46 protein-coding genes and 1 pseudogene (2 of these 47 cut by a window edge) are annotated in these 57,671 nt (G+C 58.4%); 27 read left to right on the forward strand and 20 right to left on the reverse strand.

The window, feature by feature from the left end; all coding sequences use genetic code 11:
* Positions 1 to 666, forward strand: the 3' portion of a protein-coding gene (locus QWU00_RS05175) for a DUF2987 domain-containing protein (protein WP_052051181.1). The gene continues 81 nt to the left of window position 1, outside the view; 666 of the gene's 747 nt are visible here — the last part of the coding sequence; its start codon lies off the left edge, out of view; its stop codon occupies positions 664 to 666.
* Positions 667 to 685: 19 nt separating this feature from the next.
* Here the strand turns inward: QWU00_RS05175 and QWU00_RS05180 are convergent, their stop codons facing one another.
* Both QWU00_RS05180 and QWU00_RS05185 read right to left on the reverse strand, forming a co-directional pair.
* Entirely contained in the window at positions 686 to 1,702 is a 1,017-nt protein-coding gene (locus QWU00_RS05180; RefSeq protein WP_035378296.1) for a ferritin family protein, read from the reverse strand.
* Between the two features lie 131 nt (positions 1,703 to 1,833).
* Positions 1,834 to 2,526 (reverse strand): ATP-dependent Clp protease proteolytic subunit, encoded by a 693-nt coding sequence (locus QWU00_RS05185; protein ID WP_176364872.1) that lies wholly within the window; start codon positions 2,524 to 2,526, stop codon positions 1,834 to 1,836.
* 154 nt (positions 2,527 to 2,680) lie between these two features.
* On the opposite strand from QWU00_RS05185, the gene QWU00_RS05190 reads away from it, so the two are divergent.
* The 6 genes from QWU00_RS05190 (at position 2,681) to QWU00_RS05215 (ending at position 10,261) form a co-directional block, all read left to right on the forward strand.
* Entirely contained in the window at positions 2,681 to 3,895 is a 1,215-nt protein-coding gene (locus QWU00_RS05190) for a hypothetical protein (RefSeq protein WP_035378460.1), read from the forward strand.
* Between the two features lie 172 nt (positions 3,896 to 4,067).
* Positions 4,068 to 5,309, forward strand: coding sequence for an LL-diaminopimelate aminotransferase (locus tag QWU00_RS05195; protein ID WP_006559331.1), 1,242 nt, complete (start codon positions 4,068 to 4,070; stop codon positions 5,307 to 5,309).
* Complete coding sequence (locus QWU00_RS05200) at positions 5,306 to 6,622, forward strand: homoserine dehydrogenase (protein WP_006559332.1); 1,317 nt, start codon at positions 5,306 to 5,308, stop codon at positions 6,620 to 6,622. Before QWU00_RS05195 ends, QWU00_RS05200 begins: the two co-directional genes overlap by 4 nt.
* A gap of 50 nt (positions 6,623 to 6,672) precedes the next feature.
* The gene (gene glpX / locus QWU00_RS05205; protein ID WP_035378294.1) at positions 6,673 to 7,671 is read left to right on the forward strand and encodes a class II fructose-bisphosphatase; all 999 of its coding nucleotides are present in this window, start codon (positions 6,673 to 6,675) and stop codon (positions 7,669 to 7,671) included.
* Between the two features lie 54 nt (positions 7,672 to 7,725).
* Positions 7,726 to 9,543, forward strand: a complete 1,818-nt coding sequence (gene recJ, locus QWU00_RS05210; RefSeq protein WP_035378458.1) for a single-stranded-DNA-specific exonuclease RecJ — start codon at positions 7,726 to 7,728, stop codon at positions 9,541 to 9,543.
* A 214-nt stretch (positions 9,544 to 9,757) separates the two neighbouring features.
* On the forward strand, positions 9,758 to 10,261 hold the full coding sequence (locus QWU00_RS05215; protein ID WP_035378292.1) for a peptide deformylase: 504 nt from the start codon (positions 9,758 to 9,760) through the stop codon (positions 10,259 to 10,261).
* A gap of 844 nt (positions 10,262 to 11,105) precedes the next feature.
* On the opposite strand, the gene QWU00_RS05220 is transcribed toward QWU00_RS05215, so the two are convergent.
* A complete protein-coding gene (locus QWU00_RS05220) occupies positions 11,106 to 11,741 on the reverse strand; it encodes a glutathione S-transferase (RefSeq protein WP_035378290.1) in 636 nt (211 codons plus the stop codon).
* Between the two features lie 35 nt (positions 11,742 to 11,776).
* The gene (locus tag QWU00_RS05225; RefSeq protein WP_035378288.1) at positions 11,777 to 12,274 is read right to left on the reverse strand and encodes a DUF1543 domain-containing protein; all 498 of its coding nucleotides are present in this window, start codon (positions 12,272 to 12,274) and stop codon (positions 11,777 to 11,779) included.
* Positions 12,275 to 12,981: 707 nt separating this feature from the next.
* Here QWU00_RS05225 and QWU00_RS05230 point away from each other — a divergent pair.
* Positions 12,982 to 14,919: a Hint domain-containing protein gene (locus QWU00_RS05230; protein ID WP_035378286.1), complete on the forward strand. Its 1,938-nt coding sequence runs from the start codon at positions 12,982 to 12,984 to the stop codon at positions 14,917 to 14,919.
* 255 nt (positions 14,920 to 15,174) lie between these two features.
* The gene (locus tag QWU00_RS05235; RefSeq protein ID WP_304651029.1) at positions 15,175 to 15,384 is read left to right on the forward strand and encodes a hypothetical protein; all 210 of its coding nucleotides are present in this window, start codon (positions 15,175 to 15,177) and stop codon (positions 15,382 to 15,384) included.
* An 11-nt stretch (positions 15,385 to 15,395) separates the two neighbouring features.
* Here QWU00_RS05235 and rpoH read toward each other — a convergent pair whose 3' ends face one another.
* Positions 15,396 to 16,283: an RNA polymerase sigma factor RpoH gene (gene rpoH / locus QWU00_RS05240; protein ID WP_035379776.1), complete on the reverse strand. Its 888-nt coding sequence runs from the start codon at positions 16,281 to 16,283 to the stop codon at positions 15,396 to 15,398.
* A gap of 504 nt (positions 16,284 to 16,787) precedes the next feature.
* Entirely contained in the window at positions 16,788 to 17,762 is a 975-nt protein-coding gene (locus QWU00_RS05245; protein WP_035379781.1) for an RluA family pseudouridine synthase, read from the reverse strand.
* 458 nt (positions 17,763 to 18,220) lie between these two features.
* On the opposite strand from QWU00_RS05245, the gene QWU00_RS05250 reads away from it, so the two are divergent.
* Together QWU00_RS05250 and QWU00_RS05255 are read left to right on the forward strand one after the other, a co-directional pair.
* Positions 18,221 to 19,306, forward strand: a complete 1,086-nt coding sequence (locus tag QWU00_RS05250; protein WP_052051312.1) for a FecCD family ABC transporter permease — start codon at positions 18,221 to 18,223, stop codon at positions 19,304 to 19,306.
* A 287-nt stretch (positions 19,307 to 19,593) separates the two neighbouring features.
* The gene (locus QWU00_RS05255; RefSeq protein WP_035379777.1) at positions 19,594 to 20,349 is read left to right on the forward strand and encodes an ABC transporter ATP-binding protein; all 756 of its coding nucleotides are present in this window, start codon (positions 19,594 to 19,596) and stop codon (positions 20,347 to 20,349) included.
* A gap of 15 nt (positions 20,350 to 20,364) precedes the next feature.
* On the opposite strand, the gene QWU00_RS05260 is transcribed toward QWU00_RS05255, so the two are convergent.
* Entirely contained in the window at positions 20,365 to 21,849 is a 1,485-nt protein-coding gene (locus QWU00_RS05260; protein ID WP_035379774.1) for a protein adenylyltransferase SelO, read from the reverse strand.
* Between QWU00_RS05260 and QWU00_RS05265 the strand changes: the two genes are divergently transcribed.
* Positions 21,848 to 22,072 (forward strand): hypothetical protein, encoded by a 225-nt coding sequence (locus QWU00_RS05265; RefSeq protein ID WP_035379773.1) that lies wholly within the window; start codon positions 21,848 to 21,850, stop codon positions 22,070 to 22,072. The genes QWU00_RS05260 and QWU00_RS05265 overlap by 2 nt on opposite strands.
* 273 nt (positions 22,073 to 22,345) lie before the next feature.
* On the opposite strand, the gene QWU00_RS05270 is transcribed toward QWU00_RS05265, so the two are convergent.
* The 5 genes and pseudogenes from QWU00_RS05270 to QWU00_RS05290 form a co-directional block, all read right to left on the reverse strand.
* Positions 22,346 to 22,759 carry a hypothetical protein gene (locus QWU00_RS05270; RefSeq protein WP_035379772.1) on the reverse strand — a complete coding sequence of 138 codons (414 nt, stop codon included), beginning with the start codon at positions 22,757 to 22,759 and terminating at the stop codon, positions 22,346 to 22,348.
* A 78-nt stretch (positions 22,760 to 22,837) separates the two neighbouring features.
* Positions 22,838 to 22,957: pseudogene (locus tag QWU00_RS05275) on the reverse strand (IS481 family transposase); the annotation flags it as partial.
* Positions 22,958 to 22,979: 22 nt separating this feature from the next.
* Entirely contained in the window at positions 22,980 to 23,303 is a 324-nt protein-coding gene (locus tag QWU00_RS05280) for a hypothetical protein (RefSeq protein WP_150395738.1), read from the reverse strand.
* Between the two features lie 43 nt (positions 23,304 to 23,346).
* Positions 23,347 to 23,754 (reverse strand): hypothetical protein, encoded by a 408-nt coding sequence (locus tag QWU00_RS05285; protein ID WP_052051310.1) that lies wholly within the window; start codon positions 23,752 to 23,754, stop codon positions 23,347 to 23,349.
* Between the two features lie 409 nt (positions 23,755 to 24,163).
* Positions 24,164 to 24,918 (reverse strand): IS5 family transposase gene (locus tag QWU00_RS05290; protein ID WP_304651025.1). Its coding sequence is split into 2 segments (ribosomal slippage): positions 24,164 to 24,579 and positions 24,579 to 24,918, totalling 756 coding nucleotides; the frame shifts between segments, so codons are not numbered across the junction.
* A 433-nt stretch (positions 24,919 to 25,351) separates the two neighbouring features.
* Between QWU00_RS05290 and QWU00_RS05295 the strand changes: the two genes are divergently transcribed.
* The 4 genes from QWU00_RS05295 (at position 25,352) to QWU00_RS05310 (ending at position 29,397) form a co-directional block, all read left to right on the forward strand.
* Complete coding sequence (locus tag QWU00_RS05295) at positions 25,352 to 26,170, forward strand: mechanosensitive ion channel family protein (RefSeq protein ID WP_176364895.1); 819 nt, start codon at positions 25,352 to 25,354, stop codon at positions 26,168 to 26,170.
* Positions 26,171 to 26,852: 682 nt separating this feature from the next.
* Positions 26,853 to 27,797, forward strand: coding sequence for an alpha/beta hydrolase (locus QWU00_RS05300; RefSeq protein WP_035379036.1), 945 nt, complete (start codon positions 26,853 to 26,855; stop codon positions 27,795 to 27,797).
* Between the two features lie 28 nt (positions 27,798 to 27,825).
* Complete coding sequence (locus tag QWU00_RS05305; protein WP_035379034.1) at positions 27,826 to 28,122, forward strand: hypothetical protein; 297 nt, start codon at positions 27,826 to 27,828, stop codon at positions 28,120 to 28,122.
* A gap of 180 nt (positions 28,123 to 28,302) precedes the next feature.
* The gene (locus QWU00_RS05310) at positions 28,303 to 29,397 is read left to right on the forward strand and encodes a branched-chain amino acid aminotransferase (RefSeq protein WP_006558853.1); all 1,095 of its coding nucleotides are present in this window, start codon (positions 28,303 to 28,305) and stop codon (positions 29,395 to 29,397) included.
* A 352-nt stretch (positions 29,398 to 29,749) separates the two neighbouring features.
* On the opposite strand, the gene QWU00_RS05315 is transcribed toward QWU00_RS05310, so the two are convergent.
* A complete protein-coding gene (locus QWU00_RS05315) occupies positions 29,750 to 30,598 on the reverse strand; it encodes an acid phosphatase (RefSeq protein WP_231551636.1) in 849 nt (282 codons plus the stop codon).
* Between the two features lie 451 nt (positions 30,599 to 31,049).
* Here QWU00_RS05315 and QWU00_RS05320 point away from each other — a divergent pair, with 451 nt between their 5' ends.
* A complete protein-coding gene (locus QWU00_RS05320; RefSeq protein ID WP_035379032.1) occupies positions 31,050 to 32,300 on the forward strand; it encodes a glycosyltransferase in 1,251 nt (416 codons plus the stop codon).
* A gap of 32 nt (positions 32,301 to 32,332) precedes the next feature.
* On the opposite strand, the gene QWU00_RS05325 is transcribed toward QWU00_RS05320, so the two are convergent.
* Positions 32,333 to 36,373: a non-ribosomal peptide synthetase gene (locus QWU00_RS05325; RefSeq protein WP_150395658.1), complete on the reverse strand. Its 4,041-nt coding sequence runs from the start codon at positions 36,371 to 36,373 to the stop codon at positions 32,333 to 32,335.
* Positions 36,374 to 36,686: 313 nt separating this feature from the next.
* Between QWU00_RS05325 and QWU00_RS05330 the strand changes: the two genes are divergently transcribed.
* From QWU00_RS05330 to bamE, 4 genes are all read left to right on the forward strand, one after another.
* On the forward strand, positions 36,687 to 37,166 hold the full coding sequence (locus QWU00_RS05330; RefSeq protein WP_081938999.1) for a PadR family transcriptional regulator: 480 nt from the start codon (positions 36,687 to 36,689) through the stop codon (positions 37,164 to 37,166).
* A complete protein-coding gene (locus QWU00_RS05335; protein WP_035379028.1) occupies positions 37,163 to 37,747 on the forward strand; it encodes a DUF1700 domain-containing protein in 585 nt (194 codons plus the stop codon). Before QWU00_RS05330 ends, QWU00_RS05335 begins: the two co-directional genes overlap by 4 nt.
* A 24-nt stretch (positions 37,748 to 37,771) precedes the next feature.
* Positions 37,772 to 38,560: a GIN domain-containing protein gene (locus QWU00_RS05340; protein WP_052051256.1), complete on the forward strand. Its 789-nt coding sequence runs from the start codon at positions 37,772 to 37,774 to the stop codon at positions 38,558 to 38,560.
* 245 nt (positions 38,561 to 38,805) lie between these two features.
* On the forward strand, positions 38,806 to 39,192 hold the full coding sequence (bamE, locus tag QWU00_RS05345) for an outer membrane protein assembly factor BamE domain-containing protein (protein ID WP_052051255.1): 387 nt from the start codon (positions 38,806 to 38,808) through the stop codon (positions 39,190 to 39,192).
* Positions 39,193 to 39,295: 103 nt separating this feature from the next.
* Here bamE and QWU00_RS05350 read toward each other — a convergent pair whose 3' ends face one another.
* Together QWU00_RS05350 and QWU00_RS05355 are read right to left on the reverse strand one after the other, a co-directional pair.
* The gene (locus QWU00_RS05350) at positions 39,296 to 39,634 is read right to left on the reverse strand and encodes a DMT family transporter (RefSeq protein ID WP_254907103.1); all 339 of its coding nucleotides are present in this window, start codon (positions 39,632 to 39,634) and stop codon (positions 39,296 to 39,298) included.
* A 74-nt stretch (positions 39,635 to 39,708) separates the two neighbouring features.
* The gene (locus QWU00_RS05355) at positions 39,709 to 41,607 is read right to left on the reverse strand and encodes a carbohydrate porin (protein WP_231551635.1); all 1,899 of its coding nucleotides are present in this window, start codon (positions 41,605 to 41,607) and stop codon (positions 39,709 to 39,711) included.
* Here QWU00_RS05355 and QWU00_RS05360 point away from each other — a divergent pair.
* From QWU00_RS05360 to QWU00_RS05385, 6 genes are all read left to right on the forward strand, one after another.
* The gene (locus QWU00_RS05360) at positions 41,606 to 43,243 is read left to right on the forward strand and encodes a TolC family protein (protein WP_231551634.1); all 1,638 of its coding nucleotides are present in this window, start codon (positions 41,606 to 41,608) and stop codon (positions 43,241 to 43,243) included. The two genes, QWU00_RS05355 and QWU00_RS05360, sit on opposite strands and share 2 nt — an antisense overlap.
* A 127-nt stretch (positions 43,244 to 43,370) precedes the next feature.
* On the forward strand, positions 43,371 to 44,807 hold the full coding sequence (locus tag QWU00_RS05365) for an efflux RND transporter periplasmic adaptor subunit (protein WP_231551633.1): 1,437 nt from the start codon (positions 43,371 to 43,373) through the stop codon (positions 44,805 to 44,807).
* Positions 44,797 to 47,904: an efflux RND transporter permease subunit gene (locus tag QWU00_RS05370; RefSeq protein WP_052051253.1), complete on the forward strand. Its 3,108-nt coding sequence runs from the start codon at positions 44,797 to 44,799 to the stop codon at positions 47,902 to 47,904. Before QWU00_RS05365 ends, QWU00_RS05370 begins: the two co-directional genes overlap by 11 nt.
* A gap of 295 nt (positions 47,905 to 48,199) precedes the next feature.
* Positions 48,200 to 50,527 (forward strand): tetratricopeptide repeat protein, encoded by a 2,328-nt coding sequence (locus QWU00_RS05375; protein ID WP_035379025.1) that lies wholly within the window; start codon positions 48,200 to 48,202, stop codon positions 50,525 to 50,527.
* A 61-nt stretch (positions 50,528 to 50,588) separates the two neighbouring features.
* Complete coding sequence (locus QWU00_RS05380) at positions 50,589 to 51,257, forward strand: response regulator transcription factor (protein ID WP_035379045.1); 669 nt, start codon at positions 50,589 to 50,591, stop codon at positions 51,255 to 51,257.
* Between the two features lie 8 nt (positions 51,258 to 51,265).
* Complete coding sequence (locus QWU00_RS05385) at positions 51,266 to 53,002, forward strand: sensor histidine kinase (RefSeq protein WP_304651030.1); 1,737 nt, start codon at positions 51,266 to 51,268, stop codon at positions 53,000 to 53,002.
* Positions 53,003 to 53,392: 390 nt separating this feature from the next.
* Here QWU00_RS05385 and QWU00_RS05390 read toward each other — a convergent pair whose 3' ends face one another.
* From QWU00_RS05390 to tatB, 4 genes are all read right to left on the reverse strand, one after another.
* Positions 53,393 to 54,580, reverse strand: a complete 1,188-nt coding sequence (locus QWU00_RS05390) for an L-dopachrome tautomerase-related protein (RefSeq protein ID WP_150395735.1) — start codon at positions 54,578 to 54,580, stop codon at positions 53,393 to 53,395.
* 382 nt (positions 54,581 to 54,962) lie between these two features.
* Complete coding sequence (gene serS, locus QWU00_RS05395) at positions 54,963 to 56,234, reverse strand: serine--tRNA ligase (protein ID WP_035379021.1); 1,272 nt, start codon at positions 56,232 to 56,234, stop codon at positions 54,963 to 54,965.
* A 39-nt stretch (positions 56,235 to 56,273) separates the two neighbouring features.
* The gene (tatC, locus tag QWU00_RS05400; protein ID WP_035379019.1) at positions 56,274 to 57,083 is read right to left on the reverse strand and encodes a twin-arginine translocase subunit TatC; all 810 of its coding nucleotides are present in this window, start codon (positions 57,081 to 57,083) and stop codon (positions 56,274 to 56,276) included.
* Positions 57,080 to 57,671, reverse strand: partial view of a Sec-independent protein translocase protein TatB gene (tatB, locus tag QWU00_RS05405; protein WP_081938998.1) — the 3' portion only. It continues 227 nt past the right edge of the window; 592 of the gene's 819 nt are visible here — the last part of the coding sequence; the start codon falls outside the window, past its right edge; it ends in the stop codon at positions 57,080 to 57,082. Before tatB ends, tatC begins: the two co-directional genes overlap by 4 nt.

A 57,671-nucleotide genomic window follows, 5' to 3' on the forward strand; every position in this document is an offset into this window, starting at 1 on the left:
ACCATAGATGTGGTGGGCGCACGCTCCGTTCTGGTGCAGCATTACCGGAAAGTGGCCAAGCTGTATCGGCGCTTCAATGCCCTGCCTGCGGAGGACCGGGCCAACCTTTCCCTGCATGTGGTAGGGCGGGAACAGCCGGATGACAAACCCCTGCACAGCACCGGGCTGCATTTACAGTCTCAAACCGGCGCTATTCCGCTAACACGCGCTGGCAGTGATGACATGGTTTTTCCGCTATCAGACGCATTGTGGGAGGAAAACCCACCGCTGATGGCCACTCTGGCACCGGACCATTATATCCGCTTTATTTTCCAGATTGCTGTAAGCCCTCCGCAAGCGGACGGATTTACCAATGCGCAGGCCCAGCACTGGCTGAAGCAGATGGATCATTGCGTGGAAGATATAGTGGGTTTTGTGTTTGCCTTCCTGATGCCGGATGCACACAAGCTGACACTTACGCTGGCTCCCCGCAGCACCCTTACGGTAACGGAAGCCGGGCAGAGCCGCACCGTGTTTGACAATACGGCCACCACCCCCGCCGAATACACCCTCAGGCCGCAGGATTACGCAGCCGATGCCACATTCCACAGCACGCAGCCGCTTCAGCAGGTGTTGATCAAACTGCCCATGCAGATTCATGCGGACATGAAACGCAAGGCAGCCTGAGCAAAACCTGCCTCGCCCCTCAGACCCGCGCGCTGCGGGTGTTGGCCTTCACCAGACCGGATACAAACTGCCAGCCGCGGCCCACATCACGGATCACCCGCGCAATGGCCGGTGCTGTGGTGGGGCGCAGCAGGCGTTTGTCATACCCTGCAAAGCGGCGGTCATCTTCTTCCAGACACAGATCCATGAAGTCCGGCAGGCTGAGCTGCACGCTGGCAATATCCTTGGCACCCGTTACGGTAAAGTTGTTGTCCTGCGTGTGGACTTCGCCTTTGTCGTCCACATCCTTGGCAAGGCTCAGACGTTCATAGCCAAGGAAGGCCCACACGGCCCACACCTTGAGTTCAAAGAACGGACGGCGATACCACGGCATGACGGCCCGGTACCATGCCAGCCAGTTGGCAAACAGCAGAATGTGACGACATTCTTCCTGCATCACTGGCTCGAACGTATCAATCAGTTCAGCCGGAAAGAAGGCAGAACGCTTGGCCAGTTCAAACAGCCCAAACGCGAAGAAACTGTCCACACATTCTGAAAAGCCGGTGACCAGATAGGCCCACTCAACATCCTTGGGCTCAATATACGGGGGTTCCGGCGCCATGGGGATGTTGTAGGCCGCCACCATTTTGGACAGCACTTCCTTGTGGCGGTTTTCCTCCCACGCATTGCGGGAGATGGCATCCTTGATGTCCGGGTCCTGCACCAGCCGAGCGTAGGCGGCCATACGCAGGCGGGCCTTGCCCTCCGTCTGCACCGCAATATCCCAGATGGGCAGGGAGGTCACGCGATGCAGCGTTTCCGGGTCCAACTTGGGCCAGTCGATTACGGACGGTTTGTAAGGGTTGAACGTATCGCGGAACATCTGGGCAATGGCGCGCTTGTGCTCAACGGAGCCGGGCTTGAGCGGCCCCTTATCCTGGCTGACCCAGTGCCGCGCCTTGTAATCGGCCTCTACCACAGCTTCCTTGCTGGGGGGCGGTGGCAGGTCATCAATGCTGTCTGGCAGGCGGGAATAGATATCAGAGAGAGAACCCATGGTAGGAACCCGTTTGCTGGGAGCGCCTCCCCTTCCCCGCGCACCACGTGCGCAAGGCAGGAGAAAAGCCCGGTAAAACAAAACATGCCGCTCCCCACCCCGCAGGGTGAGGAGCAAAGCCGTTCCCCGATTTAGTGAAGATCAGAAAGCTGGGAAATGATCTTTGTCACTAAGCCGTATTCAATCGCTTCCTTGGCGGACATCCAGTAGTTGCGGTCCGTATCCTTGGCGATTTTTTCGTAAGACTGGCCTGTTTCACGCGCAAACAGGCGGTTCAGACGTTCACGCATCTTGATGATTTCGCGTGCTTCAATGTCGATATCGGTGGCCGGGCCACGCACACCACCCATCGGCTGATGCAGCAGGAAGCGCGTGTTGGGCAGGCAGAAGCGGCGGTTTTTCTGGCCGGCGGCAAAAATCAGCGCGCCAGCAGACGCCACCCAGCCGGTGCCGATCATGTTGACCGGCGCAATCGAATCGACAAAGCGGATCATGTCATGAATGGTGTCCCCGCTTTCAACGTGGCCACCGGGGGAGTTTACATACACATCAATCGGCTTGTCAGACTCGCCAGCCAGGGCCAGCAGGCGGCCGGTGACATCACGGGCTACCTTGTCGTTAATACCGCCAAAAATCAGCACTTTGCGCTGTTTGAACAGCTTGTGCTCAAGCTCGCCAGCCGGTGCGCCGGGGGCTTTCACATCATCTTTTTCCGGTGTTTCCGGCGCGTCCGGGCCATCCGGCCCTTCATCATCCAGTCTGATGGCGTCGCGGGAGAAAATACCCGTCATTCGTGTCTCCGCATGGTCTGTGTCACGGTTCATGCTTCTTATCCTGCGCCGCCTGCGCGCCCCTGCCAAGGGGCAATCCTATAATGCAGGTGCAACAGGCACGCCTGATCTCGCCACAACGGCGGGAAGACGGTAAGGTGCGCGCTGTTTATCAGCCCAGCGGAGCACCCGTCCCACCATGCAGCAAATGCGTCCTGAACAGAACCGGCCCTTCTGGCGGCATGGTCGCCCCGTTTCTGGCCAGACGGACGCAGCGCGGACGGAGGATACCCCGGCACACGCACCCCTTGCCCATGCTGGGGAAGACCAGCCGCAAACCCACCGCACCGGGCAACGGCATGCCACCGGCTTCCGTATGGGCGTTGCGCTGACAGCGGGCGTGCTGGTGCTGGCGGGGTGCCGCCATCAGGATGCGATCGACAGCACGCTGGAATGGACCCAGAACATGCGCGGGGGCGTGATCTCCCAGCAGCGGCCACCGCCGCCCGGCCGGTATGATCCCTACCCGCATGTGGGGCTGACCCCCACGCAGGCACCGGCTCTGCCCTCCGCGCAGGCACGGGCCATGCTGACGGAACGGCTGATCCGTGACCGTAACCTGACCTACCGCACGGTTGCCGCCAACGGCACGCTCACGCCCGATATTCCGCCGCCGCCCAACGCCGCAGCGGCACAATCTGCGGCAGGCAAGGGGAACGCGGATAAAGGCGCAGGCACCCCCGCTGCTGGCGCTGGCGCGAATGCGGCCAAGGATAAAGCCGCAGCGGGGCAGCAGGCAGCCAGCCTGCCACCGGATGCCGCCGGGGCCATTATGGATGCCGCGGAAGCCCCACCCCAGCAGCCCACCACGCCACCACCTTCTGCTAAACCCGCGCCCTCCAAGCCAGCGGCAAAGGACACCAAAAAGGACGCCGCCGCCGATGCGGAAGCCGACATGCCAGAAGTGGCCATGCCGGAAGTGAAGAATGGCGCGCAGAAGCCCCCCACGCCCGAAAGCGCCATTCCGCAGATTCCCGAGGGCCCGCCCGCGCCGCCATCCTTCCCCGGATTTGATGTGCCGTCTGATGCCCATCTGCCCGATGGCGTGCAGCCCAATTATGATCTGAGCGACGCCAAAGGCACGGCCCTGCATTTCATGCCGCAATCTGACCAGCTTTCCGCCGGGCAGGAGAGCACACTGGCCAAACTGGTGCAGAAAACACCGCACGGGCCGTTCTTTGTCCGTGGCTTTGGCAATTCCCCCTCACTCAGCCCGCAGGATCAGGCGGATGCCGTCCAGCTTGGCCTCTTGCGGGCGCAGCGCGTGGCTCAGGAACTGATCAAGCTGAATGCGCCGTCTGATGCCATTCATATCCGGGGGGATGCGTTCGGCACGGGGGCGCGGATAGCCAATTCACCCTGATGCGGAGCGGGGGGCACGGGCCTGTGGCACGCGCCCCTCGGCCAGCCATGCGGCGGAAAGACGCTGGCCGCACGGCAAGAAGAGTTGCCTGATCCGTTTCTGCCATTACTATGTTTTTCCTCCGTAATCGTGCGGAATCTGAACCCCCTTATTTTCAGGGTCCTTTACGTCCATGACCGAAGATTTCCATCGCATTCGCCGCCTGCCGCCTTATGTCTTTGCCTCGGTAAACCAGGCCAAGGCGGCAGCCCGAGCGCGGGGCGAGGATATTATTGACCTTGGCATGGGCAACCCGGACAGCCCCACACCGCCCCACATTGTGGAAAAGCTGGTGGAAACGGTGCAGAATCCGCGTGCGCATGGCTATTCCGTCAGCAAGGGTATTCCGGGCCTGCGCCGGGCACTGGCGGGCTATTATGAACGCCGCTTCAACGTGAAGCTGGACCCTGAGCGGGAAGTGATCGCAACGCTGGGCTCCAAGGAAGGGCTGGCCAATCTGGCCTCCGCCATCACCAGCCCCGGTGACACCATTCTGGTGCCCAATCCGTCCTACCCCATTCACCAGTTCGGGTTCATTATTGCGGGGGCGTCTGTCCGCTCCATTCCCGCCACGCCGGATGATAACATGTTGCGCGCGCTGGAACGTGCCGTGCGTCATTCCGTGCCCAAGCCCACAGCGCTGATTGTCAATTTCCCGTCCAACCCCACCGCATATCTGGCCGATCTGGATTTCTACAAGGAACTGGTGGCCTTTGCCCGGCGGGAGGAAATTTTCATCCTTTCTGACCTCGCCTACGCGGAAATCTATTTTGGAGATCTGGTGCCCCCGTCCATTCTGGCGGTGCCGGGTGCCAAAGATATTGCGGTGGAATTCACATCGCTTTCCAAAACCTACTGCATGGCTGGCTGGCGCATGGGGTTTGCCGCGGGCAATGAACGGCTGATTGCCGCGCTGACGCGCATTAAATCCTATCTGGATTACGGGGCGTTCACCCCCATTCAGGTGGCGGCTGTGGCCGCGCTGAATGGCCCGCAGGACTGCGTGGCCGATATCCGCGCCCTGTATAAAGAACGGCGTGATGTGTTGATCCGTGGCCTGCATGCCGCCGGGTGGGACGTACCATCCCCCGAAGGCTCCATGTTTGCGTGGGCCCCCATCCCTGAACCGTTCCGTGAAATGGGCAGCGTTGATTTCTCCAAGCTGCTGCTGAAAGAAGCCGGTGTGGCGGTGGCCCCCGGCCTTGGCTTTGGCGAGCATGGGGAAGGTTATGTGCGCATCGGGCTGGTGGAAAACACCCAGCGCCTGCGGCAGGCCACCCGCGCCATTCGTGGTTTCCTTGCAGCCCATGGCGTCAAGCCTGCGGCTGTGTCTTCTCCTTCCTCTGCAAGCAAGCCGGAGCCTGTCCAATCGTGAGTGTCTCTTCCTCCTCTTCTCCTCTTCGTCTCGGTATTGCTGGTCTTGGCACGGTGGGGGCGGGTGTTATCCGCCTGCTGGAAACCAATGCGGACCTGATTACCGCCCGCGCTGGCCGTCCGCTGAAAGTTGTGGCTGTCAGCGCGCGGGACCGCACGCGGGACCGTGGGGTGAACGTCTCCGGCCTGCGGTGGTATGACAACGCAGTTGATCTGGTGACAGACCCCGAAGTGGATGTGGTGGTGGAACTGATTGGCGGGGCCGAAGGGCCAGCGCGGGCTCTGGTTGAAGCCGCACTGCAGGCAGGCAAGCCGGTGGTTACGGCCAACAAGGCGCTGCTGGCCATTCATGGCCCGGCGCTGGCGCAGGTCAGTGCGGAAAAATCCGCCCCGCTGCTGTTTGAAGCGGCGGTTGCGGGCGGTATTCCTGCCATCAAGACCGTGCGTGAAGGGCTGGCGGCAGATCGCCTGCTGCGCATTGGCGGCATTCTGAACGGCACCTGCAACTATATCCTGACCGTCATGCGCGAAACCGGGAAGGATTTCGGCTCCGTTCTGGCAGACGCCCAGCAGCTTGGTTATGCCGAAGCTGATCCCTCCACGGATATTGACGGGCTGGATGCCGCCCACAAACTGACCATTCTGGCCGGGCTGGCCTTTGGCCGCCCCGTGGCGTTTGACAGTGTGCATGTAGAAGGTATTCGCCGGATTGGCGCGGCCGATCTGAGCTTCGCCCGCAAGCTGGGCTACCGCATCAAACTGCTGGGGCTGGCCCGCGTGGGTGATGCTGGGCTTGAAGCCCGCGTTACCCCCTGCCTTGTGCCGGAAGATGCCCCCATTGCGCAGGTGGATGGCGTGTTCAATGCCGTGGTGGCCGAAGGCGCATTTGCAGGCCGCCTGATGATTGAAGGCCGGGGCGCGGGCGCAGGCCCCACTGCCAGCGCTGTAACGGCCGACCTGATTGATATTGCCCGTGGCAGCCACATCCCGGTGTGGGGCGTGCAGGTATCTGATATGCAACCTGTGCGGGCCTGCCCTCTTTCTGCCGGAAAGGGCGCGTTTTATCTGCGCCTGCGGGTGGAGGACCGACCCGGCGTGATTGCGGATATTACCGCCGTGCTGCGTGACTGTGGCGTTTCGCTGCGCAGCATGCTTCAGCCCACGCCGGAGAAGAACGACACCGCCCCGCATGTGCCCCTGGTGCTGGTGACGCATCAGACATCCGAGGCGGCCATGCAGGACGCCGTGACACGCATTGACCAGCTTGATGTGGTGACGGACACCCCGGTGATGATCCGGATTGAAACGGACTGAGCCTTCCGTGCGGAGCCAGTTCAAGCCTTAAGAAAGAGGATTTCCCCCTGATGTCTGACACTCGTGAGCCTAAACAGTTTGTGGTTTCTGACCGCAATCTGGCGCTTGAACTGGTGCGTGTTACTGAAGCTGCCGCCCTTGCATCCTCTCACTGGACGGGCCGTGGCAAAAAGAACGATGCCGATGGCGCGGCTGTGGAAGCCATGCGCATTGCGTTTGACACCGTGGCCATTGATGGCACCGTGGTGATTGGCGAAGGCGAGATGGACGAAGCACCAATGCTCTACATTGGTGAAAAGGTGGGCGCTGGCGGCCCCGCCATGGACATTGCGGTGGACCCGCTTGAAGGCACCAATCTGTGCGCCAAGGACATGCCCAACGCCATTACCGTGGTTGCGCTGGCAGAAAAGGGCAACTTCCTGCACGCGCCAGACGTGTATATGGACAAGATTGTGGTTGGCCCCAACCTGCCCGATGGCGTGGTGGACCTTGAAGCCTCCATTGAGAACAATCTGCGCAATCTGGCCCGCGCCAAGAACAAGCCGATTGAAGACATTGTTCTGTGTACGCTCGACCGCGAACGTCATGAAGAACTGATTACCAAAACGCGCGAAGCCGGTGCCCGCGTGCGCCTGCTGAGCGATGGTGACGTTGCCGCCGCCATTGCCGCCTGCATGGATAACAGCCAGGTGGATATCTATGCCGGTTCTGGCGGCGCGCCAGAAGGCGTGCTGGCCGCTGCCGCCGTGCGCTGCGTGGAAGGCCAGATGCAGGGCCGTCTGCTGTTTGAAGATGACACCCAGCGTGAACGCGCCCAGAAAATGAACCCCGGCAAGGACCCGGACCGCAAGCTCGGCCTGCATGATATGGCGGCTGGTTCCGTGCTGTTCTCCGCCACGGGTGTCACCTCTGGCACGCTGCTGCGCGGTATCCGCCGTCTGCCCACCCATGCCGTGACGCACTCACTGGTCATGCGCTCCAAATCCGGCACGGTGCGGTTTATTGAAGGGCACCACAACTTCTCCACCAAAACGTGGACGCCGCAATAACCCTGAGTGCCTTACCCCGCTTTGCCAGAAATGACTGCTTTTTCAGAGACAACCATGCTTCTGCCCCCTGATGACGCCGCGCCCCCGCAGGCCCGCGCCGCGCTGGGGGTGGAGGCCAGCCTGACAGGCCGCCGCTGGATGTGGCGGCCGGGGGCTGACAGCCCGGACCTGATGCGGCTGGGCGCAGCTATTGCCCAACGGGCCGGGCTGCCTGAAATTGTAGGTCGCCTTCTGGCATTGCGGGGCCTTTCTCTTGAAACCGCCGCAGATTTTCTGGACCCGAAGCTACGGGCGCTGATGCCCAATCCGTCCGAACTGCGGGATATGGATGTGGCAGCCGCCCGCATGGCTCAGGCCGTGCAAAAAGGCGAGACCATCGGCATTTTTGGCGATTATGACGTAGATGGCGCCTGCGCCTCCGGCATTCTGGCCTCTTTTTTTGAAGAACTGGGCTGTGCGGTGCACACCCATATTCCTGACCGCATGACCGAAGGCTACGGCCCCAATGTGCCCGCCCTTGAAGGGCTGGTGGCGCGGGGGGCCTCGCTGCTTGTGTGCGTGGATTGCGGCACTGCGGCCTCTGATATTCTGAACCAGATGGCGGGTAAGGCGGATCTGGTGGTGCTGGACCACCATAAATCCGAAGATGCGCTGCCTGCTATTCTGGCAACGGTGAACCCCAACCGGCCGGACTGCACCTCTGGCCTTGGGCATGTATGCGCTGCCGCACTGGCCTTTCTGGCCGCCGTTGCCACTGCACGCGATCTGCGCAGCGCAGGCTGGTTTGAAGCGCACCCCGCGCCAGACCTGATGCGTCAGCTTGATCTGGTAGCACTTGCAACGGTGTGTGATGTCATGCCCCTGCAAGGGCTGAATCGGGCTTTTGTGGCGCAGGGCCTCAAGATCATGGCGCGCCGTCAGCGCACCGGCTTGGCCGCGCTGATGGAAATTGCGGGTGTCACCAAAGCGCCAGATGCGTTTTCCTGCGGGTTCGCCATCGGGCCACGCATCAACGCCGGGGGCCGCATTGCCGAGGCCGCACTGGGCTTGCGCCTGCTACGCAGTGAAGATGCGCATGAGGCCAAAATCATGGCCGAGCGGCTGGATGCCGTAAACCGCCGCCGCCAAGGGGTGGAAGCGGACATTCTGGATCTGGCCATGCAGCAGGCTGCCGCCCAGCGTGAGGCCGGGCATCCTGTCATTCTGCTAACAGGCAAGGACTGGCACCCCGGTGTAGTGGGCATTGTGGCAGGCCGCATCAAGGAACAGTTCAACCGCCCGGCTCTGGTGGGCGCTGCGCAGGATGATGGCTCCATCAAAGGCTCTGGCCGTTCCGTGCCGGGGCTTGATCTGGGCACGGTGATTATTGCCGCACGTCAGGCTGGACTGCTGACAACAGGCGGCGGCCACGCCATGGCAGCCGGCTTCTCCCTGCCTGCCGAGAAGGTGGACGCCTTCCACACTTTTCTGGATGAACGGCTGGCCGGGGCCGCGCAACTGCCTGATGCCGTTGATCTGGAAATTGACGCCGCTCTCTCCGTTGCCGGGGCCACGGTGGAACTGGCACAGAACATGGCCTCTCTCGCCCCGTTTGGCGCGGGCAATGCCGAGCCTCTGGTCGCTCTCTCGCATGTGCAGATTATCAAGGCCGACCGCATTGGCCGAGATGGCAACACGCTGCGTCTGCTGCTGAAAGGCGCTGATGGCGGCCGCCTGAAAGCCCTGCTGTTCCGTGCCGGAGACAGCCCACTGGCCGCCACGCTGGAAGACACCACACGCCCCCCCATCCATCTGGCAGGCTATCTACGCGCCGAAAGCTGGAATGGCCGCACGGATGTCACCTTCTTCATTCAGGATGCTGCACTGGCCTGATACGGTTGCATCAAGACATTATAGGTTACGGCTACGAAGCAAGGACATACCCTCCTGCTATGCCAAACGCTGTTTTTTAAGCCCTTTTTGCCCTGCTGGCACATGTTCCGCCTACCTGAGACAATAGACGTCCCCCTTCCCACTTCTGCACTGATCGGGCTTTCCGTATGCGTACGTGTTATCAGCCGCCCCTTCTCTCCTCTGGATATGTTTCATGACCACGCAACCGATTGTTCTGTTTCCTGACCAACGCCTGCGGCAGGTGACTGTTCCTGTCAGCACTTTTGATGATTCTCTGCGCATTCTGGCGGTAGATCTTCTGGATACGCTGCGTGCTGCACCGGGTATTGGCATTACGGGGCCGCATATTGGTGTGGGTCTGCGCGTGGTGGTGCTGGACCTGCCAGATGGCTCTGGCCCACAGACCTATATTAACCCGGAGATTGTCCAGACCTCTGACACTACCATTCAACACGAAGAAGGCAGCATTTCCATGCCGGGTGTCACGGAAACGCTGACACGAGCCGAAACAGTAACCGTGCGCTATACGGATCTTGAAGGCCGCCCTCAGATTGAAGAGGCTGAAGGGTTGCGTGCCGTCTGCCTCCAGCATGAGATTGACCAGCTTGACGGAATTTTCTGGACACAGAAACTCTCAGCCCTGCGCCGTAGCCGCATAATGGCGCGGTATGAAAAGCTAAGACGTAGCCAACGGTAGAAAGCCATCTGCACACGCTTCAACACACTTGCATGCGAGCTTCTGTTTTTACTGGACACCCGGTGCTTTTCTGCGTCCAGAATACAAGTGCTCTCAGACGTGACATGACGTGACCTAACCAGAGCCAGAGCCAGAGCCAGAGCCAGAGCCAGAGCCAGAGCCAGAGCCAGAGCCAGAGCCAGAGCCAGAGCCAGATTAGTAAGGACCATATCAGCCCTACAACAGGTATTTACTGTCTATGGGATGGCAAGCGTCCATTTTTGTTTTTCAATTGACGCATGACATAGAGTTGTGAGCAAAAAATTAGAAAAAACAACCAGAAACCCACATCATATATGCATCCATATCCATCATAAAATGCCGTGCAGATCAGCAATACGAACGCACAAACGCAGATGAAAACAGACAGTTTGTATCTCGGCAAAGTCACTATCCTTCCCTTTTTTAAGGCACTCTTTTTTCAGAATTAGAGGTGTAAAATTATATTTTTAAATACGTAGCATGCACGTGATCATCTCACTCGAAATCAGAGGGAGGGGCTTGAAGACACCTTCCTTTTTCGGTCACATCAGGATCATAACGCATTGATATTGCCGGCAACAGAACAGTTCGGAGAGGGGTTTTCGAGCTCTCCAAATGACACGGGGACAAAAGATTGTCGACCTCGTTAGAGGGAAGCTTCTCAGAAACGAAAGAGGAGGCGATCCTTCTAGTCGTTTCCCGATAACCGCGCTCTCACAGTTAGCCGCTATCGACAGTCCTATGAGTGAGTGACCACATCTCGAAATCGCTTATACATGTATCCTGAAGCAAACTCGTCTTTCCCCTGCCCTGCCTTTACGGATTATGCAGCATTCAGCAACCGGGTAGGTGGGTCTTCCGGTTGCCACGGCGCGTAACGGATCATGACCTGCTCAAAAAGCGGCGAGGCCAGAAAGCTGTTCAGCCAGCGCTGCACGCCAGGAAGAGGCAGTTCCTGAAACCAGGCAGCATCCGTTGCGGCGAACTGCCGGACAAAAGGCGCGATTGCGGCATCGGTCAGACCAAAACGGCTGCCTTGTAAAAAAGCTTCTTCTGAAAGGAGTGTTTCAAGGCTTTGTAGAATATGAACCGCTTCTTCCTGATGATGAGACGCATCTGTCCCGTAGCGGGAGGCGTATTTGTAACGATCCAGGTGGTATTTGAATGTGGTGTCATTCTGCTCAATCAACGCAGGTTTGACGCCATCCAGCCAATGGGCAGGATCAGCCTGGAAGAGCGCCCAGCGCATGATATCTAGGCTTTCCTCAAGCACAGTACCATCAGGCTGTACCAGAACCGGCACCGTACCTTTGGGCGATGCTGCGAGCATGGCATCAGGCTTGGCTGCAAGCCTGATTTCGCGCACCTCGCACTCTGTCTGGCTGGCCACAAGCGCCAGACGCGCCCGCATGGCATAGGGACAGCGACGAAAGGTATAAAGAACGGGAGAGGAGGACATGACGAAACCCGAGCCCTGTGTGTGCAATCTGCCTGTTATAACCTGCGATACCCCTGCCATTCAGCCCGCACGGGCTGCCCGTTTTCCTGCGGCACAAGATGAATGTAAAGGCCGTCAATCTGTTCCAGCGGCAGACACTCATCAACTTCCATCAAGTTGTCGCGGTGCTGATGCTGGTATTCCACCAGAAGGCTCTTCCGCGCTCGGGCTTTTGCATCTTGTTCAGTAGCAGCGACAAGGAACGTGAACTCATGTTCCTCCCGCAGTGCGCCTTTAAGATAACCGCCCATATTGATGAAATAGAGTTTTCTGTCAGATATCGGCCTTTCCGGGCTGAGCGTTACGGCATAACCATCCGCCCACGTTATACAACCATATGCATCAATATGCAGGGATTGCCGAGTTCCAAACCACCGTGAAATGAGAGACGGATAAGCATCCTCAGGTTTGCGCGCGACGGCAAACTGCACATCATGAACCTCAATGTTCGCACCGGGGGCGGAACCACCCAGATAAAAGACGTAAAGCTTCAAGTTCTCATCCCCCCTTCCTCATGCCCGCCGCTTTGCTGCTTATGATAGCAGCAAAGCAGTCCGGCTCCTGTCCTTCTCACACAGCAGAGGCGTCTTTATCATGGGATGGCTTTTGCCGCAGAACAGTCTTTTCCTGACGGGGGGAGCCGTGTCTGAGGGGTATTTGACGCTGCTCTCATTTGGAGCGGAGTGTTTCCGCGTACCCCTTCATAAAAACGGTCCCGACATCCCCTTTCGTTTTGCTAGTGGCCCATCATGATGAGCGGGCAACCGACAGAGCATTTTGAAAAAAATATGGTCAGCAAACCAGCAATGCATGAAGCGCAATTCACGACTGCTCAGTTTCCGAAGGAGTGGGGTGGCTTTTTTTGTAATACAAATGACCGCTCCGCAGGTGAGTCAAAAATAATTTAACTGCATAGTGTGAATAAATTTAACACGACAACCTTGCCCCATTTTTTTTCCTTTGTGCCGTTATTTTTGCCGCCCCTACAATCGTGGTTCAGAACACACTACAAAAATTTTGAAACTGCTTTATTATTATTTTATATTTATTAGTTGTTATTAAACAAACCAAAACAACCTAATCAATTTCCTTTTTTATTTTCGATTCTCTGTGTATTTAAAAATTGTATCTATAATTTCTTTAAATTTATTAGCGATTCAGTTCCTGAACAGCCCTCCCCCAGACAGTGAAGGAAACAGAAATGACAACCTATACAACCGACTCTGGCGTTGTTTATAATATTACTCAGCCTTATTCTAACTTATGGCCAATACCTGTTGATAATGTATGGGATGTAACAATCACAGCTCCAAATGGAGATACTATTTATACGGGGACAAATCTTAACCCTGGCATTGATCTGGTTGTCTTACAGCTTGCGGCATCTGGTTATGTTCTTACAGGAACAGAAGATTACACAACCCTTATCAGCGCGGCCAGCATCCAGACTATTGTTACTGCTCCCGGTTCTACTGGCAGTATTATTATTGGTATTGGCGCTGCGGAAGCCAATACGTATTACATCGGCGGCGACAATACCATTTCCGGGCTGGTCAACGCTGTGGCTGGCACCACCATTAATGTTGTTGGCGGCACGGCAACGCTTTCCGGTAATACCGGGGGCTCTCTGGTTGGCCTTCTGACAGGCTCCACCGTCAATATTGAATATGGCGGAACGTTCAATACCGGGGCGGCCCTAGCAAGTGTACTTGAAGGCGGTACCGTCAATTTTGGCACAGGTGGCGGCACACTGATCCTGAACGGTGGAGGCACCGCCATCAGCCTGCTGGCGTCTGGTACACTAAGTGCCACAACCATCAACAATTATGATCCGAACAAGGATACTATCGAGCTTCAGGACACAACTGGCGCGGTTTCCAGCTACACCATTGCTGATGGATCAGATTCCAGCAAAATCATCACGCTGCAAAATGCCAGTGGGCAAACAGTAGCAGAATATGCCGTTAAGTTGGCTGACGGCGTAACCCTGCCTTCCGGCGACTATTCCACCAGTTCAGCAGATGCCGCTGCAAACCCGCTACAGATTACCTATTCAGATGATAACACATACATCAACGCCTGCTTCCTGAGCGGAGGCATGATCCGCACCACCGATGGCGATATTGCTGTTGAAGACATCAAGATTGGGGATTTGGTTATTACGCGGGACTGGAAAAACAATCAGGATGTTACGCGCCCGGTTGTGTGGGTTGGCAAGGCGCAGGCCACAATCCGCCCTGATCTGCCCCTTGATGAAGCAGGTTATCCTGTGCGTATTCTGAAAGATGCCGTGGCTGATGGTGTGCCTTACAAGGACCTGCTGGTCACCCCCGAGCATTGCCTGTTTTTTGAGAACAAGTTCATTCCTGTTCGTATGCTGGTAAACGGGGCCTCCATTTTTTACGATACTTCCGTGCCTGCCTACACCTATTACCATGTGGAAACGGAACAGCATTCCGTAATCACCGCTGATGGAATGCTGACAGAAAGCTATCTGGATACCGGCAACCGCCGCGCCTTCCGCCAGACAGGCAATGTGGTTGGGCTGCGTGGTGCGGCTGTGCAAAACTGGGCTGATCACGCTGATGCACCGCTATGTGTGGACCGCACCTTTGTAGAACCCCTGTTCCGGGCACTGGAAGCCCGGAAAAAGGCCGTTGTCGCCCAGCAGCCACGCGTGGAACAGCCGGTGCTGACGGATGACCCAGACCTGCATCTGGTAACGGAAACGGGTGTTTCTATCCGCCCCATCCGCCACAGCAAGCAGCATTACAGCTTCATGCTTCCCCCTGCCACACGCTCTGTCCGCATTGTCTCACGCGCCAGCCGTCCGGCAGATGTGATCGGCCCGTTTGTGGATGACCGCCGCCAACTGGGGGTTGCGATTGGGGAGGCAAACTGCCTGACAGCCAAAAAGCTGCATGCCGTAACGGCGCATCTGGAAGACAGCAAACCCGCAGGCTGGCATGCCGACACTAAAGGCAAAACCCATGCCTGGACCAACGGTAACGCCGTTCTGCCCTTGGGCGATCTGCTGACCACTGACACCATGGCGCTCCTCTCCCTGAGCATTCACGCCGCAGGCCCTTATCTTGTGGAACCAGACGCTCAGACCACAATGATGAACCAATACGCCTGATCCCTCAGGCTTTCTGACGGGGCGTTCCTGCCTGCCAATGTATTTTATTGGGCTGAAGCAGGAATGCCTTTTTCAAGCCTTTATAAAAAGGAGGGTCCTCGAAACCCTCCTTTTTTGTCCCATCAGAATCACACCTCATTGAGAGTGCTGCGGATAGAAAAGGCGCGCTGGAGGCTTTTAACTCCCCTTCGGGTCAAGCTCATCATCTGAGCAATACCGATCACTTGCTTCCCTGCCCCCTCCGAAAAGGACTGCTTGAAAAATAGCTCCCGCGCCCTGATTGACTTTGGGGCTTGGGGCTTGGGGCTTGGGGCTTGGGGCTTGGGGCTTGGGGCTTGGGGCTTGGGGCTTGGGGCTTGGGGCTTGGGGCTTCGCGGAGCGCATCTTCTCCCTGACAGCAAGCGTCATCCAAACAAAAACAGGGCCGGAACTGTGTCCGGCCCTGTTGAGCAAACCGTGGGATAAAAGCTGCTTTATCAGGCTTCCTGCGCGGCGCTGCGGCGGGCTTCCACTTCTTTTTTCATGGCCGCCTGCACTTTTTCAAAGGCCCGCACTTCAATCTGGCGCACCCGTTCACGGGAGATGCCATATTCATGCGCAAGGTCTTCCAGTGTAGAGGGCTCATCCTTCAGGCGGCGTTCCGTGAAGATATGTTTTTCACGGTCATTCAGCGTGTCCATGGCAGAAGCCAGAAGCGCCTTGCGGCCTGAAAGCTCCTCGTTCTCGGCGTAGACTTCTTCCTGATTGTGCTGATCATCAACCAGACGGTCCTGCCACTCGCTGCTTTCATCCGTGCGCATGGGGGCGTTCAGGCTGTGATCGGGTGCCGCCATGCGGCGGTTCATGTTCACCACATCCTGTTCGGGCACGCCCAGCGTGGTGGCAATCTTGTTCACCTGCTCCGGCTGAAGATCCCCATCATCAATGGCCTGCATCTGCCCTTTCAGGCGGCGCAGATTGAAGAACAGTTTTTTCTGCGCGGCAGTGGTGCCCATTTTGACCAGAGACCAGCTATGCAGGATGTATTCCTGAATGGCGGCACGAATCCACCACATGGCGTAGGTGGCAAGGCGGAAGCCCTTGTCCGGATCAAACCGGCGCACGGCCTGCATCATGCCCACATTGCCTTCGCTGATAAGCTCGTTCACCGGCAGGCCGTAGCCGCGATAACCCATGGCGATCTTGGCAACCAGACGCAGATGAGATGTGACCAGCTTGTGCGCGGCGGTCACATCTCCTTTGTCCTTCCACAGATGGGAAAGACGGAGTTCTTCTTCCGGTGTGAGGATAGGGTACTTACGAATATCCTGAAGGTATCTTGACAGATTGTTTTCAGGACCAACATTGATAACAGAAGAAACCATGGGTCAGCACTCCCTTGAACCGGAAAGCTCCCTGCGGTGCAGTGGACTGGGGGCAGCCCATTAAAGAACCGTTTGGAAAGAGGCGAGTTCCGGCCAACAAGTGAAAAAGACTTACATCCTCTTCCTTCGCCCCCCCGAAATGAGCAGCACGAGGGAAGAGACGCCCGCTCCGGCACCTATGACAGACGCACGGGAATGGTGAGCTAGGGTGCGCCCGAATCACCACACTGTCAAGAAAATCGGACGATCCTGTTTGATTAACGCAAATGTGAGCTATGCGTTTCCTGCCTGACCACGCGGGACTCGTGGCCGCAGAAAGACTTCTCTTTGCCTGCTCGCTCTTCCAGCTTTTCAGCGGCTGCTTGACCCTTCAGCCTACGGGGCTGACAAGGGATGAGTGGCCTGAAAAAACGGGCTTGGGAGCGCGTGAGGAAAAGCCATCAGGCTGCGAAACCAAACCTCCGCCTGCATTCCCAGACTCGCCCGACCAGCCTTTCAGAGTTTTCACACCGCCTTTTTCAGCGGTGTCATGCCCAGGGCTTCGCCCAGCGCCTGCATGTCCTCCGGCATGGGGGCTTCAAACAGCAGGGCCTCGCCTGTGCGCGGGTGCGTAAAGCCCAGACGGGTGGCGTGCAGCGCTTGCCGGGGGAAATCCAGCGCGGCAGCGCGGCCTTCCGGCGTGAGCAGTTTGGCAGCGGCAGGAACGCGGCGCAGATAGACCGGGTCCCCTATCAGCGGGTGCCCGTTGGCTGAGAAATGCACCCGGATCTGGTGGGTGCGGCCCGTGGCCAGTTTGCAGGTGACAAGGGCAGCCCCCATCTCAAACGCCTGCAAGGTACGGTAATGCGTCAGCGCCCATTTGCCGCCGTGGGTGGTGATGGTCATGCGTTTGCGGTCGCGCTTGTCCCGCCCGATATCCCCTTCATAATCGCCCTCCGCAGGGTTGGGGCAGCCCCAGCAGAACGCCAGATAGGCGCGGTCTATACGGCGGGCTGCAAAATCATCCGAGAGGGCAAGATGTGCCTTTTCTGTTTTGGCGGCCACCATCAGGCCGGATGTATCCTTGTCCAGCCGGTGCACAATGCCGGGCCTGCGCTCCCCGCCAATGCCCTTCAGGCTCTCGCCACAATGGGCGATCAGGCCGTTCACCAATGTGCCGGTTTCATTGCCCGGCGCAGGATGAACCACCAGCCCGGCAGGTTTGTTGAGCACAATGAGATCATCATCTTCATAAAAGATCTCGAACGGCACCGCTTCGCCCTGCGGTACGGCGGGGGTAGCGGGGGGAATATGCAGCACCAGTTCCATACCGGCCCGCACGCTTTCCGCCGGTTCCGTAATCTGTTTTGCACCGCACTGGAGATGGCCGCTTTCTATCAGCCCCTTCACACGGGAACGCGAAAGTGTGCCGGACTGTGCGGACACATAGCGGTCCACACGCTCGCCTGCCTGTTCGGGCTGCACGACAAATGTAAGCATAGACCCACCCGCCGGATGGGGAGCATGGCTGGCGCGTGACGTCGGCGCGCCTTGCGGGAAGGCATCTTCTTCCTGTGGGGAAGACGCTGGCTGGCTGGTTTCGGCTCGGGCGGGGGTATCGCGCTTTACGTCCTTGCCGCCTTTTCTGCTCCGGCCTGCTTTTCTGGGGCCGGGCATGCCTGCATCCGCATTATCATCCTCTATCTGCACGTGCGTGCGCCGCCGGGATGACCGTGCGCCGCCAGATGCGGGCTCCGTGGTCCGAGCAGCGTGAGAGGCCTTTGTCTTATCGGGTGTCTGGTCTGGCGTGGGAGCAGGCGTGCCGGGGTGTTTCAAAAACTCATCCTGTCCTAAGGAGCAAGCGGGAGTCCTGCACAAAGCCTACTCACTTGGGCGGCGTCAAGCATTTGCGGCAGGTGGCTATGGCTGGTCCATGTCTGATGGGATACACTCCCGGCATGAGTGATCTGCCCACCCCCGCCCCTGCCGTTGCCCCGCCTGACCCGGTGGAAGCCCTGCAGGTGGCCTATGCCGCCATGGTGCGCAGGCGCATGGTGATGCTGGCGGTGTTGGCGGTGGCCATTCTTGTCTCTCTGGCGCTGGATTTCTCGGTGGGGCCTTCTGGCCTGAGCCCGCGGCACCTGCTGCATATTCTGCTGCACCCTGAGGCTGCGCCGCCGATGGAGCGGGTGATTGTGTGGCAGATCAGGCTGCCTTACGCACTGATGGCGGTATGTGTGGGCGCGGCCCTTGGGCTGGCGGGGGCGGAAATGCAGACCGTGCTGGCCAATCCCCTTGCCAGCCCCTTTACGCTGGGTGTTTCGGCTGCCGCCGCGTTTGGTGCATCGCTGGCCATTGTGCTGGGCTGGCATCTGCCCGGTGTGGGAGAAAGCTGGCTGATTGCCACCAATGCGTTTGTGTTTGCTGTTGGCTCCGTAGGGTTACTGGATGTGGTGAGCCACCGCCGCCACGCCAGCACGGGCACGGTGGTGCTGTTTGGCATTGCGCTGGTGTTCACCTTTCAGGCGCTGGTCTCCCTTATTCAGTTTGTCGCGAATGAGGACGCGTTGCAGGAGCTGGTCTTCTGGACCATGGGCAATCTGACACGCACCACATGGCCCAAACTCGGCCTGCTGGCAGGCGTGGGCGCAGTGGTGGCTGTCTTCTCCTTTCGCTCCGCATGGAGCCTGACCACCCTGCGCATGGGGGAAGAACGGGCAGCCAGCCTTGGCGTGAACGTGCCCCAGATCCGCCGGGCGGCGCTGTTGCGCATCAGTCTGCTTTCCGCGCTGGCCGTGGCGTTTGTGGGGATTATCGGGTTTGTGGGGCTGGTGGCTCCACACATCGCCCGCCGTCTGCTGGGGGAAGATCACAGATTTTACCTGCCGGGCAGCATGCTGGCGGGGGCCCTTATTCTCTCGCTGTCTTCCACCGTGGCGCGCGTGTTAGCACCGGGGGTTGTGGTGCCTACCGGCATTGTGACGGCACTGGTGGGCATTCCGTTTTTTGTGGCCATTGTGCTGCGCCGGCAGGGGATGTCCTGATCATGCGTCCTTCCCCGGAACATCCGTCCGCGCCCAGGCAATCATCCTCCCGCTCGCCAGAAATGGGTGCTGGGGGCGAGGAGAACAGTCAGGCCGCTCTCTCCGCCCCTGCTGCGTTCACGTCTGCTGAGGCACAGCCGCGCACGGCACACAGCGCGAGCACCTCGCCAAACACTGGCGACGCTGCCACAGCAAATGTGGGCAAGGCACGCCCGAACGCAGAAGGACCAGAGGCAGGGGCACCAGAGACGGGGGCATCAGACCGCAACGGGCTTGAAGCCCGGAATGTGACCGTGCGGTTTGGCAGGCGCACTGTGCTGCATGATGTTACGGCGGGGCCCTTCACACGCGGCACCATTCACGCCCTGCTTGGGCCTAATGGCAGTGGCAAATCCACCCTGCTGCGCGCCATGGCTGGGCTGTTGCCGTCTTCTGCCTGCGTGACGCTGAATGGCGAGGACCTTTCCGCCATGTCCCTCACCGCACGCACGCGCAAATGTCTGTATCTGCCGCAGGATCTGCCAGCCCCCGTGCATTTGCCGGTGCTGGAAGCGTTGATGGCCGCCAGCCATACCGGCGGCGGGTTTCAGGCCCCACAGCAGGACGATGCCGTGCGGGACGCGCTGGACCGGCTGACCCAGTTTGGCATTGCCCCGCTGGCGTTACGCCCGCTGGATGAGCTTTCTGGCGGGCAGAGGCAACTGGTGGGGCTGGCGCAGGCGTTCAGCCGCACTCCGGAAGCAGTGTTACTGGATGAACCGCTGAGCGCGCTTGATCTGCACCATCAGTTTGCCGTGATGACCGTTTTGCGGCGGGAGACCACCGCCCGCCAGCTTGTAACGGTTATTGTGCTGCACGACCTGAATATTGCACTGAACCTGACAGATACCGTAACGGTTTTACACGAGGGGCACATCATGGCCTCCGGCCCGCCAGCGGATGTGCTGACCCCTGCCCTGCTGCGCGAGACCTATCGCATCCGTGCCCGGATTGAGCACGGTGCGGATGGGCGCAGTTTTGTCAGCGTGGACGGCATTGCGTAAGGCTGAAAAAGCAACCTACGTGCCGCAGAAGGTATAGCGCACGCGCTCCGCAGGTTTTGCAGGCAGGGCGTAGCGTTCCCGGCCAGGCTGCTCCTGATAGGGATTGGCCAGCACGCTCTGCAATGTCTCAAACAGGGTGTAATCGTCCTCGGTAACAGCCTGCACAATCATTTCTTCCACCAGATGATTGCGCGGAATGTAACAGGGATTCACCCGCCGCATGGTGGCGGCGCGTTGCGCTGGCGTGCATGACGGTTCCTGTTCCAGCCGGACCTGCCACTGTTTGAGCCACGCGCCCAGTGGGGTGAGCGTATCCGGCAGCAACACGGCATCTGGCGTATTGGCCAACCCTTCCTGAAGCTCTGTCTGGCTGAGTGCACGGAAGGTCTGGGTGAAATCAAGCTGGTCGTTCTTCATGGTTTCCAGCAGAGTGCGCGCGAGGGCGATATCCCCTTCCTGCTCTGTCTTCAGCCCCAGCTTGGCGCGCAGGCCAGCCAGATAGGCGGTCTGGAACTGCGGTTCAAAAGCCCCCAGCGCGGTCTGGGCTATCTCGACTGCCGTATCATCATTTTCAGCCAGAAGAGGCAACAGGGCTTCAGCCAGACGGGTCAGATTCCACAGCGCCATGCTGGGTTGGTTGCCGTAAGCGTAGCGGCCCCGTTCATCAATAAAGCTGAACACGGTTGAGGTATCATACTGCTCCATAAAGGCGCAGGGGCCGTAATCAATCGTCTCGCCGGAGATGGACATGTTGTCCGTGTTCATCACGCCATGAATGAAGCCCACCAGCATCCACTGCGCCACAAGCCGGGCCTGTGCAGCAATCACGCTTTCCAGCAGCGCCAGATACGGGTTTTCAGCCTGCGTGGCATCAGGATAATGGCGGCTAATGGCGTAATCCGCCAGCAGGCGCAGGCCAGCCTCATCCTCCCGCGCGGCAAAAAACTGGAAGGTGCCGACACGGATATGGCTGGCGGCAACACGGGTCAGCACCGCGCCGGGCAATGGTGTTTCGCGCAGCACGGTCTCGCCCGTGCGCACGGCGGCAAGAGAGCGCGTGGTGGGAATACCCAGCACGGCCATGGCCTCGCTCACCACACATTCACGCAGCACGGGGCCTAAGGCCGCGCGGCCATCCCCCCGGCGGGAAAACGGGGTGCGGCCGGAGCCTTTAAGCTGGATCTCCCATGTTTTGCCTGCGCTATCCGTGACATCCCCCAGCAGCAGGGCGCGACCATCCCCCAGCCGGGGCACAAAGTTACCGAACTGATGGCCCGCATAGGCCAGCGCCACCGGCTGCACGCCTTCCGGCATGGCCTGCCCGGCCAGCATGGCGATACCCGCCGGGCTGGCCAGCCATGCGGTATCCAGCCCCAGCGCCTCCGCCAGCTTTTCATTCAGCTTTATAAGCTGTGGCGCTGCCACGGGGGAAAGTTCTACCTGAGCGTAAAACCGCTCCGGCAGGCTGACGTACGTTTGTTCGAGAGAAAAATTGTTCATGACTCTGACCACCCAGCGTTGTGTCCTGCTTGCACGCACCCTTGGGCTGCACAGCCTCTACCCTACTGCCGCAACGCCTGCCCTGAAACCCCGAACGCACGAGATGCGCCTATGTTTGAACTGCGGGTTTTTGCTGATGCTCTCATGTCAGCCTCCTCCGCTGGTGCGTGACAGCGCGCAGCGTGATGACACGCAGACAATTTTTCAGCCAGACACCAGTTGAGGAATAGAAAAGCGATACCCGGTACACCGTTGGCGCACAGCAACGCAGACGTTATCCGTGCTGACAGATGTAAGTGCTGCCACTGGTTTGGCATTATGGATCGATCCATAATGCCTCATGTGGGTAATCAATCGCAATACGGAAGCGCCCGTAGATAATAGCATCATCTTTTTTATTTTTATGTCTAAATATAATTTTTGATTATGATAAATATTTTATCATATTGTATTCTTATATTTTCTTTTTTATATACTCATATATTATGTTGAAGTCTTATCGATCAAACATATGATTTGTATCTATGGAATAAGCCTCCCCATAAGGAGCAATATAACTCCCAGTTTGATGATCATGTCTATCATCTCCATTTCCTAGTCGGATATTAACATCACCGATAATGGGAAATTTAACATTTTTTCCATTTTCGTTATAATTATCGTGATAATTTTCATATTCATAATATTTTTTTCTTTTCCCATAAACATCAATGGTCTCAGGATCATGGGTAATAAAGTTTAGATCATTCATAATTTTTTCTTTTCTAAAAAAAGAATTGTAGTAATCTTTATTTTTAGGGGCTGCATTAATATCTGTTATTGTTACTGTAAATGAGAAAAAAAATATCATTATGACATGATGCATTTTCATTTTGATTTCATGTGCCCAAATTTTTACGATCAGCCCCATCTACAGTGACCTAGGCCATACTGTAGTTAAGGTTGCTTTTAGGTTATCATAGTAAACGAGGAAAAGGCGAGCCTTGCATTAGGTGTTTAGTCCCGGGATTTGACGGGTTGGATTGATAATGAATCTTTCTGGCTCTGAAGTCCAGATTTGGCAGACATATTCGTAGGGCGTGAGGCCACTTAGGCTCTTGAGCCTTTGCCCCCGCAGCACCTACTACCGTCTACCCCATCCAGAGGCTCATCCTTTCCAGCCCGAAATTTCTATCAGGCCGTTCCGTAAACCACACAGGGCCAACGCGCTGTGTGCCCAATGTGATTTCCGGCACCTCAATCAGGCGCGTCCCCTGTATCAGGCTGTCACCGTTCTCGACAATCCGCCATTCTGGATGATGGGCATGCCATTTTTCAAAAACACTTTTTATAATATATGATTTTACACCCTCTCCTTTTACGGTGGGGATATGCTGTGCAGTCAGCCCGGCAGGTGTGGGAAACGCTGTTGCTCCCGTATCAAACAACAGAGGAACGGGTTCGCCATCTATCATGAGAGTCACCTCAGGAAAATCACTGCCACGCTCACCGTTCTGATTATGCACAAACGAGAGGGGAACACGCACTGCATGCGGATCTGGGTGCCAGTCTTGTGGTTCGAGCAGAATTTTTTTTGGCGGGATAGTCAAATGTCCAGATAAAATGGGAAAGATAGCCCGCCCCAAGCATACCATCCGCAGCCTTCACGCCTGCATCAGCATCAAGAATAACAGCATCTGCCCCGCAAGGACGCGGCTGCGTTACGGAGGGCAAACCGGCACCTGTGCGAAATGAAATTCCGCCGACAAGACCCACCTTGAAATCAGGCTGTTTGCAGGTTGTTACTGTCCCGCCAAGACGGGAGACAATGTCTCTACGAAGAGCATACAGGCCGCCAAATCCGGCCCCTCCCGTATCCACAATCAACCGGGGTGTGTAGCCCGTCCGCGCAGTCGCGTGTAACATAGAAATGTCCGGCTTCAAACACTGTGGGCACAAGCACTTCTTTTGTCTGAGCGTGCGCCATTGCAGCAAACATGCAGCCACAAAACACCAAGAAAACCTTTGATAATAAATGCGTCATTTGCAAACAGAGCTGCCTATAACTTTCACAATCCTGAGATGGGTCTGGCATGTTATCGTCCCCTGCCAACAGGCACCACATATGAAAAATTCATGGCTTTTGAAGCAGACTTTCCGCGCACCGTATTTCTTCACATTCCTTCAAAAAATCATAAGTTTATATTGTTATTTATTGACGAAAATGATTTATTTCTTCCGTCAAGGTAACACAGATGGACACCTTCTATAACACCAACATTTTGTTTCTTCCGCTCACCAACACCGAGTAAAATATGAAACTTAGGGTGTGTCGTCAGTTAATTCCAATGATGGCGGAGACGAATTGCACGGCTGCGAGGAAAGTTGACTTCAGCTTGTCATATCGTGTTGCAATACCCCTGAACTGTTTAAGTCTGGCGAAGAAGAGTTCGATGATGTTTCGTTTTTTATAAAGCGAGAAGAGGATTTTCCGTGGATTGCGTCGGTTTTTCTTTGACGGAATAACCGGTGTGATCCCCCGCTCTTCAAGCTTTTCGATGAGGGGATCGGCATCATAAGCCTTGTCGGCGATGAAGACCTCGGGATCGACTTCATCGAGCAATGGCTCTGCTTCTGTGATGTCGGCCCTTTGTCCGGGCGTCAGGGAAAGAGCCGCAGCCTTTCCCGCGGCATCGACAATGGCATGGATTTTCGTGGTCAGTCCGCCACGGGACCGCCCGGTGGCCTGATCCGCCCCCCTTTTTTACGGGCGCCCGCGCTATGCTGGTGAGCACGGACAATGGTGCTGTCGATCATCATGTATTCGTTGTCATGGTCAGCAGCCAGATGCCGGAAAATCCGCTCGATCACGCCGCCTTCGCACCAGCGACGCAGCCGCCGGTGCACGTTCTTCCAGTCCCCGAACCGGGCAGGCAGATCACGCCAGGGAATGCCTGCACGGTAACGATACAGCACGGCTTCGATAAACAGACGGTTATCCTCAGCCGTCCCACCGACATGACCTTCGCGACCCGGGAGAAGATCTTTTATTCGCTCCCACTGACCATCGCTCAAACCATACCGTCGCATTCACACTCTCCCCGTTCCAGAAACAGGAAGAAAACATCACAGATCAAACGGGAGTACAAGCTTCATAATCCCCCCGTTTAACTGACGACACGCCCTAATGTTCGCAGACAGCCGCCTCCCTCCAGCCCCACAATGCCCGTCAACTTTCTTCATAGTGAACGGGTAGAACATCCTGTCATCCGAGTTGCTTCACGTTTTTTCTCAGTTTTCTGAAAATAGTCATAAACCTTCTTAAATCCATTCAGGCGAACAAGCTCCCTTATCCCGTCATTTGATTACCGCATAGCTCCGCTTTGTAGAGCCGCAACAAAAAGCACCCTCAGTTATCTTGTAAGCGCAAGGGCGTGACGGATGGGGGCAAGATATCCTATTATATCTTGCAGAAGCGGACGGTGCATACTGCCACGTAGTGGACGCAAAAGATAACGCAAGGATGGTCATGGAAAATCAGGTTCATTCAATCTGGTCGCAACTGAATGGGTTGCTGCCTGTTGTGTTGGGTTACGTCAGTCAGTTTGCGCTGGCGCTGCTTGTTCTTTTTGTTGGCTGGAAACTTGTCAACGCGGTCACGCGCGCCATGGGCCGCATGATGGAGGCAAGCCATATCGAACCCACACTCCGCGGGTTTTTGCTGAGTGTTGTGGGGCTGTTCCTCAAGGCCCTGCTGCTGATCAGCGTGGCCTCCATGGTCGGGATTGCGACAACATCCTTTGTTGCTGTTCTGGGTGCCGCTGGTCTGGCCGTGGGCATGGCGTTGCAGGGTAGCCTTGCCAACTTTGCGGGCGGTGTGCTGATCCTGCTGTTCCGCCCCTTCAAGGTTGGGGATTCCATTACAGCGGGTGGCAGTTCAGGCACCGTGACATCCATTGAAATGTTCCGCACTGTTCTGCGTGATGCAAATAATGAGATCATTTATGTTCCCAACGGAACATTATCAAACAACATTGTGGTCAACAGTTCTGAAACTGACAGGCTTCTGGGTTCGGTCACACTGCTGATTGATTACAATGATGATATTGATAAAGCCCGAGCCCTGCTGCTTGGCCTGACAGAGCAGGATGAACTGGTTCTTAAAAACCCCGCTCCCTCTGTTTCCTTTTTACCAAAAGCTGCAAATATTCAGGTAACACTTGGGTTCTGGTGCGCCCCAGGAAACGTTGCCCCTCTGGTCGCAAAATATTCAGAGGCAGCCATCAAAGTGCTTCAGAAAGAAGGCTATCGCCTTGGGGTAACCGCACGCACGGCGGCATGATCCACTCGGGTTTCAGGACAAGCTCCTGAAACCCACCCCTCTTTCAGGTGGGCATGAGTTGTGCAAGAAACATCTGAAAATACTTTCGCTTTCAAAAAAATTTAGAATATTCTCTTCCTGACACACACAATCATGCAGGAAGCAATACTCTTCAAATATTGCCTCTTACGAGGCACGTGACACCCTCATAAATTGATCACACGGGCATAGTTGATACGCGACTTTAAGCAAGGCTAAAGCACGTACGCTTCTTTACGGAAATATACCTCCCTTCCAGAGGAAGCTCACACCTTTCAAAGAGCTCCGCACCACGCGGCATGGTTTACATCTTTTTTATGGGCTGAAGACACTCAGACCAACACTGCGAACGTGCGTATTGGCTCCGCAGACTCAACACCATTTCCCGAAGACATTCTCTAAAAAATAACTAAAAATAATATAGTTATCAATATCCATATCACTTCAGGTTCTTGCATCCCTGACTTTTTACCCCATTCTGCCACACCACACAGACACGCATTTGTGACTCCATCCGGGTCTCCTAGCCTGTCACTTTAGCGCGGTAGGCGTTGTTCTCATCTGAGTGCTGCTTATGATCCCTGTTCAGTTTGATCATGCAGGCGCTACTGGATGGGATCGTTCTCCCTTTCAAGCGGCCCGGCGAGCAGGGAGAGTGATTTTTATGACCACCTTTGAACTGGTCGATGCCCATCAGCGCGAGAGGGTAGGGTCATTCCCCTCCTTTGACCCTGCGCAAGGAGATCTGGAGGTCTTCCGGCGTGATCTTGCGGAAGGCACAACTGCTCTGCTGGGGTCTGATACTGTGGCGTATGAAGAAAGGGTGATACCCGGCCCCGCCAATGCCCCTGCGGTGCGGGTTCTGATCTTCCGCCCGCCCGAGGCCAATGGTCCCGCGCCGGTCATTCTGTACGTGCATGGGGGCGGCATGATTGCGGGTACGCCGGACATGCAGGCTGGCACCCATGCCAGAGTGGCCGCCGCAACAGGGGCGTTGATCGTGTCCGTTGATTATCGGCTCGCACCTGAAACGCCTTTTCCCGGCGGGCTGGAGGATGTGTATGCAGCGCTCCTGTGGCTGTCTGCCCATGCCACGGACCTAGGGGGAGACTCCAGCCGCATCAGCATCATGGGGGATAGCGGAGGCGGATGTCTGGCTGCCGCTACAGCGCTTCTGGCGCGGGACCGGAAACAGGTGCCGCTGCGGGCGCAGATCCTGATCTACCCCATGCTGGACCTGCGCACGGGCGGCCCGGACGCCCTAACGGATGACCCTACAACAGGCGAGTTTGTCTGGACACGAGCCCAGAACCAGCATGCGTGGTCTGCGGTGCGGGGCACACTGGCAGCGGATGATCCGGCATTTGGTTATCTCTCTCCCGCCTTCATGCGCAATCTGTCCGACCTGCCGCCAACCTTCCTGATAACGGGAGCGCTTGATCTGTTCAGGGATGAGGACGTGACGTTTGCGCAGCGGTTATGGCAGGCTGGTGTTCCGACAGATCTGATTGTGTACGCCAATGCCGTGCATGCGTTTGATCTGCTCCCCTCACCTTTGGCTGAGCGGGTGCAGCGGGACGTTGTGGAAGCCATCCGCCGCCTGACCTGAAAGGCTGGGATGAGATAAGGAAGGACACATGGTTTCTGAACACACTGAAACCAAGCCAACGCCACGCGCTGCATGGTTTGCCCCCAAACGCTTCGGCTATGGCGCAGGCACCCCTATTACATGGCAGGGATGGGCTACCCTGGGCCTTTTTCTTGTCGTGACGCTGGGTTCCTCTTTTGCGCTTCCTTTCCTGCCCTTCCGCCACACGACCTCCTTACTGGTTGGCGTTATTTTGCTTGATATTATTGCAACGGCCCTCTTTTTCTGGGTCTGTCGCTCCCACACGCAAGGGGGATGGCGCTGGAGATGGGGCGAGTCTGACTGACGGCGCGTGCTCTGGCCCTGTCTGTGCGAACATGGTAGGTAAATGCCCACTTTGAACGCAGCCGCGCAGGTTTGTTTCTTACCCGCCTGATTTTTGCCCGTAAGCAACACGCCTGCACGACACAGACCCAGACGGACACCACACGTCCAGCACACCAAGGCCGCGGAGACGCCAGAACTTATGAGCACGACGAGAGAGACAGTCTTCCAGATCACCCCCAAGACCGATGCTGTCAGCCCGGAAGAACGCGCTGCCCTGCTGGCGAACCCCGGCTTTGGTCGTGTCTTTTCTGACCATATGGCCGTTGTGACCTACACCGAAGGCAAGGGTTGGCACACGCCACAGATTCTGCCCCGCCAGCCGCTGGTGCTGGACCCTGCTGCTTCTGTGCTGCACTACGCGCAGGAAATTTTTGAGGGCATGAAGGCCTACCGCGCCCCCAACGGGGATGCGCAACTGTTCCGCCCGGACGCCAACGCCCGCCGCTTCCGCAAATCTGCCGAGCGCATGGCCATGGCGGAAGTGCCGGAAGAACTGTTTCTGGACGCCGTGAACCAGCTTGTGAAAATTGATGCTGGCTGGATTCCGGACCCGGAAGTGGGCACGCTGTATCTTCGCCCCTTCATGATTGCCACGGAAGCCGCGCTGGGTGTGAAGCCCGCTTCTGAATACAAGTTTATTGTGATTGCCTGCGCTGCTGGGGAATATTTCTCCAAAGATGCGGGGCCGGTAAGCGTGTGGGTGGAAGAACGCACTGTGCGCGCCTCTCGTGGCGGCACGGGTGAAGCCAAATGTGGTGGCAACTATGCCGCCAGCCTGACCGCCCAGCAGGAAGCCAAGGAACACGGCTGCCATCAGGTGCTGTTTCTGGATGCAGCGGAACGCAAGTGGATTGAAGAAATGGGCGGCATGAACATCATGGCCGTTCTGGATGATGGCACCCTGCAGACCCCGCCGCTGGAAGGCACCATTCTGCCCGGCATCACCCGTGATTCCCTGCTGACACTGGCACGGGACAAGGGGCTGACGGTGAAGGAAGAACCCTACGCCATTGACCAGCTTTACGCGGATGCCAAATCCGGCCGCCTGCGTGAACTGTTTGCCTGTGGCACCGCAGCCGTGGTCACGCCCATCGGCACGCTGAAAAGCGCCGAAGGCACGCATGTGATCAACGGCCAGACGGGCGATGTGACGGCGGATCTGCGCAAGACGCTGTGTGATATTCAGTTTGGCCGTGCGCCAGACCCGCATGGCTGGGTGCACAAAGTCGGCTGAGCCCGAGTGTGACGTAAAAAACGACCTGTTCTGAACAGACCGTTAGAACCGCCCGGAGAGATTTTTCCGGGCGGTTTTTTTATGCGTGCTTTCTGGATGAAACAGAACACACATCCTGCAAAGGGTCATATCCCTCAACGAGAATGTTCTTTGAAGGCACTGTCCGGTGGCGCCTGAGTGGTCTTATACGTGTTGGAGGCGGGGCTTTCACACCCTAAGGCGGTATATGCCATTCCTCATGCTTCGCCTGCAAAGCCCCATCCCGTTTGACCTCCCGTTCGACAGCCTTCAGGCGCAGCTTTCCGCTGCACCTGATGTCCGTTTATAGCCGCTTTCCCGCACGCTCACGCCATTACAGCGGAGAGTGAATGGCGGCTTCGTGCTCAATCTCGCACTGCTTTGTATCGGGCTTAGGGGCCGTGGCGCGCAGGGCGGCCAGTTCAGCGCGGGCGGCGTCCATATCGGCGCGGAAGGCGGCGCTACCGTGCATGGCCGCGACCTCGGCGGCCCCTGCCAGATAGCCTTCCTGCACATCGCTCTCCCAATGCACACCGCAGACAATGCGGCTTTCTCCAAACACGCGGCCCCGTTGCAGAATGGCGGTGCTGCGGTCTGGCAGCAGTTCGGTCAACACAAGGGCAAGGCTCCACCCCAGCATGGTATGGCCGGAAGGATAAGCGCCGGTCTTGGCAATATCCGCCCGCTCTTCCTCCGTGCAGATGGCGTTATCCGTGCCCACAAAGGGGCGGGTCCGCCGCCAGTAATCCTTGCCTTTCCACATATCGGGCACTTCCGTATTGCCCATGTTACGTAACAGCGCGATCAGATGCGGTGTTCTGGCAGCATCAATCACAAAGCCTGCCGCACAGGAAAAACTGTTGAGCAGATCAGGAAGCTGCAATTTTGCATCGGAGGCTGCCAGCGCCCAACGCGCATCATTCTTCCAACCACGGGTGACAGCAAAAGCTTTTTCGTCCGTCTGATGCCGCAGGCTCCCCGGCTGAGGCGGCGGCGGCAGATACTGTGTGGGGTCCGGCTGCGTATCTGGCGTGAGATACGGCGAGGACCGCGATGCCTGCGGCTGTGAGTGCGCGGCGCCATGCCCGTGCGGAAGCGCAGTGTGCGTCTGCCGTGTGACTGGTGACGGGTGAGGCTGTGCGGAATGCAGAGAATCTGCCTGTGCCGGGACGAAAGTGCACAAGGGCGCTCCCAGAGAAACCAGAGAAAGAATAAGAACCCTTGCCCTGACACCGTGACCTTGCACCACGCTAAAAAGAGTCTGCCTGACTGGCACGGGGGCTGACTGTCCGTTTCCTGTTCTCAAAACCGCGCTTCCTCTTCTACCGCCCTGCGGCTGATCCTGCCGGGGCAGTACGGGCAGCCGTTTGAACGTCTCGCATCCTTTATCTGCCGCCCTCCCATCATTTCCGAACCCCTTGGGGTTCATACATGCAGGGTGTGTGGCGAAAGGATTTTACTGCATGTGAACGCGCCCTCTATGTGAAAGTTTTGAGACAGGTGCCCCTTTCTTCACGTTATGCCGGATTATCCACACTTATCTTGTGCGCCAGATACTGGTAAAACCTGACTGGCTTTTAGAGACTTCAGGACACAGCCGGTCTGACCCACAGCAATCAGGTGCAACGCAGAGTATGACAATTGTTATCATGACCGTTGGCACGGAAGGGGATGTGCGCCCCCACATTGCCCTTGGTGAAGGGCTTCTGGCCCGTGGACATGCCGTAAGGCTGGCGGCGGACCCCGGTTTCAAGGCCAGCATTACCAAGGTGGGGCTGGAGTTTTCTCCCCTGACCGCCGATTTTGCCGGAATGATGCGCCATAACCCTCAGGCTCTGGATGGCCGCAGCGGCCTGGCGGCGGCACGTGTAGTCGTGGCTGAAACACGCCGCATGGCGCAGGACTGGCCCGCTCAGGGGCTGAAAGCAGCTGAAGGCGCAACCTTGCTGATTGGCTCTGGCAATGTCTCGTTATTAGCCGCCAGTCTGGCCGAGCGGTTGCAGGTGCCTTTTGTGCAAACCCAGTTGCAACCGCTGGAAGCCAGCCATGCGCTGCCGCCTGTGTGGTTCAGGCCGCGCTCCCTGCCCGCATCTGTTACGTTTGCGCTGCACCGCACCCTGCGCCAGACAGCGTGGCTTCTGCTGCGCCATACAGCAAATGACATGCGCAAAGCACTGGATTTGCCCCCTTACCCCCTGAAAGGACCATGGCATGACCCCAAGGCCACCGGCGGGCGTATCCTGTTTGGGTTCAGCCCGCATGTGGTGCCACGCCAGCCGGAATGGCCTGCGCGCATTGCCATGCCTGGGTATTTTGTATCTGCAAAAAATGCCGACTATACGCCGGATACAGATCTGGCCCGGTTTTTGCAGGCGGGAGACAAACCCGCCTATATCGGCTTTGGCAGTATGCTGAGCGGAGAAGCTGAAACATTGGCCGCCACAGTGCGGGACGCCGTGCAGCGTGCGGGCCTGCGCGCTGTGGTAGGGAGTGGCTGGTCCAACCTCAGGCGGTTTCTGCCAAATTCCGCATACATTCATGTCGTGAATCATGTTCCGCATGAATGGCTTTTTTCACAAATGCGGCTGGCGGTGCATCATTGCGGAGCAGGCACGGCCGCCGCCGCAGTGCGCGCCGGTATTCCCACCGTGCCCGTACCCTTTGTGGGGGACCAGTATTTCTGGGGCTGGCAATTACACCGCATTGGCGTTGCCACCCCCACGCAGAACCTGCGCAGCCTGACCGCACAGACACTGGGTGATGCCATGCTTCAGGCAACATCCCCGCACATGGTGGCCAATGCCAGCCGCCTTGGCACGCAGGTCCGGGCGGAAAATGGTGTGCAGAATGCCATCACACAGCTTGAGAAATGGAATGTTCTATAAGGGTTTTTGAAAAACTCTTCGCCTGTATGGTTTCACGGCTGACTGTTCAGGCAGCCTTTGGCTCTCCTCTGGTTCTGCTGTTCATGTTCCAGAAAATGCTCTGCAATAAACGCTGCATTTTCTGCGTCCAGCATTGCCATATGGGTGCAGGGCACATCCGTCACAACCAGCCTGCCTGTTATGTAACGCTGCCAGAAAGCGGGATCATCTACCAAATCTTCCGCGCCGCGCTGCGTGGCCCGCATAAACAGCAGGTCTGTCTGCACCTGTTGGGGCTGCCAGTTGCGCATCATTTCCAGATTATGGCTGACCACATGCCGCATGGCTTGCAGGATGGTTGCAAAGGCCGCATCATCCAACGCAAAAGCCTGTGCTTCCGGCAGCATGATCTCTGCAATCCGGTCAGCCAGATCTTCCAGCGTGTTTGGCATAGTCTCAGAAAAATCAAGCCCCAGCATGGCAATAGCATTTTTGACAAGCCATGCATCCTCCATACGGACAAGGCCCTGCCCTGCCTCCAGCGCAGCCAGATCATGCAATGGATACGTATCCAGCATAACCAGCGCGGAAAGGCTCTCGCCTTCTGCCATCAGGCGGGCGGCCACGGCATGCGCCACCAGTCCCCCCATAGACCAGCCGACAAAACTGTACGGCCCGTGCGGCTGAAGAGCGCGGATCTGCTCCAGATAGAGATCAGCCAGTTGCTGAATGGTTTGAGGAGGATTGAGGCCACGTAAAAGCCCCATATCCTGCAAGCCATAAACGGGTCTTTCAGCAGGAATATGTGGCAGCAGGGCAGTAAAACCCAGAGACACACCCAGAATGGGCGGAAAACAGAACACCGGCTGGCCTGTACCTTCAGCCCGCAAGGGTACAACTGTTTCCTGAAAAATGTCTTCTACAGCATGCTGTTGCTGCAAAAGGGGAGCCAGCCGCGCAATGGTTGGCGCACCGAACAGGGATGCCACGGGCAGTTCATACCCCTGCTCCGTCAAGGCCGTGGCAACCTGCACGGCAGCAAGACTGTCTCCGCCAAGATCAAAAAAATTTTCGGAAATGCCAAAATCTTTCCGCCCCAGAATTTCAGCCCACAGGGTGAACAGAAGCTGTTCTTCCGCGGTTTGCGGCACCTCCTGCTGCGGCGTATGCGCAGTCTCCTCTGGCTCCGGCAGAGCTTTTCGGTTCAGCTTCCCAGAAGCCGTAAGCGGCAGGGCGGAAAGCACCACAAAGCGGGAGGGTACCATCTGCGCAGGCAGACGCCCGTTCAGATGCGTGCGAAACAGAGTGAAATTTCGGGCTTCTTCCTCTGGCGTGATGCTCTCCGCCTGCGCGAAGGCCGCGGGCACCAGATAGGCCACCAGAACCGGCCCCTGTGCACGAGGCCAAACCCGTACTGCGGCCTGTACAATTCCCGGCAACGTGAGCAACGCGGCTTCAATTTCCGCAGGCTCGGCCCGCACGCCTTTTATCTTGATCTGGGCATCTGTGCGCCCCAGCACGGTAATCACGCCATTTGCCTGCCGGATGGCGCGATCTCCGGTAAGATAAAGGCGGCTCTGCGGTGTGTGATGAAAGGGATCTGGCCGGAAAACAGCCTGTGTCAGATCTGGCCGGTGCAGATAGCCGGTGGCCATGCCTGCGCCGCCAATTGCCAGTTGCCCAGCCACACCCACAGGGAGCAGACTGCCCGCCGGGTCCAGAACATAACACTGCGTGTTGGCCAGCGGTCTGCCCGCCGGAATGGGCTGCCCCCGCACGCCATCTTCTACCGTAACCTCATGCAGGCTGGACCAGATTGTAGTCTCGGTAGGGCCGTAAACATTATAGACAGAACGCGCCTGTTTCAGAAGTGTTCGGGCCAAGGGAAGAGGCAGAGGTTCACCACCGGAAAGCACCCGCACCTGCGCCAGACTGCCGCCATGCCCTGCCCCCACCAGCATCTGCCACAAGGTTGGCGTTGCCTGCATGAAGGTGATGCCATGCTGTTGCACAGCAGTAGCCAGAAGTGCCGGGTCTGTCACCGTCTCGCGCCTGGCGATAACCAGATGCGCCCCGGCCTGAAGCGGCAGCAGCAGTTCCAGAATGGAAATATCAAACGTGACAGAGGTAACGGATAACCAGCACTCCTGCGTGCTGAACGCCAGTTTCTCCTGCATGCTGCACAGCAGGTTGGTCAGCGCTGTCCATGGCACCACAACGCCTTTTGGCGTGCCGGTGGTGCCAGACGTGTAAATGACATAGGCCGTGCCCTGCGCCACCACAGGCACCCGCTGAGTATCTGGCATGGAAAACTGTGTTGCAGGAGAACCATCTTCCGCCAGCCCCAGAACGGCGGCTCCATCGGGCAGGCCTGTTGGCAGACTGTCCTCGGTCAGGAACAGGGCGGGCTGGGCATTGGCAATAATGGCCGCATTACGTTCACGCGGACCACATTTATCAAGCGAAAGCCATGCAGCGCCCGTTATCATGGCGGCAAGCATGCCGATCACCTGTCGGCGGTCTCGGGGCAGCATCAGGCCCACCACATCACCGGGGCCAATGCCGCAGGCCGCCAAACGCTCCGCCACATTCTGCGCGGTTTGTAGCAGAACCGCGTACGGCACGGAGCCCAGCCTGTCTGTTACCGCCGGGGCTGTCGGGGGGTAGGCTGCGTGGCGCGCCAGATCTGCCACCAGAGCCTGCGGCCCCCAGTTGCGGGCCGTTGCGGCCTCATCCGCCAGCAGGGCGGTGCGCTCTGCGGCATCAACCAGAGGATAGGCCCCGATGGGTTGGGTGGGATCTGCAAGAATGGCTTCTATCAAACGCATGATATGCCGCAGATGCTGCGCCAGCATCGGGCCATCGTACATCTCCGGGTTGGCGTAAAGAGACAGCGCCAGCCCTTGCCCATCCTGACGGTCAAAAACAAAAAAAGTCAGATCTTCCATTACCCCGTTGCTGAGGTTACGGTTCCGTGCCGGGCTACCGCCAAAGGAAAGGTGATAGTCAAATGGTTCAATATTGATACCAATACGTGAGAGATGCTGCTGCGTATCATGAAAGCCGAGGCTGCGCCGCAGATCCTCATACCGGAAGGCCTGATGCCGGAGCGCTCCGTGCAAAGCGCGCCGCACCTGAAGCAGAAGATCTGAAAAACCCAGTGTATAGGCCATGGCAAACCGCAACACCACGGCATTTGCGGCCATGCCGGGCACGCGCCGCATTTCACGGTCTGTACGTCCCGTCACCGGCATACCCAGTGTGAGGTCTTCCTGCCCTGTCAGGCGAAAAACATATGTGCTTAGCAGGGCTGTCAGCATTTGCGGCAGGGTCACCCCGGCCTGCTGCGCCAGAAACTGCATCCGCTCCGCCGTGGATGGAGGAATAAGGGCGCTGCGCTCTACAAACCCCAGCCGCTGCAAGGAGGCCTCCGGCGATGCGGGGGGCAAGGGGGACGCCAGCGTAACGGCCTCCGGCGGTGCGGCAAGCTGCTGCTGCCAATAGGCTTGATCTTTCTGCCGGCGCGGACTGGTGCGGTAGGCTGCTTCCTGCGCCACCAGCCGCTCAAGCGGCAGGAACGTGCAGGGCGCGGGCTGTCGTCCGTCCACCATGGCGCTGTACAGTTCAGCCACGCGCGCCACAATCAGGCCACCTGAAAAACCATCCAGCGCAATATGATGGCAGCAGTGAAACCAGATGAACCTGTCAGCAGAAAGTTTGAACAGAGCACAGGTCCATAACGGATCTTCAGCCAGATCAACCGGCTGGCTGATGCGCTCCATCATCCAGTGTTGCGCCTGGGCAGCAGCATCTGGCCGGGTGGAGAAATCCATAAACGGCAGCGGGCAGCGCAGTGCGGGCAGGATAACCTGATAGGGTCCATCCGCTCCCATGCGGATGCTTACCCGTGTGGTTTCTGCCTCCTGCGCCACCTGTGCAAGGGCTGCGCGAAACAGGGCGGGATCAACCGGGCCGAGAATTTCCACCGCTTCTGCAATGTTGAACGTGCCCCCCTGCGTGCGCAGCAGGCTCCCCATCCAGACGCCGCGCTGGGCTGTGGTAAGGGGCAAACGGGTTTCCGGCACGGTCTTCATGACAGGCTCCCTGTATCAAAACGCAAAGATGCGCACTGGGATCACGCTGTTCTCTCTTTGCTTGGCAGTCACACAGTTGGCGTATCATCCCTTTTTGAAGAGAAAAATCTTTTCTTGGCCAGAATGGTATTTTTTTGAAGCAATAGGCTTATTTGTAAGAAAATTCTTAATTTTCAAGGATTTTCCCGGTTTTCTCTTCATGGTTTGTTAACCTTTGGCTCTTGTTTGGTTTTAAAACAGGTACCTTGCATTGAATGGTTCTGGTGTGTATTCAGTAGCTGTCACTGGATACTCAATAAGAGTCGCAGGCCCCATGGGCACGCGGCTCCTGACAGGAAAAGCCGTGGAACCCAACCTTGTTCAATTCAAGAAAGGCGTGCTGGAACTGTGCGTGCTGGCCCTGCTCTCACGCGCAGACTCTTACGGCTATGACATTGCCAGCCGCCTTTCAGACGCCATAGACATGGGGGAAGGCACCATCTACCCCCTTATGCGGCGCATGCAGAAAGATGGTCTTGTTTCAACATATTTTGTTGAATCATCCTCAGGCCCGCCCCGCAAATACTATACGCTGACAGAAAACGGACGGCACAGCCTTGAAGCACAGCGTTCAGCCTGGGTGACATTTACGCAGGCTGTTTCCGCCATTCTGGCCCCCCTTGCACAGGGGGAACCCACCCCCAATGCAAACAGCGCGGCAGGAAACCAAAATGCTGCTTCTTCCACCCCAGCCGGGACAACCGGACACAGCCCCCTTACCGTACAGAAAACATTCAGGAACACCCAGCCATGATACAGGCACCTACAAGCAAACAGATGTTCCTTGACCAGCTACGGGCCGGGCTGAAAGGCCTGCCGCGCTCCGTGATTGAAGAAACTGTTGCTGATTATGAAGCCCATTTTGAAGCTGGACGCGCCGCAGGCCGCACGGAAGCGGACATTGCCAGCCGCCTTGGTGACCCCGCCCGCCTTGCACGGGAATTACGGGCAGAGGCTGGCGTACGCCGGTGGGAGGATGAACGCAGCCTGAGCAACGCGCTGGGAGCCATTCTGGGCATTATGGGGCTGGCCGCCCTTGATCTGCTGGTAGTCCTGCCCGTTCTGCTGGCTGTTGGCTCCTGCGTGTTTGCATTTGTGATTGCAGGGGCCGCCGTGTGTCTGGCCGGTAGCCTGCTACTGCCTTTTGCCCTGATAGACCTGACGCCGCTTTCCGGAGCGGACTGGTTGCAGGGGGTTCTGCTCAGCCTTGGGCTGGCCTCTGGCGGGGCGTCTGTTGTGGCGTTCTGCGTGTTGCTGACCATTGGCATTGTCAATCTGCTGGTGGGCTATGGCCGCGCCCATTACCGCCTGATTGCCCCCACCCATACCGCCTGAGATATAATATAAGGACAGTTTCCCATGATCCGTGGCCTTACCATGATTGCCGTTGGCGGAGCCGTTGTTTCAGCACTCTGCTTTGGCGTTGCCGCCTCCCGCGGGCCGACAAGTTTTTCCTTTGCGGATATTGAATGGACCGACAGCGCCCCCCGTGGCCCGCAGATTTCCCGCACGCTTGCGTGGGAGGGCGGGCCGGACCTTACCATCAACCTGCCTGCCAGCATTATCATCCAGCAGGGACCAAAAGCGGGAATTACCGTTAGCGGGTCAGAACGGATGATCAACCACATTGTGCTGAACGGCACCACGCTGGATACGGATGAGAACACCCCCAACCATCATTACAGATTGCGCGATGCCAAGGTAATGCTGACCATTACCGCGCCAGCCCTGACCAAACTGACCCTGAACGGTTTTGGCTCCGTGGACTGGCAGGGCTATGATCAGAAAACACTGGACCTGATCATTAACGGGGCAGCCCGTGTCAAAACCCATGGTCGGGCGGAAAATGTGACGCTGAGCATTGATGGCGCAGCCTCTGTCAACATGGCGGATATGGACATAACCAATCTTGATCTTTCCATGGATGGTGCGGGCTCTGTAAAAGCTGGCCCCACCGGCCGGGCAAAAATCTCCATTGACGGTGCAGGTTCCGTGAAGCTGACAAAAGTGCCTCAGTCTTTCAGCAAGGAGATTGATGGCATTGGCAGTGTATCTCTGCCCCAAGGCGCGCCGGAAGCTCCCACCCCACCCAAGCCGCCACAGCCATCAGACAAAAGTGATCAGAACGAGGAAGACCTCTCCTTCTGAGTGCCCCACCCCACAGGAGATGTTGCCATACCAGTTTCCTGTGGGGATGAGGGCGAGCACCCCGCCCAACCCTGTGCCAGCTAAGGAATGACCGTCCACTGTACTGTGAAAATATGGTGGTTTTGTTGAAGGATAAAGAAAGCCGACCACAACGGTACAAAACCGGAAATTAAGATCTTTACAAAAAAGGCATTTTTTATAATAAGCGTAATGCATTACTTTTTAGTAAGGATTTTACGTCTAAAATGAAGATGTCTTCTGTTGCTGGGTGCCTGTCTGCACTCCTGCTGCTCTCTGCCTGCGCTTCTTCCGGCAATGAGTCCATCAAGAATGAAACGTCGGAAACCGTTGATCAGAAAATCAAGGACGGCGTGACGACCAAGCAGGAAGTCAAAGCCCTGTACGGGGACCCTCTTGAAACCAGTTTCACGGATAGCGGGCACGAAGTCTGGAAATACGTTTTCGCCAAAACCCGCGCGAACGGCACCAACTTCATTCCCTATTACGGCGCATTCGCCTCCGGAACACATGGGAAAGCCAAGACACTGTCCATCATCTTCACGGATCAGGTTGTCTGGCACCACTCCCTTGCGGATTCACAGATCCAGACCCATCAGGGTATTGGTGGCTGATAGCTCTTACAGCAAAAAGGGAAGAGTGGCGTTGCCCTCTTCCCTTTCTTTGTGTCCGCCAGAATAAAAACCTGCCTGATACGCACGGCAGGCGGGGGCGGGATCAGATCTGTGTTGATCTGGAAAACAGATTGATCACCAGCACGCCCAGCATGATCAGGGCGATGCCGATAATGGCGGGCAGATCAAGTGACTGCTTGAAAAAAACAAAGCCTATGGCTGAAATCAGCACAATGCCCACGCCTGACCAGATGGCATAAACCAGCCCGGTGGGAATGGTCCGCATGGTTTGGGAGAGCAGGTAAAAGGCGCAGCAATAGCCCGCAATACTCAGGGCCGCCGGAACCCAGCGGGTAAAGCCATCACACGCCTTGAGACAGGATGTGGCAAATACCTCGCACACAATGGCGCCCATCAGATACAGGTAAGATTTATCAATCACGCACGCGCCCTCGCTTCGGCCTTATGCTTCCATACAGAGCTGTTGAGACACCCGCCAGACACGCCCGGCATTTTTCAGAACGATATGCGGGAATGCAGACCGAACACCAGTTCATCCGCCACTTTATGCCCCGGCCATTTCTGGCTTTCCAGCCCGCCGGAGGGGTTGAAAACGTACTGGAAATCCGGCTGGAGCACGAACCATGGCTGAACCTCGGCCTGATAGGTGAGTTCCATATGGTTTTCCGTTCCGGGCGCATGCTGGCCCAGTGCGCGGTAATAGGCCCGCGCGCCGGAGCTGGCACGGCCAAGCCCCCAGCCAAGCCCCAGAGTATCATTCTCCCTGCCCGCAAAAGGTGCTTTGAGGTTCACCCCGGCATCCACCGCGTAACTGATCATGTTGCGGTCTCCCCCATTGCCGGTGGCGCGGGCAAAAACGCCCAGCGAGGTGGGTGATTTACGGTACGGGCGCCAGACCATCTGGTCCACAATGCCGTACAGCAGCCAGTTGCCCCGCACCATGCGCGGCTGTGTGACCTCACCCCGCGCATAGGCTGCGCCCAGAGACTGACCCTGCACATCATGCCGCCAGTCGGGAAAGCGGGCGGTATCATAATAACCGCCCAGTTTGTACACACCGGGCAGGCCGTGGCCGCTGCGTTTCCGGTTGGGGTGGTCCTCATCCGGTTCCGGGTTCAGGGCGTATTGCACCTCTCCAATCAGCAAAGCGCCGGTGTTCATGTTGAAACGGCAGCCGCAGGCATCATTGGTGGTCTGGCTGGTGGCGTCATGCACGTTGCCCTGCCCCTGATTCTGCACGGTAAAGGAGTTCCACTGGTTTCCCGGCGGGTTATCATCCGCTGCGGCAAACATCAGCGTCACGTTTTCCGCTGGCCGATAGCGCAGCCTTATGGCGGGCGAGGCCAGAGGCCAGGATGGCCCCCCGGCATACAGGTTGGATGAAGGCCCCATGGGCCAACTGAAATTGGCGTTCAAATACAATGCGCCATAGGTGGTGATAAGAAACTCGGTATCCAGATCCTGCTGGCCGATCTTGATATCCAGCGTATCATCCCAGAAGGCCTGCTCATACCACAGTTCAAACAGACGGGTGGAGCGGTCAGCTTCGATGCCGCTTACGGGATTATAGGTGTTCAGGTGATCCTGCGTGATGGAACGCCCATGGATCTGCAACGCGCTTACGTTGAACACAGCATCCTTCAGGCCGATCATCTTCTCCAGATCAACCGTAAGAGTGGGCATGGTCACACCATTGAAGGATGGGCCGGTACCGGGGCCGCGTTGCCCTGCGCCGGGCACGCCGCCTGTCAGGTTGCCCCACAGTTCATCCACTTCCTGTAGATCGAATGTGACACCATACCGGGCCAGCCAGGGGCGCAGCCCGCCCATCCGGCCCAGCAGGTTATCATCCATATCGGAATCCGTGTCGGTAATCTGGTCATTATCCGTATCGGGCGGTGTGGGTGGCGGCGTAGGCACGGCGTGCTTGCCCCGGCCAATACGCGGGTGCGTGGCCTTGCCGGGCGCCATGCCCACACCACGCTGCGCGCCGGGCTGGCGGCGCATGCGGGTGGACGCTGGCCCAATGCGCTGCACCATAGGCCCGGAATCCCCAAGCCATTCCTGATCAAGCTGAACCTGAGACGGATCAACCGGCTGCGCCAGCGCCTGTGGGACCGAGACAAACAGCGTACTTCCCAACAGGCAGACACCCACGACCGATTTGCAGCCCGCCTTACCCGTACGCCCGAAATGTCTGTCTGCCGCCACTCTTATCCCTACCGCTGCCTGTGCCCGGCGGTACTCTACTGCACTTTGCCTTGCCTGTCTTAACGCAGAAGGACGGGGGCTGTTCAGCTTCCTGTCAGGTTGGCGGGGTATGCCTGCCCTGTTGCTTAACCCGCCACAATGGCGGGAAGGCTGCATCTGCTGAGTGAGGTTCAACCCGGACATGAGGCTTTCTGCCTGTTGCTCTGCCCTTATGGTCTCCGTGCCGCTGGTGTGTGTGCCCTTGCAGAACGGGCGGGCACAGGCTCCTTCCCACACAAGCTGGCAGGCGCATACCACACATGCGTTCAACACAACCAACGCTGAGCCTGCGCTGGCGGAGGAGAGCGGGCATGCTGGTGGGGCTTTGCCTTTTCCCTCCGCACTGGCGCTGGCATGGCGGCTGGACCCCAACCGCAATGAACTGACCGTAAACCGCAGAACGGCGGAATCCCGTGCCAAAGCAGCAGGGTCATGGTTTGCGGGGGGACCGATTGTGTCTGGCTCCTACTTTGATGACCATTTTATTGGCAGCAATGAAGGCTACACGACCTATCAGGGGGAAGTGAGCGTGCCGCTCTGGCTGCCGGGGCAAGGCAGCGCCACGCGATCCGTGGCGCAGGCGGAAGCTGAGGGGGCGGAAAAACAGGCCTCCGTGGCCCATATGGCGCTGGCCGTGCGCCTGCTGGACGCCACAGCCGCCGCCCTGCTGGCCCAGAAACGCGTGGCCACCACCGCCGCCTTCCATACCGCCGCCAGCCGGATCAGCTCCGATGTGGCGCATGCCGCCCGCCTGGGGGAAATGACGCAGGCAGACCAGCAGATGGCGGATGCCACACGGGACACCGCACGGACCGATTACGCCATGGCGCAGGAAGAAGCCCAGAACGCGGCCGCAGCCCTTGAAGCCCTGCTGGGCACCCCGGAAATACCGGACATTCTGGCCTATACCGCAACGGAAAGTGCTGCCCTGCGGCTGGCCAACACCAACGCCGTAGAAGAAAATGACCCCCGCGTGCAGGCAGCCTCCAAGGAGCGGGATGCCGCCCGCGCCGCCATGCAGCTTGCCCGCCGCTCCTTCATGCCCAATCCGGAGCTGGGGGTTGGGGGTATTCATGAAAAACAGTACGGCAGCCCGTGGGATAACCGCGTGGGCGTGAACTTTACCATGCCCCTGCCCAGCGCCGTACATAGCGCGCCGTTGCTGGCGGCGGCACGCAACCGGCAGGCAGCGGCGGACAGGCAGGATATTCTGGCCCGCCGGATGGTGCGGCAGGAAGTGGCGCAGGCCCGCGCCCGCCTTCAAGCCACGCTCGCTGGCCTGAAAAGCGCTCGTGCCGCCGCGCAGGCGCTGGAAAACCGGGCCACCCTGCTGGAACGCTCCTGGCGGCTGAAAGAAACACCGCTGGATGACGCCATCCGTGCCCGGCAGGCTGCCTATACCGCCGCCATGGCGCGGGATAGAGCAGAAATTCTCTGGCACGCCGCCATTGTCCGCGCCCTGATTGCCACGGGTGATCTGCCAGGGTTGGCGTACGCAAGCCCCACACAGCACCACCTTTCGACCATTGGCGGTGCCATGCCACAACAGGCGGGTTGGTCCGCGCAAACCGCTGGTGCTGGTGCTGGTGCTGGTGCTGGTGCTGGTGCTGGTGCTGGTGCTGGTGCTGGTGCTGGTGCTGGTGAAAATGATCTCTACGGGGCGGAAAACGCAAGTGACGTGACGGATGCTGCGGGCCGCGCCACACCCCAGCGCAACGGTGGGCTGCGTATTCCTGCTTCTCTGGACACGCCGCAGCCTGATGCCGCCGCCGCCCCATGAGTGATTCCCGTCTGACAACGCCCAACCGGTTCGGCACAATGTGCGGCACACCAGTTCTCATTTTTTCGCCAACGCCAACCGGCTGCTGCACGGTTCCTCGCTTTTTCCATGGACACGGATTTTTCTGATGTGTGCTTTTCCCCTCGGTGTTTTTCCACTTTTCCGAAGCGGAGCAACGGGCAGCCTGTCAGAAGGCCGCACCCCTGACGTTGTTCAACCCGTGTGCATTGGCGTCTTGCGTCTTGCACGCCTGTCTTCCTTACGTAACCTACTGCTGCGAGGAAGCCTGTTGCCAGAAAGAAAGCCAGACCCAACAGACGGAACAGGCTGGATGCGTTCTGTTTGTGCTGCCGCCCTGTGCGCCACAGTGTGGCTTGTCGCCCCAATGCCTGCCCATGCTGAAGATGCTCCCACCGCATCAGGCGGAAGCCAAGCCACGCCCAACGCACCCGCTGCGGCGGAAGATGCCGCCCAAAAACCGCTGACACTCTCTGCCGAGGCTGTCCGGAATGAGGGAATACGCTGTGTTGCTGCTATGCCCGGTACGCTGGCCCATATGCTGCCTGCCATGGCGCGGGTGGTGCCAGATACCACACATACGGTTGCCATTCATCCGGCGGGCAGCGGCAAAGTTCTCTCCATTGCTGTATTGCCAGGGCAACCCGTGCGAAAAGGGCAGGCGCTGCTCCAGTATCAAAACCATGCGCTGCACATTGCCCGTTTGCAGGAAACCCAGACCCGCACGGCGCTGGTGGCCGCTCTGGCTGCACAGAAGGAAGCTGCTGAAGCCTATGGCCGCGCCCGTGCGCTGGCAGGCACCACCGTTTCCGCCGGAGAAAGCCAGAGGCGGCAAGCTGCCCTGCAACTTGCGCGGGAGAACGTGGCGGCACGGCAGGCGGAACTTGGTGTGCTGGAACACAGGTTTCAGGAAGAATATACCTCCGCTACAGAAGAACATGCGGCACAAGATGAGACATCCACCCTGGTGGCGCCATTTGATGGCACAGTCACCAGCCTGACCACCGCCATTGCCGCCGATGTGGACCCGGCCCTTGTGCTGATAACGGTGAGTGATACCCAGCATGTCTGGATTGTGTCCGATGTTGCCCCGCAGGATGCAGCCCTACTGGCCACAGGGGGCGTTCAGCACACGCTTCTGCCCGCCCAGGACGGAAGCGAGCCGCCGCCAGCCCTGATCTCCCGTATGGAAACCATTGATACCGGCACAGACCCCGCAACCGGGCTGGTACGGGTGCTCAGCCGTGTGCAGAACAACGGCACAACATTGCGCCCCGGCATGGTGCTGAATAGCCTGCTGCAAACCACCCAGCAGGCCAGCGGGCTTGTTATCCCGGCCGAGGCCGTACAGACCCTTGATGGTCAGGACACGGTTTTTTCCAAAACAGCCGAAGGGACATTTCGCCCCACGCCGGTAACGCTTGGCATGGAAGAAAACGGGCAGGCCCTTATACGCTCCGGCCTGAAGGCGGGGGATCAGGTGGTCACCCACGGCAGCATTGCCCTGAAAGGCATGGTGGTTCTGGCTGGCATGGATGCGGACTGATACTGTGAAAAATCTGTTTCATAACCTATTGAAAGCCCGTTTCCTGCTTTTGATCCTTCTGGTGCTGATTCTGGCTGGTGGCATTGGCGCAACGCTTGGCCTGCCGGTGGAAGCCGTGCCCGATATTTCCCCCCAACAGGTGCTGGTAACCTCCATAGCCCCCGGTCTGGCCACGGAGGAAGTTGAAAAACTGATTACCTTCCCTGTGGAAAGCAGTATGGCGGGTATTCCGGGCATCAAGGATTTACGGTCAGTTTCTCGCTCTGGCGTGTCTGTTGTTTATGTGCAGTTTGACGATGGCACAGACATCAATCTGGACCGCACCCGTGTAAGTGAACGCATGACGCAAGCCCGTACGCTGATAAGCATGCCCAACGTGACCCTGAACATGGGGCCACTGACCACGGGCCTTGGCGAGATTTTTCAGTTTGAACTGAAAGGGCGTGACTATTCCCTGATGGATCTCAACCGTATCCTGACATGGACAGTTGCCCCCCAGATCAAACTTGTGCCCGGCGTGGTGGATGTAAACATTGGTGGCGGCGCTGAGGAAACATGGGCCGTAACGCTAGACCCCGCCCGTCTGCTGGCGTATGGGCTTTCCGTTGGAGATGTTTACAAGGCGATTGAGAGCAGCAACGCGGCCTCTGGCGGCGGGTGGATTGAACACCATGCCGAACAGCAGATTGTGGTGGGCCGTGGGCTTTTACGCACGCTGGATGATTTTGGAGCCATTGCCGTTAAAACCAATACGGGTGGCGCGCCCATCCGCCTGCGGGATCTGGGCCGGATCAACCCGCAGCCCCGTACCCGGCTGGGCGCAGTCACCCGTGACGGAAAAGGCGAGATTGTTACAGGCATTGTAATGATGGAGCGCGGCGCGAGTTCCGGCGCAACCTTACGCGCGTTGAACACTGCGCTACCCGGCATTATCCACTCCCTGCCCGCCGGGGTGACACTGGAACCGTTTTACAGCCGCGCCTCCCTCACCCACCGCACCATTGCCACCGTAAAGGAAAATCTGGCTCTGGGGGCAACGCTGGTGGTGATTGTGCTGCTGGCGGTATTGGGCAACCTGCGGGTGGCGCTGCTGATTGCCTCAGTCATTCCATTTGCGCTGCTGTGCGCCATGACAGGCATGCGGCTATTTGGTATTTCCGCCAATCTGCTGAGCCTTGGCGCCATTGATTTCGGCATGATTGTGGATAGCTCCCTTGTGGTGGTGGAGCATATTCTCAGCCGCCGCCAGCGTGAGGGGCATGTTCCGTTTGCTGATCTTGTGGTGTCCGCCACGCGGGAGGTTGCGCGGCCTGTCAGCTTTGCCATTCTGGTGATCATCATGGTGTATCTGCCGGTGCTGACACTGGAAGATATTGAAGGCCACATGTTCCGCCCCATGGCGCAAACGGTTATCATGGCGCTGGCGGCCTCGCTTTTATACTGTCTGCTGTGGGTGCCACTTTTGAGCACTCTGGTTCTCTCCCGCATATCCGTTCCAGCGGAAACGGTGCTTATCCGCCGCCTGCGCGCCCGATACCACCCCCTTTTGCGCCGCTGTCTGCGCAGGCCACGGCTGGTAACGGGCCTGATGCTGGGCACCTGTGGCGCGGCCGCCATTATGGCGTGGCATCTGGGCAGCGAGTTTGTACCCCAACTGGAAGAAGGCGCGCTGGTGGTGCACAGCCTGCGCCTGCCCAGCCTCTCCCTTCCAGCCGCCTTGGAAAGTGTGCAACAGGAAGAGCGTATTTTAAAAAGCTTCCCGGAAGTCAAAACCGTTATAAGCAACACGGGGGCAGCCGCCATCCCGACTGACCCCATGGGCCAGAACGAGACAGACACTTTTGTTCTGTTAAAAGAGCATTTTGCGGGCCGAAGCCAAGCTGCATTGGTGGACGCCATGAACACCCGTCTGCAACAGGCTCTACCAGATGCCCTGTATTCCTGGACGCAACCCGTGCAGATGCGCATGGATGATCTGCTCTCTGGCGTACGTACACAGATTGCTGTTTCCATTTATGGGGAAGATCTGCGCACGCTCTCCCATCTTGGCGAGCTGGTGGTCAAAGCCATGCAGGGCGTACGCGGCGCTGCGGATGTTATGGCCGGGGATGAAGGGAGTGTTCCTTTTGTGCAGGTTCTCATCAACAGGGAAAACGCCGCCCGCCTGAACGTGCGCGAGCAGGATATTCTGGACATGGTGGAAGCCATAGGCGGGCATATTGGCCGTCCTGTTACGCAGGGCAACGCCATGATCGCCACGCAGGTGCGGCTCGCCTCTACGGCAACCGGCTCTCTGGATGCCATAAAGGCGCTCAGACTCCGGCGGGTAGATGGAAAAGGGGACGTCCTGCTCTCACAGGTTGCGGATATTGTGCTGAAGGATGGTCCGCCACGCATCAGCCGGGATGCCATTCACCGCCGCATGGTGGTGGAAGCCAATGTGCGAGGGCGGGATCTGGCCTCCTTTGTTGCGGAGGCACAGGCAACGGTCAAACGGGGTGTTCCGCTGCCCCGTGGTTACACCATTCAGTGGGATGGTCAGTTCAGGAATCTGGAATCTGCCTCCAAAAAGCTGGCAATCGTGGTGCCACTCTCTCTGGCGCTTATCTTTATTCTGCTTGTAGCGGCCCTTGGTTCCGCCCGCCTGGCGGCGTTGGTGTTCTGCAACCTGCCCGTGGCGGCCTCTGGCGGTATTTTTGCGCTGGTGCTGCGGGGCCTGCCGTTCAGTATTTCCGCAGGCATTGGCTTTATTGCACTGTTTGGCGTGGCGGTGCTGAATGGTGTGGTGCTGATCAGCACGGCGGAGGCCATTCGCCGCCGGGGTATCGGCCCTGCCCGTGCAGCCCTGACCGCTGCGCATGAACGTTTCCGCCCGGTTATGGCCACCGCCCTTGTGGCCAGCCTTGGCTTCTTCCCCATGGCGTTTTCTGCCTCCGCCGGAGCGGAAGTGGAGCGCCCACTAGCCAGCGTAGTAATTGGCGGGTTGGTTTCCTCCACAATGCTGACCCTGCTGGTGCTGCCTCTGCTTTATGCCCGGTTTGGTCCTGCGGCAGAGAAAACGAGAGCGGAAGAAGGATATTCTGTCGATACTGTGTGACGTTTCTTCAAATGCGTTTCAGGTTTTTGCAAAAAAATGAAGTTCATAAAACCGAATCTGCACATGGAAGCTTTTTTGTCGCGGTATCAGATAAGTTTCCAAATTGGCGCAGCATAACCCGAAAGGCCGCCAAGACGAGCTGACAAGCCTGCGGAAGACCGATGTGAAGATGCCGGTGAGACGACACAGGCAGCCCGGAAGCAGGAAGGGGAATAAGCGGCCACCAGCTTTACGGAAAGGCGGAATATTCTATACTCCGTTGGCTCAGTTCCTCTTTCCATGCTGCACCGGATCAATGCCTCACCCCTGCCTGAAAAAACTGTTTGCCACAGCATTGTGTCTGGTTATCAGTGCGCCGGGGATGGCGCTGGCTTCTCTGGTTCCGGATGATACAGTCATCCAGCCGAAGATAGCGCCGCACTTTACAACGGGGCATCCGCTGAATGAGGCCGCTATCATGGCGTTTGCGCGGCAGCACCCGGAAAGCTGTCAGGCCATGCTCCGGCAGATTTCTGACCAGCTACCACCTGATAACCAGATTTTTTTCTATACGTCCTTTGTTCAAAAACTGGTGCACCCAGCCAACGAAGATCTGCTTCTGTGCAAATTACGCGCCCTTACCTTTCTGGCCAGCAGACAGGCTCAAGCAGGCACACCGGAGGCCGCACTCGCCAATTATGACGCCATTCTGAAAATGGCCATACCAGAAAAGTCTCTTGCAGGAGAACGGATTGTGCAGGCCACACGGCTGCGCAAGGCGTCCCTCCTTACCCAGACTGGCCAGATGGAACAGGCGCAACGCCTCTTCAGCCAGTTGCTTGATGTGCCGTTTCCGCAAGACCCGGTAGAAAAGACCCTGTGGGTGGAAGCCTTTGAAGGGCAGATGCGCGTTTTTCTGGCACAGAACAACGCGGCAGCAGGTAGCGCAGCGTGTGACCGCGTGATTGCCGCCCCGCACCCTGCCGAGGATGATACCGCGCAGGAACGTTATGCCATTGCGCTGTATTACAAAGCCGTTTTTCTGGCCAGACAGGTTGCCCTGCTGCACCGCGCCCATACCGATGCTCCGGCGGAACAGGCAGCAAGCACGCAGGCTTTGGCCACGCTTGATACGCTACTGACCACCTTCCTGCACACGCAGGATCTGGCCATACAGCATACGCTTGCTTTTGCACTGGGCACAAAAGCCTCACTGCTTGTTCTGGAGAAAAAACCTGACCCGGCAGTGGCGGCTCTTGATACCCTCGTCACCATTTTTGCCGCCAATCCGGACTCCGCACTCCAGAACGCCGTGGCAGATGCGTATGGCCGGAAAATTTCCCTCCTGAAAAATGCCGGCAAATATCAGGATGCCATAAAGACTTTCTCCGTTTTTGATCGTACCATGGGGCAGAACACCCAGCCATTTGTGCAGCAGACACGGCTGGCGGCGGTGGATGCTGCGGCGTGGTCTGAACATGCGCTAGGCCATACACAGAGGACGCTGGACCTACTCAACTATGGGTTGGGTCTGATGGCCCACGGGGAAGCGCCGGAGGATAGAGAAAGGCAGGTTTCCTTCGCGTATGAAAAAACGGAAGACCTGCGGGAACTTGGCCGAAACACCGAGGCTTTTTATCAGAAGATCGACCTTCTCCGCACCTTTTACAACCGCTTTCCCACCCGCATCAATGTCACGCTTCTCTGGACCCTGAAGGATATTTACGAGACCGCATCCGGCACCGATAACTGTAACGCGGCCCAAGCCCTGTTTGATGATCTTCTGGCACAAGGCGAACAGGATACCGCGCCAACACGCCATACGCTTTTTCTGCAAACGCTCTATGCCAGAGCGTCTCTTTCCTATTTTTGTAACAGAAAAGCGGATGCCTTTCAGCAGTTTGGCAGCTTTATAACCACGTTCAGAGCGCAGCCTGACCAGTTCAGCCAGATTTTGCCCTATCTTGCCCTACACAGGCAGGGCGTTATTCTGGCACACCAGAACAGGAACGATGCCGCCATGGCCGTTTATGATCAGGCTCTGGCTGACCCCGCCCTGCTGGGAACCCGAGAGCTTAGAGTGGCGGCAAACAGAATTCTGCTTGCAAAATCCTTTTTATATTCACAAGAAAAGCAGTGGGAGAAGGTTATACCGCCCCTTGATCTGCTGATGGAGCGGGAGGCACAGAAGCCTTTTGCGCGCTCCGATTATCTTCTGGCCGCCAGCAACAGGATGGATGCGCTCAACCATCTGCACAGGCCGCAGGACGCTGTCGCCCTTGGGCAGGAGGTTCTGCGCCAAATGCAGCCTGTACGGTTCTCGCCAGACCTCCGCTATCTTGCCTCGGTTCTGGACAATATGGCCGATGCCCAGCAGGCATTGAAACAGCCGGAACAGGCTCTGGCGACATATGACACACTGATAACGCGCTTCTGGTCCATGCATGCCAGCCCGGTGCCCCGCACCGTGGCACGGGTGCTCTACCGCAAAGCCCGGTTGCTGCAAACGCTGGGCAAACCTGCCGCGGCAAACGCCACATTGGACAGGCTGATACAGACGTTTCAGTATAGCCCGCAGCCACAGATGCAGGCCTGGGTCATCAAGGCGTGGGATGAAACCCACCCTCACCCTTTTCTGCCCTGATGCCGCCTTGCCTGCTGGCACACAGGGCACAATATGCCCGGACCGTACGGAGACCATCACCATGCGTATTCTGATTGTGGAAGACGAACCCCATCTGGGCGCTGCCGTGCAGGAGCGCGTGCGGCAGGCAGGCCATACGGTGGACTGGTTTACCACACTGGATGACGCACGCGCCGCCCTTGCCGCCGTACGGTATGACTGCCTGCTGCTGGATCTGGGCCTGCCAGACGGCAGCGGCCGCACCCTGCTGCGCGAAATCCGCAACACGCCCTCCCCCATGGCCATTCTGATCACCACGGCGGAAGATCAGATCAGTGAGCGGATTGCCGGGCTTTCAGAAGGGGCGGATGATTATCTGGCCAAACCGTATGATCTGGAAGAACTGGTGGCCCGCATTGCCGCCGTGGCACGGCGATACCGGCCACTGGTGGATAACCGGCTGGCAGTGGGAGACATTGAGATTGATCTGGACCGCAAACGCCTGACCCGCGCTGGCCAGACCATAGATCTGACCGCACGGGAATGGGCCCTGCTGGAACTGCTGGCCCGCAGGCCGGGGGCCATCTGCTCCCGCGAGCGGATAGAAGATGCGCTGTACAGTCTGGAAGAAGAAGTGGGCAGCAACACCATTGAAGTGTTTGTCAGCCGGGTGCGCAAAAAACTGGGTGCGGACCTGATCCGCACCGTGCGCGGACGCGGCTATTGCCTTGAACCATCACAAACAGCATGACGCACGCCGTGCCCCCTTTCTCTGCCACCACCACGCCAGCCTCCGTGCGTCAGTGGCGGCTTTCAACCCGGCTGGTGCGTGGCGTTATTGGTGTGGTGATTGGCTGCCTTGCCATTGTTGTTCTTCTGACCGGGGCTTTTACAAAATTCGAGATTACCGAGCGGCTGGATGACTCCCTTCAGGAAGTGGCAGAGCGATTGCAGTTTGCCGTTCTGGTGCTCAACCAGCAGAGCAGCGGGCATGATGTCGCCCATCTTTCCAACATCATGCCGACTTCTCTGGCGTATCAGATTACGGATGCGCAGGGCCACGTGCTGCTGCGCTCCTCCAACGCGCCGGAGAGCGGATTTGTCACGCCGCCGCAAGCCGGTTTTTTCATGCAGCATCGGTTTAGGGTCTATGTCACCCCGGCAGCCCAGCCTGACCGCTTCATTATGGTGGGGGAGCCCCGCGTACACCGAGCGCAGGCCACGCACCATGCCATTCTGATTGCGGTTCTGCCCATTCTGGGCGCCATACCGTGCATCTGGCTGCTGGTGGTGTGGATTGTGCGCCGCAGCCTGCGCCCGCTGGTGCGGCTACAGGGTGAAATTCGGGAACGAGGCGGCGGTAACCTCAACCCCGTGCCGCAACTGGATCTGCCGGTGGAGCTTTCCACCATTCAGGCCGCCGTCAACCTTCTGCTGGAACGGCTGCACAAGGCGCTGGCCGCCGAGCGCGCCTTTGCCGGCAACGCCGCGCATGAACTGCGCAACCCCATAGCCGCCCTGCTGGCGCAGGCACAGATGCTCCGTGGTCAGTTGGCGCGACAGGCGAGCACCGCCACGCTTCCCCTGCCTGTGAACACGATGGCAAAAATCGCGCCTGCCACCTTGCCCGCTGAGACACTCTCCCTTGCTGGCACTGGCACTGGCACTGGCACTGGCACTGGCACTGGCACTGGCACTGGCACTGGCACTGGCACTGGCACTGGCACTGGCACTGGCACTGGCACTGGCACTGGCACTGGCACTGGCACTGGCGTGATGCCGCAAACTGCGTTGTCTGCAAGCGAAAAAGCAGAGCAAATCGCTGTAGCGGATGCAACATACCGGCTGGACGCCATGATCAGCCAGATTCAGCGCCTGAGCCGCATTGTGGAAAAACTGCTGCAACTCTCCCGCGCGGTGGCTGGAACGGGGTTTAGGCGGGACAAGTTTGACCTGCTGCCCGTGTTGCACGTGATGGCGGATGAACTGGACCGCCCCCAGAACAGCGATAACCCGCGCCTGATGCTGGAAACCGGCTGCTGCACCCATCTGAGCGTGCGGGGAGACATGGATGCTACCGGAATCCTGCTGCGCAATGTGCTGGAGAACGCCTTGCGCCATAGTCCGCCGGATTCTCCCGTGCGCGTCAGTCTCGCTTTGGCGGACTCTCCTATGGGAAAGGACATTATCTCTCGCACGCAAGCTCAGGGCGCGACGGGTTCCAGCTTGGCGGCATTACGGCAGCAGCCGGAGATGGCAGACGCTGTTATCCTGACTGTAGAGAACGCCTCGCCTGCTTTGCCGGACGCCACACTCAGCAAACTGACAGACCCGTTTGTGCGGGGCGGCTCTCAGGCCGAAGGCAGCGGGCTTGGGCTGGCGATTGCCCGCACCATCGCCAGACATATGAACGTACCGATGCAGCTTGCCTCCCCCATACCGGGGCAGAAAGATGGCTTTATGGTGCAACTGATTTTCCCGCAGGATGCGGCGTAGATCAGTTCCACACAGCTTTCCTTCATCAGAACGGCAGTAGCGACAGAAAGGCGGCAGAGACGTCGCCTGAAAAGGCGTCACGCCGCTGACAGAACGCTCTTGCCGCGCATGACGGCATTCCTGTGTGAGTGGGAATACTGTCTCGTGGTCAGAAAGCCACCTGCGCAGCCCATGCCCCATGACCGTGAGCCGTGTGCCGTGTGCCGTGTGCCGTGGCAACTGGAAACTGGAAACTGGAAACTGGAAACTGGAAACTTTTGACTGGAAAAAGGGAGATGAGAAGCCCTGATGAGGAAACATCAGAGCCCCCTTCCGACCGCAGGCGCAAAACGGCGCGGACCTGCCTGAAGGAGGGCTCACTTCACCCTTTTCGTCCGTTATCTGGCGCTCTTATTGGGCCACGGGTGCTGGCGGCGTAATGCGCACCAGAATGTAGGGACGTTCCTGCATGTCCTTGCCATTATGGAAGGCAGGCAGGCGGGCCCACTGGCCCACCGTCAGCAGGATGGAATTGCCATCAAACGCCATGCTGTCTGGCGCGATCAGACGGGCATCCTGCGCCACGAGAGAAAGCGTGCCATCTGGCGCGCGGCGGACAATGGCATGGCGTTCAATGTCTGTCACATACAGGCTGCCATCCGGGGCGGTGGCCATGCCATCCATGATGCCCACTTCACCTTCATCCTTGACCGCGCCTTCAAGCGTGGCGTCCGAAGCCGCGCTGTCCGCCAGCACAGCGGTGGGGGCACTATAAAGGCGGCGGGAGGACAGCGGAGACCAGTAAAGGCGTGTGGAATCCGTACTCAGGGCCACGCCATCCACCCCGCCCTGCGGCACGGTGGGGTGGTCAGCATCAAAACGGCCCAGACGCCCATCGGCCTCCATCACAAAACCGGGCACGGGGCTGACGGAAACCGTATCAGCCAGAATACGCCGCGCCTGCCCGCTGGCCAGATCAACCACAATCAGGGCCGGGTGAGTGGTCTGCGAGGTATCACTGATAAACGCCGTACCTGCGCTGCCGTGGGTGAGGTCAATCCGCACATCATTCACGTGGCTGTCTGCCCGCACGGCGGGCGCGGTCAGCGCATAACGGCGCACAATGGTGTTGGTGGTGGGGTCAATATGCAGCAGGGCGGGTTTTGCCTTGGCCTTGCTGCCTGCGCGCACGCCTTCATCCAGCAGCCAGAGCTGGCCGTTGCCATCCACCGTCATGCCTAGCGGGGAAATGAGCTTGCCTTGCGCCTTCGCACTAGGGAACGGTGTAAGCTGGCCCGGTGTCCATGTGGCCAGAACCGGGCCTTTATGCCGCTGCGCACTGGTGGGGAAGGACAGCACAATCCGCCCATCTGGCAGGCGTGCAATGCCGGACGCCTGTTCATCCGCAAACCGGTCTACCACGGTCAGGTTGCCGGTGGTGTTCCAACCATGCACCGTGGTGTCTTCCGCCAGCGCCGTGCCAGACACAGCACCCAACGCCACCGCCCCCAGAAGCGCACAGCACAGCCGCCGCGCAGAACGGGACCGCACCCTTTTACGAGCAAGAGCATGGTTTGCGGAATGTGGGGGAAGCAGCATCATATCTGGCGTTCTTTCTTGATGAAGGCGACGTGGCCTCTCAGCGGTTCAAGGCTGGCGGGAACAATGGAGGACTGAAAAGACTCAGGCGACGCCCAGGACGGGACATCTGGGAGGAAAAGATCGCCCTTTTTAGCACAACGTAACCAAACTGATCTGACGGTCTTGCTGAACTGGGTTGCTGGCAGTGCGGCGCGCCAAACGTCCGCACCTTTTCTGCCTCGCACGCTTTTCGGCCCGTTTGGAACGGGTTTCTCCACGCTCCCCACTGCAACGAATTTTCAGGCCATCTTCCGCACTGGCGGGCAAGCAACACCTGCCACGCCCGTGCAGAAAGAGGAGCGCCGGTTCAGCCCATTCTGGCCTCGCCGGATACTTTACCTCAGGCGCTGATGCGTTCCAGACCACCCATGTAAGGACGCAGTACCTCTGGCACGGTGATGGAGCCGTCCTCGTTCTGGCCGTTTTCCATAACCGCAATCAGTGTGCGGCCCACAGCCAGACCGGAACCGTTGAGCGTGTGCACAAACACCGGAGCTTCACCCTGCTGCGGGCGGAAGCGGGCGTTCATACGCCGGGCCTGAAAGTCCCGCGTGTTGGAGCAGGAGGAGATTTCACGCCACGCGCCCTGCCCCGGCAGCCAGGCTTCAAGATCAAACGTCTTGGCTGCACCAAAGCCGGTGTCTCCCGCGCACAGCAGCACACGGCGGTAGGGAATACCCAGCTTTTCCAGAACGGTTTCGGCACAGCGCGTCATGCGTTCGTGCTCGGCATCACTGTCTTCCGGGGTGGTGACGGACACCATTTCCACTTTTTCAAACTGGTGCTGGCGCAGCATGCCGCGCACATCGCGCCCGGCAGACCCGGCCTCGCTACGGAAACACTGGCTTAGCGCCGTCATGCGCAGGGGGAGCGTCTTGCCGTCCAGAATATCTCCGCTCACGGAGGCCGTCAGCGGCACTTCCGCTGTGGGGATCAGCCAGCGGCCATCTTCCGTGCGGAAGGACTGATCAGCAAATTTGGGCAGTTTGTCCGTGCCATACATGGCGGCATCATTCACCAGCACGGGCACCTGTGTTTCCGTGTAGCCGTGATGGTCCACATGCAGGTCCAGCATGAACTGGCCGAGTGCACGGGCCAGCCGGGCCAACGCGCCGCGCAGCACCACAAAGCGCGCGCCAGAGAGCTTGCCTGCGGTGGCAAAATCCATCTGCCCCAGCGCTTCACCCAGTTCAAAATGCTGGCGGGCGGTGAAGGCGAAGTCCGGCTGTGTGCCCCACACATGCAGCACCACGTTTGCGCTCTCATCCGGGCCATCGGGCACAGTGGGGTCAAGCCGGTTGGGCAGCGTCGCCAGAAGGGTCGCGGTCTGGCCTTCCAGATCGGTTACGCGGCGTTCCAGCTCTTCCATGCTCTCACGCAGGGTAGTGCCTTCCGCCTCAAGCGCGGCGCTGTCTCCACCTGTGCGTTTGAGGGTGCCGATCTCACGCGCCAGCGCCTTGCGGCGGGCCTGCTTTTCCTGCAACGCGGTCTGGGCCTGCCGCCGTTCCTCATCCCACGAGAGCAGTTTCTGCGCTACGGGTTCCAGCCCACGGCGGGCCAGGTCGGCATCAAAAGCGGCAGGGTCTGCGCGCAGGGCGCGGATGTCATGCATGGGTCAGAAAGCCCCTTGGTGAGTTGGTTGCGTCTTGCTTCAGTCCTGCTCCGGCTGTGGAGCATCCAGCGGGCGTTTGGGCTCCACAAGGCGGGCGGACAGAATGGAAATCTCGTAAAGGAGAACGAGCGGCACGGCCAGCCCGATCTGGGTAATGACATCTGGCGGCATGAGAATGGCGGCAATGACAAACGCCGCCACAATGGCGTACCGGCGGAAGCGCCGCAGCATGTCAGACGTGACAATGCCAACGCGGGCCAGCAACGTAAGCACTACCGGCAGTTCAAACGCCACGCCAAACGCCATGATGAGCTTCATGACGAGTGAGAGATATTCAGACACCTTGGCCTGAAGTTCGATCTGCACTCCGCCACTGTTGCCCGGTGTCTGAAAAGACAGGAAAAACCGCCATGCTATGGGGAATATGAAGTAATAGGCCAACGCTGCTCCGAGCACGAACAGCACGGGTGTTGCCAGCAGAAACGGTGCAAAAGCGCGTTTTTCCGAGCGATAAAGGCCGGGGGCAATAAAGATCCATGCCTGAATGGCTATAACCGGAAAGGACAGAAACGCCGCCCCGAAGAACGCCACCCGGATATAGGTAAAGAAGGCTTCATACAGCGCGGTGTAGATCAGATGCGGCTGCTCGCCCTGCTGGCGCATGATCTCACCCAGAGGGCGGGCCAGAAACAGGTAGATATCGCCCGCATAATGGTAGCACAGGGCAAAGCACACCAGAAACGCGGCCCCGGACCACAGCAGCCTGCGGCGCAGTTCAAGAAGATGGTCAATCAGCGGCATGGGCTGATCGTGAATCGGATCGTCGTGCAGGGTCTCGTTCTCCGTCATGACTGACTATCCGGCTGGGCGCTCGGGCTGGCGTCCGCTCCATGAGCGGTGGGGGTGGCGTGCATGGCGGCGTGGGCTTCTGGCGGCATGTAAGCGGGTTTTTCCTCCACTTCGGTGGAAGTGACCGGAGGGGCAGAACCGCTTGCGGCCTGCGCAACGGCGGCATCTGAACCCGTATGACTCCCTGCCGCGGGGCCACCCGGGCCGGGCGCTACACTGCGGCCACCATGCAGCACACGCACGGGCGGCAGAATGGCAGGCGGAAACAGTCGCTCCCGCTCCCGCACAATGCGGCGCACAATACCGGGTGGCAGCTCTGGCGGCGCATCTTCCAGCTCTTCCAGCACGGAAGGGCTATCATAGTCGTAAAGCGTACTCTGGCCGCCGGGCACGGGCGGCAGGCTGGGCAGCCCGACGCTGCGTTCCTCCAGCATGGCGGAAGAGCCCGCGGGAGCCCCCGGTGTGTGCGCAGGCGCTGCATCCAGCGCGCGCGGGCCAGCCGGCGCACGCATCACTGGCCCATCAAGCGGGGAGGATTCAAATGTGCGTTTCAGCGAGCCATCGGAATCAATGGCCTTCATGATCCGC

The sequence above is a fragment of the Acetobacter tropicalis genome (assembly GCF_030644465.1).
Classification (GTDB): domain Bacteria; phylum Pseudomonadota; class Alphaproteobacteria; order Acetobacterales; family Acetobacteraceae; genus Acetobacter; species Acetobacter tropicalis.

Bases quoted from the DNA above. Each gene is read 5' to 3' on its own strand.
- QWU00_RS05360 (WP_231551634.1), top strand. From the start codon at position 41,606: ATGAGGCTTTCTGCCTGTTGCTCTGCCCTTATGGTCTCCGTGCCGCTG.
- QWU00_RS05390 (WP_150395735.1), bottom strand. From the start codon at position 54,580: ATGCTGCTTCCCCCACATTCCGCAAACCATGCTCTTGCTCGTAAAAGG.
- QWU00_RS05230 (WP_035378286.1), top strand. From the start codon at position 12,982: ATGACAACCTATACAACCGACTCTGGCGTTGTTTATAATATTACTCAG.
- tatC (WP_035379019.1), bottom strand. From the start codon at position 57,083: ATGACGGAGAACGAGACCCTGCACGACGATCCGATTCACGATCAGCCC.
- QWU00_RS05355 (WP_231551635.1), bottom strand. From the start codon at position 41,607: ATGTCCGGGTTGAACCTCACTCAGCAGATGCAGCCTTCCCGCCATTGT.
- QWU00_RS05375 (WP_035379025.1), top strand. From the start codon at position 48,200: ATGCCTCACCCCTGCCTGAAAAAACTGTTTGCCACAGCATTGTGTCTG.
- QWU00_RS05370 (WP_052051253.1), top strand. From the start codon at position 44,797: ATGCGGACTGATACTGTGAAAAATCTGTTTCATAACCTATTGAAAGCC.
- QWU00_RS05270 (WP_035379772.1), bottom strand. From the start codon at position 22,759: ATGGGGCTGATCGTAAAAATTTGGGCACATGAAATCAAAATGAAAATG.
- QWU00_RS05265 (WP_035379773.1), top strand. From the start codon at position 21,848: ATGACTCTGACCACCCAGCGTTGTGTCCTGCTTGCACGCACCCTTGGG.
- QWU00_RS05365 (WP_231551633.1), top strand. From the start codon at position 43,371: ATGTGTGCTTTTCCCCTCGGTGTTTTTCCACTTTTCCGAAGCGGAGCA.
- QWU00_RS05195 (WP_006559331.1), top strand. From the start codon at position 4,068: ATGACCGAAGATTTCCATCGCATTCGCCGCCTGCCGCCTTATGTCTTT.
- QWU00_RS05335 (WP_035379028.1), top strand. From the start codon at position 37,163: ATGATACAGGCACCTACAAGCAAACAGATGTTCCTTGACCAGCTACGG.
- glpX (WP_035378294.1), top strand. From the start codon at position 6,673: ATGTCTGACACTCGTGAGCCTAAACAGTTTGTGGTTTCTGACCGCAAT.
- QWU00_RS05330 (WP_081938999.1), top strand. From the start codon at position 36,687: ATGGGCACGCGGCTCCTGACAGGAAAAGCCGTGGAACCCAACCTTGTT.
- QWU00_RS05215 (WP_035378292.1), top strand. From the start codon at position 9,758: ATGACCACGCAACCGATTGTTCTGTTTCCTGACCAACGCCTGCGGCAG.
- QWU00_RS05260 (WP_035379774.1), bottom strand. From the start codon at position 21,849: ATGAACAATTTTTCTCTCGAACAAACGTACGTCAGCCTGCCGGAGCGG.
- QWU00_RS05280 (WP_150395738.1), bottom strand. From the start codon at position 23,303: ATGATAGATGGCGAACCCGTTCCTCTGTTGTTTGATACGGGAGCAACA.
- QWU00_RS05380 (WP_035379045.1), top strand. From the start codon at position 50,589: ATGCGTATTCTGATTGTGGAAGACGAACCCCATCTGGGCGCTGCCGTG.
- serS (WP_035379021.1), bottom strand. From the start codon at position 56,234: ATGCATGACATCCGCGCCCTGCGCGCAGACCCTGCCGCTTTTGATGCC.
- QWU00_RS05190 (WP_035378460.1), top strand. From the start codon at position 2,681: ATGCGTCCTGAACAGAACCGGCCCTTCTGGCGGCATGGTCGCCCCGTT.
- QWU00_RS05305 (WP_035379034.1), top strand. From the start codon at position 27,826: ATGGTTTCTGAACACACTGAAACCAAGCCAACGCCACGCGCTGCATGG.
- QWU00_RS05295 (WP_176364895.1), top strand. From the start codon at position 25,352: ATGGTCATGGAAAATCAGGTTCATTCAATCTGGTCGCAACTGAATGGG.
- recJ (WP_035378458.1), top strand. From the start codon at position 7,726: ATGCTTCTGCCCCCTGATGACGCCGCGCCCCCGCAGGCCCGCGCCGCG.
- QWU00_RS05310 (WP_006558853.1), top strand. From the start codon at position 28,303: ATGAGCACGACGAGAGAGACAGTCTTCCAGATCACCCCCAAGACCGAT.
- QWU00_RS05325 (WP_150395658.1), bottom strand. From the start codon at position 36,373: ATGAAGACCGTGCCGGAAACCCGTTTGCCCCTTACCACAGCCCAGCGC.
- QWU00_RS05180 (WP_035378296.1), bottom strand. From the start codon at position 1,702: ATGGGTTCTCTCTCTGATATCTATTCCCGCCTGCCAGACAGCATTGAT.
- QWU00_RS05300 (WP_035379036.1), top strand. From the start codon at position 26,853: ATGACCACCTTTGAACTGGTCGATGCCCATCAGCGCGAGAGGGTAGGG.
- QWU00_RS05320 (WP_035379032.1), top strand. From the start codon at position 31,050: ATGACAATTGTTATCATGACCGTTGGCACGGAAGGGGATGTGCGCCCC.
- QWU00_RS05220 (WP_035378290.1), bottom strand. From the start codon at position 11,741: ATGTCCTCCTCTCCCGTTCTTTATACCTTTCGTCGCTGTCCCTATGCC.
- QWU00_RS05245 (WP_035379781.1), bottom strand. From the start codon at position 17,762: ATGCTTACATTTGTCGTGCAGCCCGAACAGGCAGGCGAGCGTGTGGAC.
- bamE (WP_052051255.1), top strand. From the start codon at position 38,806: ATGAAGATGTCTTCTGTTGCTGGGTGCCTGTCTGCACTCCTGCTGCTC.
- QWU00_RS05185 (WP_176364872.1), bottom strand. From the start codon at position 2,526: ATGAACCGTGACACAGACCATGCGGAGACACGAATGACGGGTATTTTC.
- QWU00_RS05285 (WP_052051310.1), bottom strand. From the start codon at position 23,754: ATGTTACACGCGACTGCGCGGACGGGCTACACACCCCGGTTGATTGTG.
- QWU00_RS05250 (WP_052051312.1), top strand. From the start codon at position 18,221: ATGAGTGATCTGCCCACCCCCGCCCCTGCCGTTGCCCCGCCTGACCCG.
- QWU00_RS05340 (WP_052051256.1), top strand. From the start codon at position 37,772: ATGATCCGTGGCCTTACCATGATTGCCGTTGGCGGAGCCGTTGTTTCA.
- rpoH (WP_035379776.1), bottom strand. From the start codon at position 16,283: ATGGTTTCTTCTGTTATCAATGTTGGTCCTGAAAACAATCTGTCAAGA.